This is a genomic window from Spirosoma jeollabukense, assembly GCF_054777855.1.
On the sequence record NZ_BAAHAD010000013.1, the window covers coordinates 115,344 to 171,491 of the forward strand.

General features: G+C 47.3%; 61 protein-coding genes (1 of these 61 cut by a window edge). 32 read left to right on the forward strand and 29 right to left on the reverse strand.

Going from position 1 to position 56,148, the window contains the following annotated elements:
- Positions 1–520, forward strand: the 3' portion of a protein-coding gene (locus ACYVEA_RS29975) for a M23 family metallopeptidase (RefSeq protein ID WP_461117055.1). 314 nt of this gene lie to the left of the window's left edge; the window shows 520 of its 834 coding nt (coding positions 315–834); the start codon falls outside the window, past its left edge; it ends in the stop codon at positions 518–520.
- Between the two features lies 1 nt (position 521).
- Here ACYVEA_RS29975 and ACYVEA_RS29980 read toward each other — a convergent pair whose 3' ends face one another.
- The 4 genes from ACYVEA_RS29980 to ACYVEA_RS29995 form a co-directional block, all read right to left on the reverse strand.
- Positions 522–842, reverse strand: coding sequence for a helix-turn-helix domain-containing protein (locus ACYVEA_RS29980; protein WP_461117056.1), 321 nt, complete (start codon positions 840–842; stop codon positions 522–524).
- Positions 843–908: 66 nt separating this feature from the next.
- A complete protein-coding gene (locus ACYVEA_RS29985) occupies positions 909–3,011 on the reverse strand; it encodes a YWFCY domain-containing protein (protein ID WP_461117057.1) in 2,103 nt (700 codons plus the stop codon).
- A 259-nt stretch (positions 3,012–3,270) separates the two neighbouring features.
- Positions 3,271–5,361, reverse strand: coding sequence for a relaxase/mobilization nuclease domain-containing protein (locus tag ACYVEA_RS29990; protein WP_461117058.1), 2,091 nt, complete (start codon positions 5,359–5,361; stop codon positions 3,271–3,273).
- 1 nt (position 5,362) lies between these two features.
- Complete coding sequence (locus tag ACYVEA_RS29995) at positions 5,363–5,830, reverse strand: hypothetical protein (protein ID WP_461117059.1); 468 nt, start codon at positions 5,828–5,830, stop codon at positions 5,363–5,365.
- 853 nt (positions 5,831–6,683) lie between these two features.
- Here ACYVEA_RS29995 and ACYVEA_RS30000 point away from each other — a divergent pair.
- The 16 genes from ACYVEA_RS30000 (at position 6,684) to ACYVEA_RS30075 (ending at position 21,365) form a co-directional block, all read left to right on the forward strand.
- On the forward strand, positions 6,684–7,400 hold the full coding sequence (locus ACYVEA_RS30000; RefSeq protein WP_461117060.1) for a ParA family protein: 717 nt from the start codon (positions 6,684–6,686) through the stop codon (positions 7,398–7,400).
- A 13-nt stretch (positions 7,401–7,413) separates the two neighbouring features.
- Complete coding sequence (locus ACYVEA_RS30005; RefSeq protein ID WP_461117061.1) at positions 7,414–8,034, forward strand: DUF3408 domain-containing protein; 621 nt, start codon at positions 7,414–7,416, stop codon at positions 8,032–8,034.
- Entirely contained in the window at positions 8,034–8,891 is an 858-nt protein-coding gene (locus ACYVEA_RS30010) for a hypothetical protein (protein ID WP_461117062.1), read from the forward strand. Before ACYVEA_RS30005 ends, ACYVEA_RS30010 begins: the two co-directional genes overlap by 1 nt.
- A gap of 534 nt (positions 8,892–9,425) precedes the next feature.
- Complete coding sequence (locus ACYVEA_RS30015; protein ID WP_461117063.1) at positions 9,426–9,758, forward strand: DUF4134 family protein; 333 nt, start codon at positions 9,426–9,428, stop codon at positions 9,756–9,758.
- Positions 9,759–9,768: 10 nt separating this feature from the next.
- Complete coding sequence (locus tag ACYVEA_RS30020) at positions 9,769–10,089, forward strand: hypothetical protein (RefSeq protein ID WP_461117064.1); 321 nt, start codon at positions 9,769–9,771, stop codon at positions 10,087–10,089.
- Between the two features lie 20 nt (positions 10,090–10,109).
- A complete protein-coding gene (locus ACYVEA_RS30025; protein WP_461117065.1) occupies positions 10,110–12,629 on the forward strand; it encodes a TraG family conjugative transposon ATPase in 2,520 nt (839 codons plus the stop codon).
- Positions 12,630–12,634: 5 nt separating this feature from the next.
- Positions 12,635–13,618, forward strand: a complete 984-nt coding sequence (locus tag ACYVEA_RS30030; RefSeq protein WP_461117066.1) for a hypothetical protein — start codon at positions 12,635–12,637, stop codon at positions 13,616–13,618.
- Positions 13,602–14,537: a hypothetical protein gene (locus ACYVEA_RS30035; protein WP_461117067.1), complete on the forward strand. Its 936-nt coding sequence runs from the start codon at positions 13,602–13,604 to the stop codon at positions 14,535–14,537. Before ACYVEA_RS30030 ends, ACYVEA_RS30035 begins: the two co-directional genes overlap by 17 nt.
- Positions 14,534–15,004 (forward strand): hypothetical protein, encoded by a 471-nt coding sequence (locus tag ACYVEA_RS30040; protein ID WP_461117068.1) that lies wholly within the window; start codon positions 14,534–14,536, stop codon positions 15,002–15,004. The genes ACYVEA_RS30035 and ACYVEA_RS30040 overlap by 4 nt, the downstream gene beginning before the upstream one ends.
- The gene (locus tag ACYVEA_RS30045; protein WP_461117069.1) at positions 15,001–16,044 is read left to right on the forward strand and encodes a hypothetical protein; all 1,044 of its coding nucleotides are present in this window, start codon (positions 15,001–15,003) and stop codon (positions 16,042–16,044) included. Before ACYVEA_RS30040 ends, ACYVEA_RS30045 begins: the two co-directional genes overlap by 4 nt.
- A 17-nt stretch (positions 16,045–16,061) precedes the next feature.
- Entirely contained in the window at positions 16,062–16,721 is a 660-nt protein-coding gene (gene traK, locus ACYVEA_RS30050) for a conjugative transposon protein TraK (RefSeq protein ID WP_461117070.1), read from the forward strand.
- Positions 16,722–17,038: 317 nt separating this feature from the next.
- Positions 17,039–18,250, forward strand: coding sequence for a conjugative transposon protein TraM (traM, locus tag ACYVEA_RS30055; protein ID WP_461117071.1), 1,212 nt, complete (start codon positions 17,039–17,041; stop codon positions 18,248–18,250).
- Positions 18,251–18,259: 9 nt separating this feature from the next.
- On the forward strand, positions 18,260–19,318 hold the full coding sequence (traN, locus tag ACYVEA_RS30060) for a conjugative transposon protein TraN (protein WP_461117072.1): 1,059 nt from the start codon (positions 18,260–18,262) through the stop codon (positions 19,316–19,318).
- Positions 19,315–19,905, forward strand: coding sequence for a conjugal transfer protein TraO (locus ACYVEA_RS30065; protein ID WP_461117073.1), 591 nt, complete (start codon positions 19,315–19,317; stop codon positions 19,903–19,905). The genes traN and ACYVEA_RS30065 overlap by 4 nt, the downstream gene beginning before the upstream one ends.
- A complete protein-coding gene (locus ACYVEA_RS30070; protein ID WP_461117074.1) occupies positions 19,902–20,324 on the forward strand; it encodes a TraQ conjugal transfer family protein in 423 nt (140 codons plus the stop codon). Before ACYVEA_RS30065 ends, ACYVEA_RS30070 begins: the two co-directional genes overlap by 4 nt.
- 252 nt (positions 20,325–20,576) lie before the next feature.
- On the forward strand, positions 20,577–21,365 hold the full coding sequence (locus ACYVEA_RS30075) for a hypothetical protein (RefSeq protein ID WP_461117075.1): 789 nt from the start codon (positions 20,577–20,579) through the stop codon (positions 21,363–21,365).
- A 325-nt stretch (positions 21,366–21,690) separates the two neighbouring features.
- On the opposite strand, the gene ACYVEA_RS30080 is transcribed toward ACYVEA_RS30075, so the two are convergent.
- The 6 genes from ACYVEA_RS30080 to ACYVEA_RS30105 all read right to left on the reverse strand — a co-directional run bounded on the left by ACYVEA_RS30080 (position 21,691) and on the right by ACYVEA_RS30105 (position 30,012).
- Positions 21,691–22,176, reverse strand: coding sequence for a WD40/YVTN/BNR-like repeat-containing protein (locus ACYVEA_RS30080; protein ID WP_461117076.1), 486 nt, complete (start codon positions 22,174–22,176; stop codon positions 21,691–21,693).
- A gap of 258 nt (positions 22,177–22,434) precedes the next feature.
- A complete protein-coding gene (locus ACYVEA_RS30085; RefSeq protein WP_461117077.1) occupies positions 22,435–27,495 on the reverse strand; it encodes an N-6 DNA methylase in 5,061 nt (1,686 codons plus the stop codon).
- Positions 27,485–27,874, reverse strand: coding sequence for a hypothetical protein (locus tag ACYVEA_RS30090; RefSeq protein WP_461117078.1), 390 nt, complete (start codon positions 27,872–27,874; stop codon positions 27,485–27,487). Before ACYVEA_RS30090 ends, ACYVEA_RS30085 begins: the two co-directional genes overlap by 11 nt.
- A 270-nt stretch (positions 27,875–28,144) precedes the next feature.
- A complete protein-coding gene (locus tag ACYVEA_RS30095) occupies positions 28,145–28,750 on the reverse strand; it encodes a hypothetical protein (RefSeq protein ID WP_461117079.1) in 606 nt (201 codons plus the stop codon).
- Positions 28,751–28,965: 215 nt separating this feature from the next.
- The gene (locus tag ACYVEA_RS30100; protein ID WP_461117080.1) at positions 28,966–29,214 is read right to left on the reverse strand and encodes a helix-turn-helix domain-containing protein; all 249 of its coding nucleotides are present in this window, start codon (positions 29,212–29,214) and stop codon (positions 28,966–28,968) included.
- Positions 29,215–29,274: 60 nt separating this feature from the next.
- Positions 29,275–30,012, reverse strand: a complete 738-nt coding sequence (locus ACYVEA_RS30105) for a hypothetical protein (protein ID WP_461117081.1) — start codon at positions 30,010–30,012, stop codon at positions 29,275–29,277.
- A 625-nt stretch (positions 30,013–30,637) separates the two neighbouring features.
- Between ACYVEA_RS30105 and ACYVEA_RS30110 the strand changes: the two genes are divergently transcribed.
- From ACYVEA_RS30110 to ACYVEA_RS30135, 6 genes are all read left to right on the forward strand, one after another.
- Entirely contained in the window at positions 30,638–31,756 is a 1,119-nt protein-coding gene (locus ACYVEA_RS30110) for a replication initiation protein (protein WP_461117082.1), read from the forward strand.
- Between the two features lie 401 nt (positions 31,757–32,157).
- Complete coding sequence (locus ACYVEA_RS30115; RefSeq protein WP_461117083.1) at positions 32,158–32,802, forward strand: recombinase family protein; 645 nt, start codon at positions 32,158–32,160, stop codon at positions 32,800–32,802.
- Between the two features lie 5 nt (positions 32,803–32,807).
- The gene (locus tag ACYVEA_RS30120; RefSeq protein WP_461117084.1) at positions 32,808–33,326 is read left to right on the forward strand and encodes a hypothetical protein; all 519 of its coding nucleotides are present in this window, start codon (positions 32,808–32,810) and stop codon (positions 33,324–33,326) included.
- A gap of 1 nt (position 33,327) precedes the next feature.
- Entirely contained in the window at positions 33,328–33,693 is a 366-nt protein-coding gene (locus ACYVEA_RS30125) for a helix-turn-helix domain-containing protein (protein WP_461117085.1), read from the forward strand.
- Between the two features lie 11 nt (positions 33,694–33,704).
- Positions 33,705–34,205, forward strand: coding sequence for a hypothetical protein (locus ACYVEA_RS30130; RefSeq protein ID WP_461117086.1), 501 nt, complete (start codon positions 33,705–33,707; stop codon positions 34,203–34,205).
- A complete protein-coding gene (locus ACYVEA_RS30135) occupies positions 34,189–34,437 on the forward strand; it encodes a hypothetical protein (RefSeq protein WP_461117087.1) in 249 nt (82 codons plus the stop codon). The genes ACYVEA_RS30130 and ACYVEA_RS30135 overlap by 17 nt, the downstream gene beginning before the upstream one ends.
- Before the next feature lie 83 nt (positions 34,438–34,520).
- Here the strand turns inward: ACYVEA_RS30135 and ACYVEA_RS30140 are convergent, their stop codons facing one another.
- The 8 genes from ACYVEA_RS30140 to ACYVEA_RS30175 all read right to left on the reverse strand — a co-directional run bounded on the left by ACYVEA_RS30140 (position 34,521) and on the right by ACYVEA_RS30175 (position 39,374).
- Complete coding sequence (locus ACYVEA_RS30140) at positions 34,521–34,790, reverse strand: hypothetical protein (protein ID WP_461117088.1); 270 nt, start codon at positions 34,788–34,790, stop codon at positions 34,521–34,523.
- Between the two features lie 178 nt (positions 34,791–34,968).
- On the reverse strand, positions 34,969–35,298 hold the full coding sequence (locus ACYVEA_RS30145) for a hypothetical protein (protein WP_461117089.1): 330 nt from the start codon (positions 35,296–35,298) through the stop codon (positions 34,969–34,971).
- Positions 35,237–35,482: a transposase gene (locus ACYVEA_RS30150; RefSeq protein WP_461117090.1), complete on the reverse strand. Its 246-nt coding sequence runs from the start codon at positions 35,480–35,482 to the stop codon at positions 35,237–35,239. Before ACYVEA_RS30150 ends, ACYVEA_RS30145 begins: the two co-directional genes overlap by 62 nt.
- A gap of 237 nt (positions 35,483–35,719) precedes the next feature.
- Positions 35,720–36,142 carry a hypothetical protein gene (locus ACYVEA_RS30155; RefSeq protein WP_461117091.1) on the reverse strand — a complete coding sequence of 141 codons (423 nt, stop codon included), beginning with the start codon at positions 36,140–36,142 and terminating at the stop codon, positions 35,720–35,722.
- Positions 36,143–36,266: 124 nt separating this feature from the next.
- Positions 36,267–36,734, reverse strand: coding sequence for a response regulator (locus ACYVEA_RS30160; RefSeq protein WP_461117092.1), 468 nt, complete (start codon positions 36,732–36,734; stop codon positions 36,267–36,269).
- Between the two features lie 499 nt (positions 36,735–37,233).
- Complete coding sequence (locus ACYVEA_RS30165; protein ID WP_461117093.1) at positions 37,234–37,584, reverse strand: hypothetical protein; 351 nt, start codon at positions 37,582–37,584, stop codon at positions 37,234–37,236.
- Between the two features lie 813 nt (positions 37,585–38,397).
- Positions 38,398–38,535: a hypothetical protein gene (locus ACYVEA_RS30170; RefSeq protein ID WP_461117094.1), complete on the reverse strand. Its 138-nt coding sequence runs from the start codon at positions 38,533–38,535 to the stop codon at positions 38,398–38,400.
- Between the two features lie 446 nt (positions 38,536–38,981).
- Positions 38,982–39,374 carry a hypothetical protein gene (locus ACYVEA_RS30175; RefSeq protein ID WP_461117095.1) on the reverse strand — a complete coding sequence of 131 codons (393 nt, stop codon included), beginning with the start codon at positions 39,372–39,374 and terminating at the stop codon, positions 38,982–38,984.
- Positions 39,375–39,783: 409 nt separating this feature from the next.
- Between ACYVEA_RS30175 and ACYVEA_RS30180 the strand changes: the two genes are divergently transcribed.
- On the forward strand, positions 39,784–40,119 hold the full coding sequence (locus ACYVEA_RS30180; RefSeq protein WP_461117096.1) for a winged helix-turn-helix transcriptional regulator: 336 nt from the start codon (positions 39,784–39,786) through the stop codon (positions 40,117–40,119).
- Positions 40,120–40,444: 325 nt separating this feature from the next.
- Here ACYVEA_RS30180 and ACYVEA_RS30185 read toward each other — a convergent pair whose 3' ends face one another.
- A complete protein-coding gene (locus ACYVEA_RS30185) occupies positions 40,445–40,846 on the reverse strand; it encodes a response regulator (protein WP_461117097.1) in 402 nt (133 codons plus the stop codon).
- Between the two features lie 506 nt (positions 40,847–41,352).
- On the opposite strand from ACYVEA_RS30185, the gene ACYVEA_RS30190 reads away from it, so the two are divergent.
- Positions 41,353–41,862, forward strand: coding sequence for an SgcJ/EcaC family oxidoreductase (locus ACYVEA_RS30190; protein ID WP_461117098.1), 510 nt, complete (start codon positions 41,353–41,355; stop codon positions 41,860–41,862).
- Positions 41,863–41,980: 118 nt separating this feature from the next.
- Here ACYVEA_RS30190 and ACYVEA_RS30195 read toward each other — a convergent pair whose 3' ends face one another.
- From ACYVEA_RS30195 to ACYVEA_RS30210, 4 genes are all read right to left on the reverse strand, one after another.
- The gene (locus ACYVEA_RS30195) at positions 41,981–42,787 is read right to left on the reverse strand and encodes a VOC family protein (RefSeq protein ID WP_461117099.1); all 807 of its coding nucleotides are present in this window, start codon (positions 42,785–42,787) and stop codon (positions 41,981–41,983) included.
- On the reverse strand, positions 42,784–43,608 hold the full coding sequence (locus ACYVEA_RS30200) for a helix-turn-helix domain-containing protein (RefSeq protein ID WP_461117100.1): 825 nt from the start codon (positions 43,606–43,608) through the stop codon (positions 42,784–42,786). The genes ACYVEA_RS30195 and ACYVEA_RS30200 overlap by 4 nt, the downstream gene beginning before the upstream one ends.
- Positions 43,605–44,408, reverse strand: coding sequence for an alpha/beta fold hydrolase (locus ACYVEA_RS30205; RefSeq protein WP_461117101.1), 804 nt, complete (start codon positions 44,406–44,408; stop codon positions 43,605–43,607). Before ACYVEA_RS30205 ends, ACYVEA_RS30200 begins: the two co-directional genes overlap by 4 nt.
- A gap of 298 nt (positions 44,409–44,706) precedes the next feature.
- The gene (locus tag ACYVEA_RS30210; RefSeq protein ID WP_461117125.1) at positions 44,707–45,465 is read right to left on the reverse strand and encodes an alpha/beta hydrolase; all 759 of its coding nucleotides are present in this window, start codon (positions 45,463–45,465) and stop codon (positions 44,707–44,709) included.
- Between ACYVEA_RS30210 and ACYVEA_RS30215 the strand changes: the two genes are divergently transcribed.
- A complete protein-coding gene (locus ACYVEA_RS30215) occupies positions 45,412–45,591 on the forward strand; it encodes a hypothetical protein (protein ID WP_461117127.1) in 180 nt (59 codons plus the stop codon). The genes ACYVEA_RS30210 and ACYVEA_RS30215 overlap by 54 nt on opposite strands.
- 106 nt (positions 45,592–45,697) lie before the next feature.
- On the opposite strand, the gene ACYVEA_RS30220 is transcribed toward ACYVEA_RS30215, so the two are convergent.
- Together ACYVEA_RS30220 and ACYVEA_RS30225 are read right to left on the reverse strand one after the other, a co-directional pair.
- On the reverse strand, positions 45,698–46,618 hold the full coding sequence (locus ACYVEA_RS30220; protein WP_461117102.1) for an SDR family oxidoreductase: 921 nt from the start codon (positions 46,616–46,618) through the stop codon (positions 45,698–45,700).
- A 112-nt stretch (positions 46,619–46,730) separates the two neighbouring features.
- On the reverse strand, positions 46,731–47,657 hold the full coding sequence (locus ACYVEA_RS30225; RefSeq protein WP_461117103.1) for a helix-turn-helix domain-containing protein: 927 nt from the start codon (positions 47,655–47,657) through the stop codon (positions 46,731–46,733).
- A gap of 346 nt (positions 47,658–48,003) precedes the next feature.
- Here ACYVEA_RS30225 and ACYVEA_RS30230 point away from each other — a divergent pair, with 346 nt between their 5' ends.
- The 4 genes from ACYVEA_RS30230 to ACYVEA_RS30245 all read left to right on the forward strand — a co-directional run bounded on the left by ACYVEA_RS30230 (position 48,004) and on the right by ACYVEA_RS30245 (position 50,635).
- Positions 48,004–48,192, forward strand: coding sequence for a hypothetical protein (locus tag ACYVEA_RS30230; protein ID WP_461117104.1), 189 nt, complete (start codon positions 48,004–48,006; stop codon positions 48,190–48,192).
- Between the two features lie 194 nt (positions 48,193–48,386).
- Positions 48,387–48,767 (forward strand): helix-turn-helix transcriptional regulator, encoded by a 381-nt coding sequence (locus tag ACYVEA_RS30235; protein WP_461117105.1) that lies wholly within the window; start codon positions 48,387–48,389, stop codon positions 48,765–48,767.
- A 61-nt stretch (positions 48,768–48,828) separates the two neighbouring features.
- Positions 48,829–49,257: a lipocalin-like domain-containing protein gene (locus tag ACYVEA_RS30240; RefSeq protein ID WP_461117106.1), complete on the forward strand. Its 429-nt coding sequence runs from the start codon at positions 48,829–48,831 to the stop codon at positions 49,255–49,257.
- A 295-nt stretch (positions 49,258–49,552) separates the two neighbouring features.
- On the forward strand, positions 49,553–50,635 hold the full coding sequence (locus ACYVEA_RS30245; protein ID WP_461117107.1) for a DUF4932 domain-containing protein: 1,083 nt from the start codon (positions 49,553–49,555) through the stop codon (positions 50,633–50,635).
- A gap of 138 nt (positions 50,636–50,773) precedes the next feature.
- On the opposite strand, the gene ACYVEA_RS30250 is transcribed toward ACYVEA_RS30245, so the two are convergent.
- Positions 50,774–51,349, reverse strand: coding sequence for a DedA family protein (locus ACYVEA_RS30250; RefSeq protein ID WP_093835521.1), 576 nt, complete (start codon positions 51,347–51,349; stop codon positions 50,774–50,776).
- A gap of 451 nt (positions 51,350–51,800) precedes the next feature.
- Between ACYVEA_RS30250 and ACYVEA_RS30255 the strand changes: the two genes are divergently transcribed.
- Positions 51,801–52,370, forward strand: coding sequence for a DJ-1/PfpI family protein (locus ACYVEA_RS30255; protein ID WP_461117108.1), 570 nt, complete (start codon positions 51,801–51,803; stop codon positions 52,368–52,370).
- 220 nt (positions 52,371–52,590) lie between these two features.
- Here the strand turns inward: ACYVEA_RS30255 and ACYVEA_RS30260 are convergent, their stop codons facing one another.
- Together ACYVEA_RS30260 and ACYVEA_RS30265 are read right to left on the reverse strand one after the other, a co-directional pair.
- A complete protein-coding gene (locus ACYVEA_RS30260; protein WP_461117109.1) occupies positions 52,591–53,565 on the reverse strand; it encodes an IS110 family transposase in 975 nt (324 codons plus the stop codon).
- Between the two features lie 281 nt (positions 53,566–53,846).
- A complete protein-coding gene (locus ACYVEA_RS30265; RefSeq protein WP_461117110.1) occupies positions 53,847–54,275 on the reverse strand; it encodes a hypothetical protein in 429 nt (142 codons plus the stop codon).
- Positions 54,276–55,208: 933 nt separating this feature from the next.
- Here ACYVEA_RS30265 and ACYVEA_RS30270 point away from each other — a divergent pair.
- Positions 55,209–55,643 carry a DUF6896 domain-containing protein gene (locus ACYVEA_RS30270; protein WP_461117111.1) on the forward strand — a complete coding sequence of 145 codons (435 nt, stop codon included), beginning with the start codon at positions 55,209–55,211 and terminating at the stop codon, positions 55,641–55,643.
- 6 nt (positions 55,644–55,649) lie between these two features.
- Here ACYVEA_RS30270 and ACYVEA_RS30275 read toward each other — a convergent pair whose 3' ends face one another.
- Positions 55,650–56,057 (reverse strand): hypothetical protein, encoded by a 408-nt coding sequence (locus ACYVEA_RS30275; protein ID WP_461117112.1) that lies wholly within the window; start codon positions 56,055–56,057, stop codon positions 55,650–55,652.
- Positions 56,058–56,148 lie beyond the last annotated feature (91 nt).

Sequence of the window (56,148 nt, forward strand, 5' to 3'; positions counted from 1 at the left end):
AGCGGGCAAAACAGTCCTTACGGATCGGCAACGATCGTTGAATCGCTTACGAGATATTCCCTCAATTTTACCTTTTTATGTGGCAGCGGATAAAGTAACCGGTCGGGTGAGAACCCGCATGAGTTCTGGGTTTGGTATGCGGCAACATCCCGTACTAGGGAGTCTGGCATCTCACACGGGTATTGACTTACCGGCTCCGCTGGGAACCCTAGTTTACGCTACTGCCGATGGCTTTTGTCGGCAACTCATCAATCAACCGGACGGCATTGGGTTAGCAATTTACCTAACGCACGGACGGGGCCATCAAACCCTCTATGGACATCTACTCTCATCTTGGGTTAAACCTGGTGACTTTGTCTATCGTGGCCAAGTTATTGGGCAGGTTGGCGCATCGGGCATGACTACCGGTCCCCACCTGCACTACGGCGTTCGGTATAACGGGCAGGTTGTCGATCCCCTACCCTACTGTTTCCTCCTGTCTAAACCGGCTCAGTTAACGACCACATTCACAAGAAAGTAGCCTATTCACTGGATTGATCCATTTCATCCAACGTTTCCCGAAACGCTTTCAGCAACTGAAGTTTCTTCTCCTCAACCTTACTTTCTCCGGCAATGATGTCGAAGGCCGTATTCGGTTCACGTAACAACCAGGCCGGATTAACCCGTCGTTGATTGATGTAGTAGTCCAGGATGTGCAGTAATCGATGGCTGCTAATCTCCATGGATGTTTCAGCCCTGTGGAGCATGGGTTGTTTAATCCCGATGGCGCTGGCTGCCTCAGCCTGCGTCAAGCCCAGTTCAATCCGGGCCTCTCGTAATCGGTTACTCAAACGTTCCTGCATTCCTGTCGCGCCAATTCCAAGTCAAATTATATGCTAAATAATCAAATTGGCTTGACATAAGCTGCATTAGTCCTCTTCGGCTTCCTGGTATTGGGTAACTAAGTGCTGATAGGTTGGATCATTGTTCAGGCGATTCAACTCCGATGCTACTAATTTTTTTATTTCTTTTTTAACCTGTTTGAAGTTATCAGCCACTAGCTTATTGAGTTCCTCATCCGTGTAATTAGCCATTTCGGGCCGCTCCGGAATAGGGGTTAGCTTCGTTAGCTGGTCAACCATGGCTGGTTCAACGACCAGTTCGCCATTGAAGGTTTTTAGCTTCACTTTTTGATCAAAATTATCGGTTACGCTGCCCACAAACGAACCTTGAGAAATGGAGGAGATTTTAGATTCGGGGATTAACGGTTCCATCCGTTCGGACAGGCTTATATTCGTATCCCGTTCGTTGATGGATACGGACCGGCTTTGCTGACGAATCTTCCCAAATCGCGTGGATAGGTCTTTAGCCGTCTCTCCCACTACCTGACCGGAGAATATATTTCCAATAATCGTCCAGATGGCTGCGGCCTCTTTGTCACCATACATTTTTTTAATTTGGGTGTAATCCTGAATACCCAGACAGGTGGATATCTTGTTACTCCGAGCCGTAGCGATGAGGTTATCCAAACCCATCAAATAGATCGTTGGTAATTCATCAACAATGATCGAGCACTTCAACTGGCCTTCTTTATTGATCAGTTTCACCATCCGAGAGTTAATCAAGCCAATTATGATCCCCTGGGTATCCTTACGTTCCTGATTGTTTCCTAAACAGAGAATCTTAGGCTCCTTGGGATTGTTAATATCCAGGCTAAAATCATTTCCCGTCAATACCCAGTACAAGGCTGGACTGGCCACGCGCCCCAGTGCAATCAGCGCCGATGAAATCTGTCCTTCCAACTGGTTGTTAGCGCCCTTCAATAAGGCAGAGGCAAAAGGACTTAGTAGTAATTCAATATCTTCCTCGGATTGCAGAATGGGAAATAATTGTTCCTTAACGGTGGCAATCAGTTCGATAACGTGTGGTAAGGTGCAATAGAACCGACCATCGTGTTCAACCCCTTTTTGGTTGGCTTCCTGTAGCATCCGGTCGTCGTATCGCTTCAAATACCAGATAACGGAGGTCAGAAAGTTAATGGCTGAATCAGCAAAGTAATCACCACTCTTTCCAATCCAGTCCCGGTTGATATTATACATTATGATTTTCGCCGCTTCCAGGGCATCCTGAATATCGGTCATTTTTGTCGGCAGCAAGGGATTGATCCGTAGCGATTCCCGCGGTTTATCAAAATTGACATTACAAAACATAGGCGTTGCCCCTAGCTCACCCGTCTTTTTATTCTTGTTCAACTCGGGGTACTTATCCTTATTTTTCAGATAATAGGTGTAGGCAATTTTGGTGAGCGTCGGATATTTGATGTCATAGACCATCATCGAAAAGCCCTTCTCGATATGCTGGCGGATGAAGTTATTGAGCACAGCGAACGACTTGCCGGACCCCGGCGTACCCACAATCATCGTTGCCCGGTAAGGATTGATGATATTTACCCAACCAGTCCTTTGCTGCTTTCCATAGATGTAACTGATTGGAATATTGACCGAATCCGTATTCTCCAGTTTCTCTTCCTGGTGCATAAACTGCTCGTTGACTTCATTATACGGATCGTCCCGTAAATTGAAACCCAGGATGCGTCTTGCCAGGCTTACCGCACTCAGCAGTAGTATAAATCCAGCCAGTGTTGTGATCAGGTAAAGCGTGTTTCGGGTGTCCACAGGCACCGACGATACCCGCAACAAAAAGAAGTTACTCAGGAAAAGGACTAGTCCGGGTAAACCATTGACCCATACGGTCGTCCAGGTTGTAGTCAAATCCTTTTTGGGTTTATTCGCCCAGCCGTACAGCCCCAGCAACCCCAAACAGATCAGCTTTGTATACAGCGTGTTAGTAAACAGGTGACTTTGCCGATTTACCTTAATCAGGAAGTTATTGACGATGGTCCATGTATAGCCACGCGTTTCCAGACTATCAAAACAGAAAAAGTAGGCGTGCACCATCAGGATGACAAAGCTGACAGTGAGTATACCCCGGTGTACCCAATCATTTTGCTGTTGTTCGTGTTGATTACTCATATACGTCCTTTTTAAATTGTTGATTACCAAACCCCTAACCTACTTTTTGCGGTAATGAAATCAAACAGTCGTCTGCATTAGTGTAGGTGTATTGATAACTTAAATAGTGGCTGTGAGTCTCATTGGTCCCCAAAAAAAAGGCGTTCGTCCCCCTAAAAATCCGATTTGTCCTTAATAAATTTTTCATCTTTTTTTAAATTTTATTCGTAAAACTAATTGCCTGTTGAATCACCCGGTGTCCAGACCTCGCCCCTGACAGTTATAATTCTCGGCCTTTGTCGCGTTTTTTTATACCTTTCCCTACGTTTTTATACTTGCCTGTTTGCTCGTAGCCGAATACGTCTGCGGCTCGGATGTTTAAAAGGGATGTATGTAGGGTCGACTCATTCATGTAAGCGTTCGTGTCCTGCTTAGATTCCAGATCGGTTTGTTTAATCAAGCCTTTTCCCTGTAAGCTCCGCTTCTCTAACACGCTGACCAAGTCCTCATCGGAGAACATAACCAAGGCCGGATCACGATGATGTATTCGCTCCCGAAAGAAGGCAAGATCGTTCGACTTTTCGTTACTGTTCTCTGCTTGGTCACGCTTGGCCTGGTCTATCAATTGCGCCAAAGCGACCATGTATCGACCGGCCTCAGTCGATAATCCCTTTTGCCAGTGCACTATGTTGAGATAAGGCATCTGTTTTTCGAACATTTTTCCAGCCGGTACGGCTGCCTGAAGGGGGGCACGGTGGTAGCGTATTGTAAAAGCGGATTCGTTTTCTGCCTTACCCGTTGCCAGCCGTTGTGGATCTAGCACAATGCCCCGTTGATAAAAATAGCGTACCTGGTCCACGGCTAAAACGGGGCCGTCTGCCTGTAGCCGAGCGACGTAGTTGGCGTTCAATTGAGCATGGATACTACTCATCCGCTCCGGTTTCAAAATACGTTTCAGGTGATCCGCCCGTACATCGTAGTAGCTTTCCTTAAAAGGCTTTTTCGACCCACTCAGCAGCATAACCGTCCGTTCTCCACGTGAATAAAGCGTAGGCATGGTAAGCTCAGGCCCATCACCGGCTTGAATTCGCGCTAGCGCTGCTCGCCCGATCTGGTAAGCTACATGGCGATTGGTCGGACTGGTGATCCAGCCATCGACCGTTATTTCCACACTAAGGGCCGAAAAGAAGTCATTTTTGTTTTGAGCACTACCCCGGATCTCACTAGCGATCTGGGTATAGGTTTCCATCGTGCGCCTAAAGGCCAACTGTTCCTTCTTAATAATGTCAGGTAGTTGCGCCCGTTTGTACGCTTCAAAGCGACGCACGGCCTCGTTGAGTTCCCCCTCGCTTAGTTTGTGCTGGGTAATGGCCTGGAGCCGGGCTTGCATAGCTGCCGTTGGAAAATTTTCAAGCAAGGCGCTATCGTAATAGATGTGCTGCTGTTTTTTGTACGCCCGTACCTCATCCGACAGGATCGATGCCAGCACGTTATACTTCTCATACGTAAGCTCAGTTGACGGGCCTTGCCCCTGCTGCTGGCCCCTCTTGCCAAACTGCTTTTCTATTTCCTTCCAGGTAGCCCAGGTTCCGATTTCACTCGCTTTAATTCGGGGTGTTGCCGGTTTACCGGCCTCATCGGTGAACTGGTAACTAATGCCCCGAAAGGCTTTTCCAGCCCTTGTACTCTGATGTAAAACCGTATGAATATGCTGTTTCTTCAACAAGGCTCGGTATTCATCTAGGTTGTTAAACGCCGCTTGCTGAAAGGTTTCCCGCAAAATGGCTTCCAGCTGGTCTTTCCTGTCAAAGCCCCTTGTTGGCTGGGCCTGTCCGGGCATCACGGCGTCAGCTTGCACCGGTATCGCCTGCTGGATCTGCTCCGTAGTTTTCCCTTTACCTCGACCTTGTGCTTTGATGAGACCAAAGCGCAGCTCCAGCTGCTGGCGTACGGCATTGGTCCGCCGTTTGATAAAGGAATCGTTGATCTTATAACCCGTTTCATCGACGCAGGTGGTCACAATATGAATGTGAGGATGGGCCGTATCGTGATGGCGATAAACCATATAGGGTTGATGCCGGTAGCCCATTTCAGCCATAAACTGGTGGGCCATCGCCTTGAATTTATCATCGCTAACCTGCTCAGTGGGGTGCAAACTCAGCGAAAAATGAAGCGTTGGCTTTTTGACATTCGCATTCTTTTGGGCCTGACTTTCTAAAACATTTGTGGCATAACGCCGACTTTTTTCAGCTAACTCATTGTTGGCAAAGCCAGCGGCACTCAGTACATGGGCCTGTTTCTGAACAACTTTTTGTTCATTATAGCGCAGCGCCCCGCCGATTTGTGCCCCAACTGTTAGCCGAATGACCATCCTATTTTTTATAAATTGCTTCGGTTTGTGCCTTCACCAACGTGTCTATTTGCGTAAGTAAGGGCCCAATTTTATCGATTAGGACCTTACTGGTTTGTACCTCATAATAGAGTTTCCCAGTATGCTCAATGCTGTTGATGCGCCTGGCGATCTGGTTGTAATTCGTATCCAGGTGCTTTAACTGCTGGCGGATATTATGCAGCGTCTGGGTTAGTTCGATCACCTGGTCATTGTTGACCGCTCCGTTTGTCGCCGTCAACTTGGGTGCATTTCGGGTCAAAATAATTTCGCGGAGGTAGTCCGCTATCCGGCCAACGCGACCACTTTGCCAAGCCCTGAAATCCCGTTGAATGGCTTCATTATCCCGCTCATTGACGCGTGTCACCAGCCGGTAAGCGAGTACCTCGTCACCGGAAAGATTCGGCCGTCCACCTGTATGTACGTTCTTGTTGTCTGCCTGGTTATCCATAGCCCTGTAGTAAATTAGACTGCGTAGCTAAGAGCTGCCCCCGGAGTCAAGACCCTATAGGGGCAAGATGCTGGCCGTAGTCGCGTTAGCGCAAGGTCAGGTTTTGCGGCACGCAAAACACATCTTGCTCTTTGTTACAAAACAAAGCTACTCCTAAAAACGAGATGCTCATAAACCGGACAAGAATTTTTTTTAAGGGCGGTTGAGCCGTATGCATCAACACGTAAAAATGATAGAATGTAACCTTTTTACATTCTTACAGACAGGACGTCAACTATGGATAAGCACCTTTTACTACAAACCGGCTACAGAGGACAATAATGTAAAAAACTTACATTGTAATAATGTTACAAAGTAGGTCTACTCTGAATAGAACCTTCACAACCCTAATCGATCGCTGAAGATATACTGATGTGAAAATGTAATTTGATTACATTTTCACATCAGTATATAAACCATATTTGGTATACGTGCCCCTCACGGCTATGGGCTTACAAAGACATTTCCTTACAATGTTAAGTGCTTACATTTTCACATGGGAGCTTATTCGCAATGTGAAACCCTTACAATGTAAGAAAAGTATAATGTCATATTTTTACATTGTATTATTATTACATTTTCACATTGTTAATTTTGTTATTATTACAATGGCAATTCTTTACAATGTGTATTTATCACAATATACATCCTATACATTTTTACATTGTTAGAAAGTAATTTTATGTCAATGTTTGTTTTTATCATTCTACTTTTTATACATTTAGGCATTCTTACAATGTATAGCTATACATTGTAAGAATATAACATTTTTACAATGTCATAATGTAATAAATCAACATTTTAACCTTTTGTAATGGCAAAGTATATCTCATTTTGTTCTCAGAAAGGGGGCGTAGGCAAGACCAGCATTACCACGCACGTCGCTACCTACTTCTATCAGGTAGAGCGGATTCCGGTGGCTATTTTTGATTGTGACTTTCCGCAACACAGCTTACAATCAATTCGTACCTCAGAAATCGAACGGTTAAAAACGGATGAGGGGTTTTTAAGGAAGGCCGAAAAATTGGGACAAACCCCGTATCCGATCTATGCCGACTCAGTAGCCAATACGTTACCTAAGCTGGAGGCGTACGCCAATAAGAATGAGCTTGTCCTCATAGACTTACCCGGTACATTAAACGTGGAGGGGATGCCCAGTATGATACAGCGGTTAGACGCTGCGGTCCTCCTATTAGAAGCTGATCCACTGTCGTTTGAATCAACAATGCATACCGTGTTGGCGATGGCTAAGTTCTCCAACAAAAACGGAGGTATGGTTCCGACGTATTTGCTATGGAACAAGTTTGATAGCCGCGAACGAAAAGATCGGTATTCAGGACTGGAGCAAGCAGCTATAAACTACTTAGATAGTTTAAACGAATCTCGTAAAACGCCGATGAACGTTCATTTTATGGAACATCGTATTCCCGATACAGTAGCCATCAAAGATACCCGATCCACTTTATTTCCGAACGCTGTTATTAAACCTTTAATTCAGGAACTGAATAAAATATTTGCTTCTAATTCATAAACCGTATACTTTTATGGCCAAGAATATTAAAAACACAGTGCCAACGATCAATCCACCCAATAGTGGATTGAGGGCATGGCTAAACCAGACCAGTCCTGTTTCAGGTGAGTCGGCAGCCGATGATTCAGAACCGAAGGCGGTAACAACCCCAATACAGGGTGATATTTCCGAACCGGAGATGTCGGCTGAGACGCAGGAGGTAAACCAATCTGAACCAGAGGCAATGGCGTCTGTTGAGGAAGTTAGTCAACCCAGCAAGGGGGATGTAGCTAGAAAAGGGGAAGAGGTGGCAACTTCCCAGGAACCAGTGGTTACCAAGGAGGTGGCTCCAGCTCCTCGGAAACCAAAAAATAGGGGAGGGGAGGAGCCAAAGTCCAGTTCGTATCTGGAAACGTTCTTTAAAAAGCCGGTAAAAGCAAACGGTTCCAGCTTAGCAAGCGAGGGAAAACCGATTCGTGTTTCGGAGGAGTCTCATTTGTTACTTTCTGTACTGGTCAGCGAGGCCCGTCGGCAAGGATACAAACTGAACGTAGGTGATTTAATCGACAATTTGTTGGCTCATCACCGGTCGGAACACAAAAGTGAGGTTAACGAGTTGATCGCTAAATGGAAGACCCGTAAAAGTTTTGACTGATGGATACCATACTACTAGTGATCGGTGTAGTAGGCTTAAGTATCTCGGGCTGGGTGCTGAGGGGGTATTTTTTAAATACGCCTTCAGCTGTACCCTCCGCAGATAAACAAAGCATGGGAAGCGTAGTCGATCCGGCTGAATCTGGCCAGGAAAAGCCAGTTACGTATGTCACCTCGCAGGAGCATCAGCAAGTTCTTATGCGACTGGCTGAATTGGAGAAAGGGGGTTACTCGCCAACGATCAAGGAAAACGGCACTGGTCAACCTACCGACACTACTGAGCCACAAGCATCAACTACTACTGGCTCAACGGCTAGTCAGGAGAAAGAAACGACTTCTGATGAGCCGGAGCTGTCTGAAGCCTGGAAGGAAATTTATGCCTTGCAGCAGGCTTATAGACTGGAGCGTGAAAAGGAAAGCGAAATTGATTATGAACGGGAACAGATCCTATTTGATTTGTCTCAAGGATACGATGGGCGATTTACAGAAAGTTCGGCCCCTACCGAGCTGTCTGAAGAAGAGCGTATGAATCAACGCCTACTGGATAATCAGTTTGAAGATGGCGAAGAGTTGACCCTGTATCAGGAGCGGATGAATGAATTGGCTACGTTGACGAAAGAAGTGCTACTGACTCGTTTAGAGGAGAAAGACAATCAGCTCAGAGAGCAACAGGAAAGGCATCAAGCTGCCTTATTGACGATCATTAGTACGCTTATTGAACGATTGCCAGGCGATGTAAATGTGAAGAGCGTCGTTCAATCTAGTTACGTGGCGGCTTCAAAGGAAATATCCAATGAAGAGGGCGAAGCCAACCGCGTATCTTTTGCGGAGATGTTTCACCAACATGTGAGAAATTGAAAATTTTGTAAAAAATGTTTGAAAATTTTTGCGAGGACGAAACGAATATTTCTAGGGATGAACCCCTTTTTTTTGGGGACCAATGAGACTCACAGCCACTATTTAAGTTATCAATGTTGCAACATCGAATACTTAACGTGTTTGTATTCTCCGTTGACGGCTGTAGGTTAGTTGTATAATAGTTTATGAAAGGTTGATTGAGCGGTCTAAAAACTAATTTATATAATACTCTTTCACTATAAAGTTCAATTTTCAAAATTATGAAACAGAGACGCAGTAGGGGATTGGCTCAGCGTGCGCTGCTAACCAGCAATAGACTTATGAAGGACGATCCATCAGTAAGCTCAGTCCCCTTATTCCACCGCTTTCAAGAAGCGAATCGAGTACCACAGCCAAAAACTTCCTGAAGGGAAATTGGCATGGGTTGTATCCGCTAACCCAAACTTAGGTCTACAGGGCTGCCCTCAGACAAAACCAACTGGTAACCCTCCTTTTAAAATTCATTCATTAGTTCACTAATTAATTTTTTTTACCATGAAAAACGTTCGCGTTCATTACTTCGCAGCGCTCGCCCTGGTGGTAGGTTTTGTTCTATCAACGGGTAATCTGTATGGCCAGGGCCTACAATCGGGCGCTATTGCCAAGGGTGTTGATAAAGCGACCTCGGAGCTTCAAGATGTCGGCAAAAGCGTAGGTGACCTCATGTTGCCTTTATGTCTGATTATGGGCTTTGTGGGGGGTATATCCTGCGCTTCAAAATTCTTCAACAATGACCCCGATTTCAAGAAAAGTGTCATTAACTGGGGCGCGGCTATCGTGTTTGCCGGTGTCGTCGGGCTCGTCTTAACGGCAGCCTTCGGCAAATAAGCGCTTCACGATGGCGTACGAAATTAATAAAGGCGCGGATCGCCCTCCCCAGGTACGGGGCGTAGTAGGCATGGATTACCTGGCTCTACTGGTAAAATGGATTATTGGCATCGTCGTTACGGGGGGGGTATCAGCGGTCTTTGTGCCGCTACCGGGATGGATGATTTTTTCAGCCTGTGGCCTGGGGAGTTACGCCGTCTACATGGGCCTGGTCAAACGCTCAGCCAATCAGGGGGCGGGGGGCTACGAACGGGCGAAAGCCCGCAAGAAATTACCGGGGATCGTAACGGTTCGGCATGATTCGGTTTACCGAAATCTTCGTAAAAAATAAGTACAACTAACGGCGCAACTATGGCATATTCTGTAAAAGAACTGGCAAAAGTCTTTCCACTCGGCGCGGTCGAAGAAAACTGTATTTTTTCTAAGTGGGGCGACTTAACGCTGGCTTTCCAACTTACCCTCCCGGAAATTTTTACCCTCAATGCGCGGTTTGAAAACGGCTCGGAAATGGGTGACTACCGTGAATTGGTGGAGACCTGGACAAAAGCAATAGGCGTTTTGCCAGCGGGTACAATTCTTCACAAACAGGATTGGTTTGTTGAAGAAAGATATCGTCCTAACGCCAAGGAGTTACCCGAAAGTTACTTGGACCGTTCATCCGAACTCCACTTCAACGAGCGCCCGTTTTTGCATCATGAGTGCTTTATGTACGTAACGTATTCTCAGGGTGAGCGAACGCGTACGAAGGCGGGGGCAACTTCCTTACTCAAACCGGGGCTAGTCCCAAAGCGGGCGCTGAATACCCAGGAGATTGATAAGTTCATGGTGGCGGTTCTCCAGTTGACATCGATCCTTGATTCCTCCAGACTCATTAGATGCCGGCGCCTAGGGAATGACGAATTGCAACCGGATCGGGATGCTCCGGTTGGGCAGGCCGGTTTAATCGAGCGGTACATGACCTTATCGCTCAAAGATGAAGTCGTACCCTTAATGGATATGGACTTTACCTCAGAGGATGAGCTGCGGATAGGGGGGAAGTTTGTTAAATACTTTACCATTTCACAAGTGGATGATATGCCGGATGCGATAAACACCAATGTTCGGATTGGCGCATTATCAACGGAAAACTCGAATCTATCGGTAGGGTACGCAACCCCCATCGGCCTGATGCTAGACTGCAATCACATCTACAATCAGTACGTGTTTGTCGATGATAAAACGCTCATCACGGCGGAGCTTGAAAAGAAAGCGGGCAACATGCTGGCTTTATCCAACTTTGATAGAGCCAACTCCGTCAATGCGGGCATGGTCAACAACTTCCTGACCTTGGCGGCTGAAAAATCGTGGACGCCAATTCGAATTCATTCCAATGTACAGGTGTGGACCTATGATAAGCTGCGGTTACCCGAACTGCGTAACAAAACAACCGCAGCTATTGCTAAGATGAATTTGAAGCCGCGTGAGAACACCAAAGATGCCGCGTTTCTGTTCTGGGCCGGTATACCGGGTAATTCTCCCGATCTGCCCCGTGAAGACACGTTTACGCAGTTTGCTCCCCAGGCGGCCTGTCTGTTCAACCATGAAACAAATTACTATACCTCGGAATCGTCAAGGAATAGCGTCCGGGTTGTCGATCGCCTGTCCGGCCGGCCCCTCTGGGTGGATTTTTCGGATGAACCCATGCAAAAAAATTGGGTCACCAATCGCAACAAATTCATCATTGGCCCTTCGGGATCGGGTAAAAGCTTTTTAACCAACCACCTGCTACGGAGCTATCATACGCACGGCGCGCACGTGGTGATCGTCGACGTTGGGGATTCGTACCGGGGTTTGTGCGCCATGCTGGGAGGGAAATACATTACCTACACCATGGAAAAGCCGATTCACTTCAACCCGTTTCACATTGAGGGACGGTTGATGCCGGATACGGAGAAAGCGGAATCGTTAAAAAACTTGCTGCTGACGCTATGGAAATCGGTAGAAGAGAAAACCAACCGCTCGGAATATAATGCGCTATCGTCGGCGGTGATGGGCTATTTTAGTAAGCTTCGGGAGAACCCCGACATTGTCGCCTGCTTCAATACTTTCTATGAGTTCATGCACGACGATTTTAAAGCGTATCTGAACCGGGAAGGGGTTAAAGATGACTACTTTGATTTTGACAATTTCATGTTCAATCTCAAACCCTATTATACGGGAGGTGAATTTGATTTTCTGCTCAATTCCACGGAAAACCTGGATTTACTCCACGAACCGTTTATCGTCTTTGAGTTGGACAACGTGAAGGATCACCCGATCCTATTTCCTATTGTCACCATCATTGTGATGGATACATTTATTTCTAAAATGCGAAGGCTGGAAGGGACTCGGAAAATCATTTTGATTGAAGAGGCTTGGAAAGCGATCATGACGCCGAACATGGCGGGCTACATAAAGTACCTCTACAAAACGGTACGTAAGTTCGACGGAGAAGCCTGGATCGTAACCCAGGAGATTCAGGATATCATCAATAATCCAATCGTTCAAGATTCCATCGTCAACAACGCCGATTGTAAGATTCTGATGGATCAGCGCAAGTACGAAAACAAATTCACTTTTGTCAAAGAGTTGCTGGGCCTGACCGATAAGGAAAAAGACTTAGTCTTATCGATGAACCGGGATAACGATCCCAATCGCAAGTACAAAGAATTTTTTGTCAGCTGGGGTGGACAGCGGTATCGTGTCTATGGTCTGGAAGTTTCACGGCCCGAATACTATGCCTTCACCACCGAGCAAAGAGAAAAAATCCGGGTCTCTCGTAAGGTTAAGTCGAACGGTGGAAATTATGATTTAGCCCTTAAAGAAGTAGTCGCTGAAGATCTAAATGCATAAATTCTATGAAACCAGTCAAGTTTGTTAATCGGGGCATTTCTTCGTTGCTTCTAGTGGCTGTAAGCGCAGCATTAAGCCTGGCTCAGTCGGCTGACACGACGGGTACGCCGCCCGATATGAGCCAGTATATGCCCATCGTTGATGTGCCACTCATCGGCAAAGCAACCGTTATCTTTCCGGGGCAAGCACCCATCAAAGTCGCAAAAGATGATCTGGGCGACGTGATTGGCAACTACGTGGAAAACTTGTCGAATCAGCTTTCTCCGGATAATGTCTTGAGTAGCATTGGCACTGATCTGACGGGCTACTTCGCGAGCATGAAGGATGAGCTTTCCGATGAAGTCTCCAATCTGATTGGTGAAAAGGAAGATCAGATTATGTCGGGTATTAGTGATAAGATTGCGCAACTAGCCTCAAAAATTGCGGATGTGGGTACCACACCGGCCGGAGAAGTTGAACGGCTGAAAAAGATGGTGGCGGATGGTTACTCGGCGCAGCAAAAAATTACCTACCAGACGCTTAAGGTCGATTACGCCTGGAAAAAATCGCATACCTCCCTTTCCCCTGAGTTCTGTTCCTACTATAAGGAATTGAACATTAAAGGGCTATTTGACGCGATAAAAAGCCACGTTCAGGATCTGAATAAGGTGTTGAGTTCACCCGTCTTTTCAGCGCAGGAACGCCAAGGCTATGCGTCATTACTTAAATCGGTGGGGAATACGCAGGATCTAGCCTCTTCGGTCAACATTGTTTGTAACTTAGGAAGCAACGGGTTAGGGGTTACGGTTTCTTGGATGTCCCAGGGGGAACGCATGGACGTACTGGATCAGGCGGCTGAAGACATCAAAAAGCGATTGGAAGCGATTGGTAGCCTGCGGGACCAGTTACGGCGAATCTACGTCTACCGTATCGCAAAGCAGCAGTCGGATGAATTCAAGCAAAATAGCTTTCAACGAAAATCGGGCCTCAACCATGTCTATTCAAACTAATTACGCGCGTTTAGTAAGCCTGCTAGTCATCCTAGGGCTACTAAATTTTTTACCCTTTCGTAGCCAGGCTCAGGATGAAGCTACCGATGTTTTAGGCCCAGGGCAATTGCAGGGAGGTATGCCAACCGATCCAGCGCTTCAGGCTGAGATTGATAAGGTGCTCGGCATGACCGAAAGTAAGATCAAACGGGGAATTGTTGATCCGGGCGTCGATCTAATGAACCTGATGGTCAATAAGGCGCTGGATGAGATGATTAAAGCCATTGCGGATGCGGTTGTTGTGGCTCCTGCGGCGGAAAAGATCATGTCAATTTATCAGATGACCAAGGATAAGCGACTCGTTAAAAAACTGGCTTCATTGCGGGAAGTATGGAAGGACGGACAGGAGCGGTTGAATAAGCTCAACTATCAGGATTTCAAACTAAGGTACGAATGGGCCCTGCAACATAATGAAGAGACTAAAGCCCTCAAAGATTCTCCGATCAAAGGCATAGAAAGCAAAATGACCAAAGATATATGGGGAACCGAAGTCTCCGCTATTGATCAGAGTTACGACAATGGCGGACCGACCTCAAAAATGATCAAACGCTATCTTGATAAGGCATCAACGGATGATGTAGCCTTTTATAACAACGCCACCGTCATGGGGACGCTGGGTAATACGGATTTGATAAAGGCCCGTAACGCGTTTAGTGCCATGAAAGGCAAGCCTGTTTTTCTATCGCCCTATGAACGGCTAAAATCGCAGCAGAAGTCGCTAGCTCAAGCCAAACAGCAGCATCAGGATCTAGTCAGTTTTGGGACGAAGGTTGCAGCCTCGGTTGACTATTACCGGTTGGCGGAATCGGAACAGGCTATGCGGTCGATGCTAAGCAAAAAAATCTCTGACCCGTATATGGTTCGCTTCAAAAAGAAATGAAAAACATACTCTTGATGCTAGGCTTGCTGACGGCGGCTTGTCAGACCAAGCACGAACGGTTTAGGCGGGAAGCCTCTGCTTTCCCTCCTGGTTACATAGGCCGCTGGGAGACTGTCGTACCGGGTATGGGCAATCAGATTTTCCAAGCAGGCGTTTCCGTTGAAGCCTCAGGTGATTCGTTGCTATGGACCTACTTTTCTCAGTTGGTCGATACGACCAATCAGAAGACCTATGCCTGCGGTCCTATTGTGACAACGATGCCAATCTGGTGGGATGACTCGCTGCAACTGGCTCAGGCAAATCATGGCGTTGGGCAGGGCTATGGGTTTGATTTTTTGCGACTGGTCAGTACAGACCGTCTACAGATAAATTCACCCGCCCTGGCCACCAGCTGCCGGGGGCCGGGCGGCTTTAATGCGAGTCAGTTACTGTTATCTAAAGTCACTTCTTTCCGCTACAAACCATGATGTTACTTCAAGCTCCTGGAACCGGCTGGAACGCTTCGGGTGCCAGTGGTGCCATAACCAGTATTGAAGAAGCCGCTGATGCCTTGTTTGATACAATGCTGCCTGAATTCTCATCCTTCATGGCCATCGGGCAGGCGATAGGACTTATAGGCGCTTTGTTTTATGTCTTCTACCGGTTATGGGCGCATCAGGCCCGAAATGAAGCGATTGACATTTTCCCATTGATTCGGCCACTGGTCATTTCGATGCTTTTATTGTCCTATCCTGGGTTATATGGTGGCCTGGTGTATGTAGGCAGAACGCTCAACGAGGCTACGCAGGAAATGGGGGCTTCCCGGCGCGATGACGTGGAGCAGCAGGTAATTACCAACGCAAAAACGCGCATCCAGAATTTGACTAATTCCAACAATCCACCGCCGGTAGCCGCTGCGGAGGACAATCGGTCCTGGTTTCAGTTAATGACCGATGCAGTCATGGGTATGTCTAATTCGATCTCATCAGCGGCTGCGGATGCGGTCAATTTTGTGATCGACACGACGGTGAATTATGTCTTGATGGCTTTATTCAGGCTTATTTATTTTATCGTCATCATTGGCATCAAAATCATCTCCACGTATTTTCTGATTATCCTGGGCATATTCGGTCCCCTGACGATTGGATTAGGCTGCTTTGACTGGTTTTATTCATCCATTGCGGCCTGGGTGGGTCGGGTTTTACACACCCTTTTATGGATTCCGATTGCTAACATATACGGCTTCATTCTGGATAGTTTTCATCTGTCCAGTTTGACGGTTGAGTTTCAGCAACTTCAGGGTAATCCCGGTATGCCTAGCTCATCGATTGCCAATCTGTTATTTTATGCGGTGGGCATCTTTGGGTATTTGCTGGTTCCTAAACTGGCAACCTGGGTGTTGGATTCGACAGGAGTTTCGGACGGATTGCGAGCGATGTCGGCTCCCTTGCGTACCGCGGGTCAGGTAGCGGGAGCGGCCTCGGGCCAGATGGGGGGTCGGGTGATCGCTGCGGCGAGTAGCTATTAACTAAAAAATTCACGTGTATGAATGCAAATTTTAATTTTCGCTACCTGCGAAATATAGAGTCGTCGTTTCATTTCGTACGGGCTATTGTCTTTTTAGCCTTAATTGGCTTGCTGGGTTTTGCTTCCTGGGTGGCTTATCTGTCCTATAAGAACAGTCACGAATCGCGCGAAAAGATCTATGTGTTGGATAGCTCGGGAAAGTCCATTATGCTGGCTTTGGCGCAGGAACAAAATGCAAATCGACCCGCCGAGGCCAAGGATCATGTCAAAACATTTCTCAAGCTTTTCTTCAATCAGGAACCGGATGAGAAAGCCATCGATGAGAACATGAAGCAAGCGGCTTACCTAGGTGATGAATCAATTACTCGGCATTATCTTGATCTACGGGAAAAGGGATTCTATACAAAGCTGCTTCAGGGAAATACCATTCAAAAAATTATGATTGATTCGGTAGGTCTTGATATGAGTAAGTCCCCTTACTACTGTTCCATCCATGCCCGGATACTCCTGGTCCGGGCAACCAATATCACGTTCCGAAAATTAAAAGCGGATTGTTATCTGATTGACGCGACCCGAACCGATAATAATCCGCATGGCTTTGTCATCGAGCGGTTTCGGGTAACCGATAACTCGGACATCGAAACGATTAACCGCGACCAGTACGAATTCAATCGCTGAGAATTCTTCTGCTTCCTTAAGTACCATGGTATCCAGATTCTTACATCGGCGGCAAATGCCGCCCTCGGAGCGTATGGCATTCGCCTATCAACGGGCTCAACACCAGTTCGTCACGTGGCTTGGCAAGCTCGTTCGTACATGGGAAACGCAGCCCGTCCGCACTCGAAAAATGCAATTAATTTCCGCTTTAGTGGTCCTGCTTTTACTGAGTTGCCTGAGTGTGTATCATACGGCTACCAGCCTGGCACGGTCCAGCCTAGCGCGGCCCAACCTGTCGCGGCCCGACCATTTTCCGACTTCTACAAATCAAAAACAACATGGACAACAACCAAGCGTTGGACCGCTTCGACGGAAGTAGAATCAAGCAGCTATTTCAGGATAAACGTTTCGTAACGTTCCTGACAGGGGCTGGCGTTTGCCTGATTCTTATTATCTATTATTTCATCCATCACACGCGGCCTAAAGAGACGGAGACGGGTAAGCTTCCTGTCAGCCTGAACGCAAATTTGCCCAATGCGGGCGATTCAACGGGCCTGCCATCCCGATCCAAACTAGAGCTGGCGGCTGATGCACAGCCGCTGGCTATGCCAGATCGGGGAGAACGGGGACTTAACTCGAATGTTCCAGGAACCCCGCAACCGGATATACCACGTCGTGGAGAAGCTGATTCCTACATTTATGGAAACGGTGTGCCTAAAGAAATTTATCAAGAACCCGATACGTCAACCATTCCCCCTCGTACCTTTTCCAGAAGCCGTAGATCAGCCAAGTCATCATTGGTTCGCGCTGATCTGTTATCGGATGAGCAGGAGGATGACGGCGATGAGAGCCCCGCTAAAACGAAAGCAGCCATCGAGAAGGAGAAAAAATTATTAGCGCTACTCCAGGAATACAAGGCGGATAAACTGAAACGGCAACAGGAAGCGCAGGGACGCGCCCTCAAGCCCGAAACGGTTGATGTAACAACCGTTTCGTCACTGAACGGTCCAACGGGCAAAAACAGTTTTTATGGTCTTCAGTCTGATATGCGTAAGCAGCAGATGGACGCTACGAAGGATTCGCTTTCAGTAACCGTGAAAGCAATGGTTTTTTCTGACCAGGTAATTACATCGGGAGGCCGGGTCACGCTCCGGCTTTTGGAAACGATCACGCTACGTGGCCGCCTGATTCCTGAGGGGTGTCTCCTGTACGGGGTGGCCAATTTTGGTCGACAACGAGTCAACATTGCCATTAACCAGGTACAATATGAGGGACGTATTTTGCCCATGAGACTAACCGTGTACGATATGGATGGCTTGTCCGGAATCTATGTACCGAACGTGCTGGCGGTCGAACAAGGTCGTCAGGTAGTCGCTCAGGCAGGCCAGGGCTTCAATGTTTCCCCACCCGTTTATTCAACCAATGTTCCAGCCGTAGCAGCGGCTTCAGCGTTACAAGCCGGTCTTCAGGGAGGACGTAGTTTTCTTTCCCGTAAGGTGTCCGTTCAGAAAGCTACCCTTAAAAACAACTATTACGTCCTGCTTAAATAAGTTTCAGCTATGAAAAATGTATTGTATCTAACCGCTTTTCTTTTCGTCTTGAACCGGATAGCCTTCGCTCAGGCTCCTGACTCGGGGAAAAATTCGACGCCTAGCAAGACCAATTCTCTGGCGCAACGGCTTGACTCCTTACGCAAATGGGTGACCGGAAACAGCCATTCAGCGCCACCTAGCGCGGTTACACCCGGTAACACCCGTGCAGGGATGCCGGGAGAAGCTCCCACACTGCCCACTATATTTTCCTACGGCTCTATTCCCATTCAGGATCGGAACGTCATACGGTCCTACTATGTTGATTTAGCCTTTAACAAAACGACCTGTATCCTATTTAAATCACCTATTCGGTCGGTTGATTTAGGCTCGAAGGATATTATTGCCGATAAAGCCAATGCGGTTGATAACGTGTTACGCGTAAAAGCGTCCAGCATTGGTTTCAATGAAACGAACTTCAGTGTTATGACCGCCGATGGCCAGTTTTACAGCTTCGTAGTGAATTACAACGAATATCCCACGATGTTGGCCCTGGATTTATCGGTGAATGAGGATGGCGTTGTTCAACAGAAAGCCCGCTCGGTTAATCAGAAAGGTACCATTGTCAATTTTGCGGGGGTAAACACGTCGCAACAGGAGATTGTACAAAACTGTGCGCACATTATCGATCAGCGCCGACGAGTCAAACATCTTGGCATTAATAAATACGACATCCAGGCGAGCGTACGGGGGCTGTACTATAAGGACAACGTACTCTATTATAAGATAGGGATAAAGAACAAATCTGCTATTAATTACGACCTTGAATATATCCGTTTTTTTATTACGGATAGGACGATCGCGAAAGTGACATCCCATCAGGAATTAGAGGTGGTTCCCATCTACGTATATAATCAACCGTTAGTTATAATTCCCGGTCATCAAACGGTTGAAAAAGTATACGCCTTTCAAAAGTTTACCATCCCCGATGACAAGGTGGTTCAAATTATTCTAGGGGAGAAAAACGGGGGTCGCACCGTTTCTTTCACGATGGCTAACCAAGATATTTTAGACGCCGATACCTTATGAAAACGATTCAGATAATTTTGCTTTTCGTGAGCTTACTGGTAGTCCGACAGGCCCCTGCTCAGCGGCATATAAAAGGCCAGACAGCCATTAGTTGTGTAGTAGGTATCGTTGATAACTTACCCAAAATTGCCTCGCCCCAGGCACCGGGTAGCGGCTATATGGGGGCCGTTGATTACGTATGGTATCGCAAAAACGAGCGGTATTGGAAAGCTTCCTTTACGTACATGCGTAAGTATTACGAAGCCCAGACTAGGCCTCTACCTTTGGTGGAGCACTATTGGTTAGCCCTGGAGTATGTACCTCGCGGTTTTTATACGACTCACCGCTGGCTCTATGTTGCGCCAACAGCGGGTCTCTATGTGGGCTATGAATCGGTCAACCGCAACCAGGCAAACCTAGCCGAAGGCATCATACAGAATAAGTCAACAGGGGCCATTGGGCCTCAGCTTGGGCTGGAAGCTGAAGCATACGTAGGCCCGTCGCTGGCTCTTGTTGGGGGAATCACCGAACGGTACATCCCGTTTTCAGAAGTTTCTACGTTTCGCACCACTGGATACCTGGGTATCCGTTACTGTTTCTTCCGATGAGAACGTCAATTTACTGGGCCTGCGGCCTATCACTGGCGCTTGCAGCCTGTCAAACTGAATCGCTCGATATACAGCGAACGTTTCCTTTTCAACTGGAGATGGATGGGTTCCCGGCATCGATTCCCTGGCAAAAACCAACCTCTGTGGGCTTTGGGATTAAGCCAGAATACCTCATGTCGGGCAATGCCTATCGGCTCTCCTGGCAGGTAGCGGCTCCCCGTAAAGGGGTATTGTTGCTGAACAACAAGGTTCTAGCGCCTGGTGGAAAAATCGTCGTTTCAGCTAACATGAGCCGGTTACTGAGCGATACACTTACGTACCTGCCGACTGATTCAGGTTCTCATGCGCTAACGCTTCGTGTGGTTGATTCAATGGGCCAATCGAACGATACAACCTTCACCTTAAGGGCAGTTAATTAACATGGTAGCACTCAAATCGTCGTCAGAGCCAGTTTCTACCCCGCCAGCTACTCGTGAGCGAAAAAGTAGACCAGCGGCTCCCTGGCAAGAGTGGCTGGTGTTACTGGCTTTGTTTATAATCGTTTATCTCCTGTATCAACGGATAGTCGCCCCTTGGGTAAACGTTTACCTATCCGATAGCCTATGGGAGCACTTTTTTACACGATTTCAGTACCGATAAAGGCAATTTTAACCGTTACTTCCCCTACTACTATGATTAGTTTGGACCATTATAAACAGTTGCTTGCGCTCACCAATTTTCAGTATGAGCAAGCGCGTCAACTGATCAGCGATTTCACTGATCAGGGAATTTTGCTTGGTCTGCCTGCTACAGCAGACAAACCCGAACACTCGTTTCTCGAGTCAAAGGCTACCTACCAGGCCCGCAACGAACTCTATGATGCCCTTCAATTCCGTCAGTATTCACTGGCCATCGATTTGGAATATCAAGTGGCGGCTCTATTGTGCGAGTTGAACCTACCGGCGGATAATTCACAAGAAGCCCGTGCGCTTTTTGGGCATATGTTGCTGGAAACAAAGCCCTTTGTCAAACGGCTGTATGCAAATTGGGGGGTTGACGATTCGGCGTACCGGGCTCCTGATTTCAATCTTGTTTTGTTATGGTATAGCCGAATAGTGCTTAACGGCTGGGCGATTCCAGCTTCTCTGTCTCAGGAGATGGTCACTTCGGAGGGGTATGAAGAGGCTAGTATACCGGCTACCGGGTCTTTAGTGGATCAAAAGTCGACAGACGTAAGCTGGGATTCGATTATAGAGTTGCAGACAACCCTAGGGGGTAAATTTAACCCCCAAGCCGAACTTGATTCCCTGACGTTTACATCGAACGATACCGACGCCATAGGCTATGAGGTAGCTAGCGACATTGACCTTGATACGGCATCTCAATCGGATCAATTCATAGCCATGTTTAAGGACCATTTTCCGACCGATAGCCAGGCCGACCGATTTGCCAATCCGAATCCGCCTGTTGCAGAAGGTTAGTTCTACCTACAGCCTGATCGTTCCCCGTTTGCCTGGTAATCCTATAAACCTTCGGATAAATACTTTAACCCATTCCATGCCCAATACCTCAATCAGCCTACCGACCCTAAAGGTACGGACATGGAAGCTCGTTCTTTTTGAACTCTCTAAACTCGTTAATAGCTACATGGAACTTAACATTTTTAAGCGTAAATCGCTTCCAATGGCCTTTTTAAGCTTGGTATTGATTCTGGTTTCACTTTGCATTGTCAGTTTTCTGATCGCAGAATTCATCGTTCATTTTTGCTCTCGTACCGGCTCCGGTGTTGTTTTCAGCTTATCTCCTTCACGCAAATGACTGCTGCCCAGATCCGAGAAAACATCCTATTGTTAGAATCGTAGTGGAGAGAAGTTGCCAAAACTGTCCACCATCCGAACTCCGACTCAATCGAGTAAACCCAGGACGATTCGGATTGGCTGTTGTAGCGAACAGAATTTGGCTGTCCAGAGCAAAAAATGAAGTAATTCCCCGATGCAGACTAGTATCTGCTGGCAGTTGCTGCCAGTTTTTCCCACCATCTTGAGTCTTTAAAATAACCGCATCATGTGGATTCAATAAACTGGCTCCTGTAATAAACCCAATTTGTGGGGAGACAAACTGTACAGAATTAAAACTGGGATCTATGTTGCTTAAATCAGGTAGTATCTGCGTATACTTAACTTCATTAGTTCCGAGTAGCTTAGGATCACTGTCTTTGCACCCTATTAAAAATAGGAAGGCAACAAGTTTGATAATAGGAATCAAACAGAATTTCTTTTGAAGCAACTTCATAATGATAAAAGTTTATTGCTAACTCGTCGATTCAAATAACTAGTAAATCGTTGCAAGAATGTTACCTATTCCATCTATATTTTTATTCAGCTAAATAAAATGACCTGAGATGGGCTTTCATGAAGTGGCCCCACATATTAGTCGATTATTGTCTGATAAACAGACGGAAGTTCTATTTTAAATCAAAGGGTGAGGCTTTTTTGTGCTTTATTAACCATCCAATTAGAGTCCTTTCTTTACTGGTACACGACGTGTACATTAAGCAATTTCTATACCTTGATCCTGTTGCTTTTTAGCCGTCGTTTTCTCGGAGTGTTTCGTTTGTTGCGGTTCTTTTTCCTGACCAATCATTTGCAGACGTGTTTCGACCTGGCGCAGCTCTGATTTTAAATCCTGAAGTTTATCACGCTTGCCCCAGGGCTTGGCTACGATGTCTGTCAGCAGCTTATACTGCTGGGTTAGGTTGTCAATTTTTTCCCGTTGGTATTCCATCAGGGAAGGAATTTTTTCGAGTCCCCGAACAAACTGCCTGGCCGCTACGTCTGGACTGCGGCCGCTTAAATAGCCATTGTTATACGAGTACGTTAGTTGATCGCCCTTGACGATAAAGGCATTTTCTTTAACTACCTTTCCATCGACGCTGTAGCCAGCATCGGTTCGCACGTATAAGCCGAAACCGTGTAAGATACCCAGCTGCTTTAGGCCGCCCTTGGTATCTAGTTGTTGATCGACCTGGTTGATGTATTCACCCAACTCTTTCACTTTAGTGATCGGCTTGTCCGTTAACGTAATTTTTACGGTATTGGGTAGATTACCTTCTTTATCAAACTGAGTAACGGCGGTTAGCTTCGTATAATCAGACTGGAGCTGCGATAACGTTTTCTGCGCTTTCTCCATTGAATTAGCTACCTCTGTTAACATCGACCCTGCTTTGTAGCCCTCCTTCTGAAATAATTTCAACTCACTCTCCAGGGCGGTGATCTGTTTTTCTAACCGGGCTTTTTGTAACAGGTCTTGATTGCCCGATAGGATGGCCACATACTCCGAAAAGTTTATGCCGGTAGCCTCATCAAAGGCACCTTCGTCTAAGCGACGACCCGTCATTGATCCGCTCTTGATCTGCGCGATAAAGGTGGCCTTGGTATGCAGTAAATTAAACTTATAGTTGTCCAGCGACTGCTCGGTAGCAAAGACGTAGTTTTTAACTTCGTTATTAAAGTGATCACGGGCGACAACATTGCCGGTTCGTGAACCACGTCCGACGCGCTGGTCGAGTTCAGCCGGTTTCCAGGGAATATCCAGATGGTACATGGCAACGACCCGCTGCTGCGCGTTTACGCCGGTGCCCATCGTTCCCGTCGAGCCCATCAGCACGCGCACCTCACCCGTATTGGCCTTATCCCACAGTGCATTCCGCTCCTTGTCACTTTTGCACTCCTGAGCAAACCGAATCTGATGGGCGGGGATGCCATAGTCCTGTACTAGTTTGTCGCGTAGGGCGCTGTAAGCGTTCCAGGTAGCACCCGGTTTATACGTACCCGTATCACAAAAGACCATTTGTGTTCCATTGTAAGGGGCGCTCTCCTGGTAGTGGCTGGCGATCAGCGCTGCACAACGGGAGAGTTTACTGCTCGGGTGATCGGCCAGACTTGGGTCAATCAACCGCATGTCCAACGCGGCTTTTTTGGCGTAGTTGGTGGCAATGAGCATTTTCGCCGTTTGCTCTTTTTCCGACAGGGGCGCGCGACCCAATATCGTTCCGTCGCCGGTTTTGGCGAATTCAATCAGTTTTTTGTTGAAGTCGGCCTGATCCGGCGTTGGCGGTAGGCTGATCAGCCTATCGACCGCTTTAGGGCGGTCGAGGCCCACCATCGAAGCTGTCCGATAATCCGTGATCTGGCTATAAAACTGAGCCAGTTCGGGCACTTTGATGAAATGGCGAAAGCGTTCTTTGACCAGTAGCTGATTGGTAACACTGTACTCGTAATCCGACGTTTTCTTGGCGTAAACCGCGGCCCAGGCATCGAAATTGTCGATATGCTGCCGGGCCATTTCCTTTGGCCGTAAGTACTTAAAGAGCAAGTACATTTCTGTCAGTGAGTTAGTGATGGTCGTACCGGACAGGAACGTCGCGCCTAGATCTTTGCCCGTTCGCTCCTGGATGCTTCGCATAGCGTAGAGCAGGTTGGTGGCCCGCTGGCTGCCTTCCGGACTGCCTAACCCGGCAACCCGGTTGTGGCGGGTAGTAAACTGTAAATTCTTAAACTGATGTGATTCATCGACAAACAAGTGATCGATGCCCATCGTACCGAAATGGGGAACCGAATCAGTCTTTTTGTCCAATTCACTTTGCAACCTCAATAGTTTAACCGTTAAGTTGGCCTTACGCGTTTCTAACCCTTTCAATAGCGATTTGGAAATGGTGCCTCCCGTTTTCTCCAACGTCTTTAAATCTTTCTCCAGGTTACGCAGCTCGTCCCGCATGACTTTCTGCTGCACGTCGGGGGCCTGAGGAATGCGGGCAAACTGATCATGCGTCAGGATGATACAATCCCAGGCCCCGTTTTTAATCGAGTTTAGGAACCGTTCCCGGTTGGCCGGCGTGAAGTCGTCCTGACCGGGGTAAAGCAGCTTGGCATGGGGATAAGCCGTTCGGTAGGTTTCGGCAATCTGGTTGACATTGGCTTTCATGGCCAGGATCATGGGTTTATTGACCAGACCTAACCGCTTCATCTCGTAGGAGGCTACCGTCATTATAAGCGTTTTGCCGGTTCCGACCTCATGATCGGCGATCCCCCCGCCATTTTGAAGCAGCATCCAGGTTACATCCTTCTGCGATCCGTATAAACCGGGGATGCCAAGTCCTTTCAGGTTTAAATCGGGAAACTGTTGGTGAGCACCGTCATACTGCGGTTTGACAAAGCAATTGTATAACCGGTTGTAGCGATCAGCCAGGTCCTGTTTTAACTGCAGGTTCTGGGTGGGTAGCCATTCAATAAAGGCGGTACGGATCTGCTCAATTTTAGTAGCGGCCAACTGGGTCGCTTCGCCATCGAGCATCTTCTCCCCGTCTGGCCCTTCCTTATTGATATTGGGGGTTGTATTATACAACGCATACTCCATTAGGGTTAGTCCATCATACATCCGGAATTGTCCCTGTACGGCGTACTGCTGGGTAATGGTTGCGTTCTTATAGTTCCACGAGGGCAGATCGACGCTGAATTCGTCTACGGAAGGCGCATAGCTCACCGTGAGGTTACTACCGAACAAATCCTTCGCAAAGCGTTCGTAGATTTCGGTCGGAATCCAGCGTTCCCCTAAATTAAAATCCAGTTCATCAAAGCTAATGGGCGTGGGCTGACCATCCCGGAGGGCTCTTAGAGCAGGCCCGGCCAGTGGATCGGCTGCCAGCGCTGCCATCGCTTCCAACTTTTCCACCACGTTTCCACTGACCAGGGTAGTTGGCGTCTGGTACTGCTGTTCCAGCGGGTTGTACAGGATCTGCCCGTTTAAGTCCTTGACGAGCTGCGACCCGGTCAGTTTGGTAAGTTCCTGGAGATAGTCCATATCAACCCGACCCAGTTTACTCAAGCAAGCCGTCAGGGCATCCTGGGCGGTGAACTGCACTACCTTGGCCTGCTGAATGCTGACGGGCTGATTGAAAATATCCGCCCGAATAAACTGTTTGTTCGCATTGGCCTGCTCCAGCGCCAGCAGGCTGCGGCCATCAGGATCGAGCAGCGCCAGTCCCGCATTCTTACCTTCGTTGATGGCTCCGTAGCGCGTGATAAAAGCACCGTAGGCCGTATTTAAGGCCAAGCGCAAGTCGGGCTGTGGCTGCTGGGACTGGGTTTCCTGACGGTACAACCGCTCGTAGGCATCCCGGATTTGGAGCATGGCTCCCAGCCGGGCGTGGTCCACCTGGCCAGGCATTGTCTCCAAGGTTCTATAATCAGGAGCCAACCGACCGACCTCGCCTTGTTGGAATACCAGACTACCCACCTGGTAAAACTCCTCCAAGGGCAGTGTTAACGGACGAGGTGGGCGAATCGCGGCTTCACTCAGGGCAAACAATTCTCCCTGTACAAACAGGGGCGATGAGGAGCGGTCCGCGGCTCGGCTTGGCTGGACCCGCTGCGCGGTAGACTGCATCCTATGCTGCTCAAAGCCTTGTTGCCTGAAGGTGCGGCCCATATCCTCACCCACATAGCGGCCAACCTGCTGGGCGATTTTGTCCATCCCACCTTCATGCTCATAGAGCAATGCAGGTTTGCCGTATTGATCGGTGTCAATTCTCTGGCTGGTGGCAACGATGTTTTCCCCATTAGCAAACAGTTCATTGATAACCGTCTTAGCGGGGCTAACGGTGGACTTGATAAATTTCTTTTCCTGATCGGTGAGTGCCGTTTTACCGCTTCGTTTCTGAAGCAGCACCAGATCGCTACCGACGCTCGTGCCGGCATAATCGGTAAACAGGTTATGGGGCAATCGAACGGCGGATAATAGGTCGCAGGTCTTCATCAGGTACTGACGGACCGGCTCATTCGCGGGGGAATTCAGCAGGGCGTCCGTCGTCAGAATAGCCGCTACCCCGCCTTCCCGAAGAGCATCCACACTTTTGACGCTGAAATACGTGTGTAGCCGGGCGCAGGCCGACCGGCGCTGTTTGTCTTTACTATTGGCCAGGGCCTCATCCCAAATGGCGACGTTGCCAAAGGGAATGTTGCTAGCCACCAGATCGAAGCGATCATTAAGCTGACGGCCCGTTTCTTCAAACCCTTTATTGTCAACGGTATATTGTGGGTAGAGGGCTTTGAGGACCAGGACGGTAGCCGGGTCTTTTTCGATCAGCTGCGCGGCACCAATCAGAAGACCACCCTGGGCAAAAGCCTGGGGAAAAATGCCCGTTCCGGCTGATGGATCTAAATAGTCAATAGGAGCAGAACCCATAACGCTGGCCAGTTCCTTACCAACCTGCTCCACAAGCTGCGGGGGCGTATAAAACCCAGACAGGACGTTATTTCTGATGCCCGAGAGGTACGCCTCCGCCCGATCGCCAGCAGCCTGGGTTATTAACTGGTGCAGTTGCTGAACACCGGGACGCAGCTGGTTATCCAGGGCAGTCGTCCAAAATTTATCATCCTGGATGGGCAGTAAAACCGATTTTAGGGCACCAAAGCCACTGTAGGCCGACAAAATCGCTCGTTCTGAAGCGGTTAATTCAGCCCGGTTAGCGGCTTTGGTGCGCTCCTCGACCAGAAACGCCAGCCGTAAGGCTTCCAGGTTGGCGGCTAGATGCGCGCGATGATTAAACGCCATGGGTCAGGTGTTTATCGCGGTACTCAGTAATCAATCCAATGATGTAAGCATCGGCCAATCGGCTCCGAGGCTCAACCAGCAAGGGTATAAATTTCTCGAGCAGAACGGGGAAGTGGGGCGAGCTGGCCAGTTCAGGCTGCTGGTCGAAATCGTCAGCCAGAATGTCTTTTAGTCGGCTGGCCGCGTCCAGGGTAGGGGTGATGGTTTCGAGTAACACCGACTCGGCGTTATCGATGGCTTGCTGAAGCGGTACGCCTTGCCGACGTAGTTCTTCGAACGTGTTTTGCGCGGCTGTGACGGCCGACTGCTGCTGATTGGCATGGATGGGCAAATCAGCCGCAAGTCGGCTCAACCGAAGAGAAAAGTAATCCGTTTCCATAGTTGACTAACACGAGTTGAACTACCGCACTGGCAGCCCGGCGTTTAATCAAATATGGCGATTTAAAATCGAGATCACTAGCCCCTCACTATCAGTCGATTGGTGAGGTATTATAGGTAGTTATCTGACTGGGGACTAACCATTAGTATTGGGGGATGAAACAGCTCATCGTAGGGATAAAACGAAAAACGGGACTGTATAAAAAAAATTTGTTTATTGTTATGTCCTAAGATTTTAGTCTGGAACGGATACCGTTACATTTGATTAACTTCATTGATTCAACCAAGTTCGAAGCCTACGCCAAAAGGAGGTCTTCGTTTCAATTAGACCATTTTCGGATGAGGGTATAGTGTCAGGGGCTTTATTGTCCTCGGAGACCATTAGCAGTTTATCGTAATTCTGTTGAAACCCCATATAATTATCTTCCAGAACAACTTCATATTTATACGGTAACTCTAACAGCTTTGCCCACTCATTCAGGCGGCTGAAGACATCCATGTAAATTTTTGCCGTGGAATCATCGGGCAGTTTAAACCGGCGCCCAAAATCCAGGAAATTAATTGGATTAGCCACGAAATGCTGAAATCTGTACAGAACGAATCCCCGATCTCCTGCTTCGATGTAGTGCGATAACCAATATAAGACAAACTCTTCCTCGTAGCTAACGATAGCCCAGTGAAGGTCCGTTGTGGCCTGTTCAAACGTAACTGGGACAGGCGTTGATGGATCTATCTTGTTTAACGAAATAAGTACCTTCCGGATGGTAGTATCATTGCTACAAAACAGGGTATTTTGTTCCAAAGGAAAAGGTTGCCAGGGAACCTCCTTCCAAATGGATTGATACTGTTTTTGGTAAAAAACAATAGCTTGTTTCATAGTGTCGTTTCTTTTAAACCGACCGCCGGGCGGCCCCGCGTTAAAATGAAATTCTCTTCGCAAGATATTAATTGATAACTACTTAGCTATTCTGTACGAAAGTTTTGTACTTGTTATACAGAGTACCCCTTTAAGAAGTATTTCTTCCTAATGGGTCGCAACGGCGCAAAGTGGATTTACACAGTAAGCTAGGAGAACTCCAACAACTTACCTATTTAGTGAGAAGTGTCGGGAATATGTTGTAGCGCGGCAGCCACTAATGTCACAAAATTTACCTCCAAATTGATGGCTAAATCCCAGGCCACGGGTAAGGTGGGGTTTTTTAAACCTCGTTCAATTTGTGAAATGTACGTTCGATCCAACCCACACTTTTCGGCCAACTCCTCCTGAGTTATTCCTTTATTTCGCCGCTCTTGTCGGATGGCTTTCCCAAATGCCACTGATATAGGACTTGCCTCTGCCATAGGCCGGCAAAGTTCGTTGTGTCTGAGCGGTAAAAAAATGGACTATAGTCTACATTTAACTCATTCGATTGAACGGATATAGAGCGATGACTTACCATAGCTCACTTTCTCGGTATAGTTTTCCAATTCCCGGTCGATGAGTTTATTATCATACGATACAGGCCGCGTAATGAATTTTGAATCGATAAAGATTACGTTAAGCCGCTCAATGGATGGTTGATCTGATCTCTTTTCATCGTTGGCTTGTACATGCTTTAGTAAATGCTCATTGGCCGTGCCCGTTTTGATCTGCTCCTGATCTTCAAAATAGCGGAATGAACAATACCAGTAGCGGTAATAATGCTCATAGTTAGAGGTACAAAACTCAAATTTTTCGGGCGTATGTCGAATCGCTCGTAGTAAGGTATCAATTTCCTGTAGCTTTTGTTGCTGGCCAGGTGTTAGTTGATCCAGATAGGATTTATTAAATAGTTTATCCCGTTGCTCTTTGAGAATAGCTAACGCTGATGCGGCTTTAACCCCCCGGCCAATTTGGTATTTATGCTTATTGTAGAACGTGAGGGATATAGCGGGCCGCTCAAAGTTGACAAGTTTGAAATTCTTGTAGGGCTTACCAGGCCTGTAATAAGGTCGAAATAGTTCCATATGTTCTGCCGGAACAAAGTAATACTCCAGATCAGATTCGACAGGTAAAGCGCTGACCTGATGGATAATCGGTTGCAGATCGGTTTGATAATGCTTTAGTAGTAACCGAATAGCAGGCAGGGGGGCTAGATCGGATTGCTTAGCTTTAGCCATAAGGGGGATTTTTAGCAAAAATAGCATAACTATTTCCCTGTAAGGTAAATAGTTTATATAAATTTAGCCTTTTTACCCTTTTATATAATCAAGATTAGCGTTTATGATTTTTTGATTTTATCAATATCTTTTTTTGATTGATTTGGTAGCCTATTAATGTGCTAATTATTAATTATTTATAAGCTAAATAACAAGTTTTAAAAGGGAAAATAACAAGTTTTAAAAGGGAAAATTGACCAAGAATAACAAGCTCTTAAGGGAGTTATTACAAGTTTTGAAAGGCATTATTACAAGATTTAAAAGGCTGCAATCTGGAATACAAGTTTTGAAAGGTGCTATTACAAGTTTTGGAAGGTGTAAAAAGACAGCTATTAAAAGGATTAGTTTTTGTGACTGTCAGCCACTTTTAACTTAGTTTGTCCTCGATAAATCGCGTTTTGTCCCGAAAATTGTCCCTTTTATCCCCCGTTTATGAGAGGAGTTGTCGCTAAAAACTAAGAAAAACAAGTTTTGAAGGGTGCTATTACAAGGGCACTAGGGGATGAGTTGCCCATCTATAACAAAAATGCTTTCATCGCCTTTGTTATTTCTAGAACTTTTTGAATCTTTGTTGAAATGCTCATTTATGAAAAAGGAATCTTCAACACAATTATCTCTGTTTGAACGACATACAACTAACTATCAGTCGAACGTTTTTACTCTATCTCGCCAAGAATTTACTGAATTAGAAAAGAAAATAGTTATCCTTTTGGTCAATCAATTAGGTAATAAGGCTGTTACTGGTAAGCTTCCGCCTGACAAGAATATTGAGTTCAGTATTCCTTATTCAGAGCTAACCACGAAGAATCATTCGCAGGTGACTGAAGCGGCTGAAGGTCTTTCAAAGAAACGTATTTCTTACAAGGACGAAATTAAGGGCGAATACATATTTGTTACTCCTTTTCCTTTTGTAAAATCTCAAATGGATAATGGGCGACGGTATATCGAAATAAAAGTGCTGGCTGATGTTGTTCCTCATTTCGCCGCTCTTGGCAAACGTTTTACTAAGTACGAGTTAGATGTAATGTGGTCACTCTCTTCAATCTACGCGATGCGTATGTTCGAGATCATATCTATGCATCAACATATTCATAAAAACCATTTCGTATTTGCCGTTGATGAACTTCGCTTTATCCTAAATTGTCCAGAAACCTACCGATATAATGATTTTGTAAAGTATGTGCTTGAAGTAACGCAACGTGAATTGAAACAAAAAGCAAATATTCTTCTGGAATGGAAACCTTCGTCAAAAATTGGCAAACGGGTGCTAGAGCTAGAATTTGAAATCAAGACAGAACAACAATTGGCTTATGAAGGCGTCAAAGAAGATGGTCTTAAGCTAAGTGCTATGTCACCTAATGAATTAGTTATAAAAGGGTATGAGGTTATGGGGACGTACCAGTTAAAACCCTGGCAAAAAGATGCGATAGTTACGGATATGCAATTGCTGGAGACCTTATTTAGGGTCCATTCAGAGTTTGTAAATGGCCTCCGCTCTGAAGTTAAAAATCGAAGTAGGTATTTAGCAAAATCATTGGGCTTAGACAAATTGAAGCCCCCCAAACCAGCGCCATTAGCTACCGCTTCAACGACAGTTCCACAACTGAGCTTAATGCAATCAACTCCAAACGTTCGCACTGGTGGTGCAGCTAAATCAATAGGTTCTTTAATTGGAGATATGGTACCCAGCAATGAATCCAAGTAATTATTTATCAAAAACCTAATTTTGTATAGCTATTTCAGTAGTATACGTTTTGTTGTATAACTTTCATTATGTTAACCTGACCCCTTGATGAAGCCCCTATTCATCTCCGACTAAGTAGCAAAATTACATCTTCTCGAGCGGTGAGACTACACCAGAAAAGATTTATAAGAAATAGCTGGTTAGGCGATCATACCCTTTAATCGGGGTAGTTAACACAAAACCGCCTTTTTCGCCACGTAAAGGGCTTAACAATCTTTATAATAACTACTTACAAAAATTTTATGCTTTAAACGACCGTTTTAAAGGGTATAAAATATATGCAATAAAGGTACGTGCAAGTGCATCACGATTCGCTATCTTTAGTTCGCAATACTGCCTTAAGAGTAAAAGCACCTTTTCTTATGATTTTTGGGTATGTCCGGGTATCAAAAACGGATCAGACGGCCGAGGGTCAAAAGAGTCTGATTGCTCGCTACGTGGTCGAGCGGAAGATGATCGTCGATGAATGGATCGAGGTCGATGTGTCCACTCGTCAATCGGAAAAGAAACGTCGAATCACGGAGCTAGTAGACAAAGTGACCAGTGTTGACACGATCATCGTTTCGGAGCTTTCACGGCTGGGTCGCTCAACCCAGCAAGTGCTGAGTCTAGTCAAGAAACTCATGGAGGAAAAAAAGTGCCGGGTAGTCATGATCAAACAAGGCCTTGATATTGACCCCAAGAACCATCAGGATATGATGACCAAAGTATTACTGACCGTTTTCAGTCTAATGGCTGAACTGGAGCGTGATTTTGTCTCCGAGCGGACCAAGGAAGGCTTGAGAGCACGAAAGGAACGAGGAGTCATTTTAGGCAAACCCAAAGGAGTTATTCAGACCTCGATCTATGACAAAGATTACAATCGGATCATGGATCTAAAAAATTTAGGGGTTCCCATTCGAGCCATCATCGACGTTCACCTGAAATATGGCAAATATCTTTCCCTGAAGAAATACATTGAGCGAAAGGCAAAGGCTTTACAAACCCAATTAACCTCTATTCACTAATTTCAATGCTGGTCTATCACATCGGTGAGGTATTCCCTCACCCCGAGCTAAAGCGGGTTGGCTTCGATGCCCCTCGGGCCATGATCATACCCAATGGCTTTTTTAATATCGTGCTTCACTCGAGCCAACCCCAGCTTGACAAGGAGTTGGCTTCAGCAGCCATGCACGTTGGTCTCTACCAGAAAGATGCCATTCCATTCGTGTTATTGAACTGGCCAGGAAAGATGGCCTTTGAGGTCATCCTGAATGTCCATACACTAACCGATGAGTTTGCCGATGCCTGGTTGAACGGGTCGGGCAATACAATTATCTTCTTTGTGTTGGATGCTCACACGAACGTCATTGTCGCTATGCGAACCTTTAGCATCCCACCGATACTGGCGGAGAAAATCCGGGACTGTCTGGAGAAGCAGGACGAGCAGTACAGCAATGCCGCTGAGGTTGATGTTCGCATGGAAGCGATCATGACCGAAGTACCGCTACAAACGATGTTCGAGCGGGGTAAGCTATTCCGAGTCGGTTAACATGGCAAAACTTATTTTTGACTCCACCAAGCTGGGGGTGATGATCAGGCAACAGCGAGCGGGACGAACCTATCGGGAGATAGCCCAGGAGTTGGGTACGGTAAGTGCGTCTACCATTTACCGACTAGAGAGTAATCACTTTCCCGATATGCACGTCTTTACCCGGATCTGCGAGTGGCTAAACGTATCACCCAATACGTTCTTCATCGAATCAGGTAGTGAGCCTGGAACTACCACCTATTCGCAGGCTAAAATAGTGGATTTGGTCCGTTCAGATGCCGCCCTAACGCCTTCGGCCGCCAACGTTTTGTCTGCATTAGTAACGGCAGCTTATCAAACCTGTCAGTCAACTAAAATTGATACTTAATTAGCTGCATCATGCGTCACCCCGTCGAAAAATATAATCAGAACCAAGCCGAAGCCTTGGCTAGCTTACCCGAAGAGAAGCGCGAGTGGATGGCTCGTATGTTTCGCATTGGCAATGCCACCTACTGTTATTATAACAGGGCTAAGGAACTAGCCGTCTTTGGGCAGGCCAATGGTCAACTGGATTCAGAACCAATCGCTCCCAGCGAAGACCTAGTAGACTGGCTGGAACGGCAACTCGCAGGGCAATCCGAAAGCCGCTCAGCTCGTGAATTACTCCAGATCTACTTTGAGGAATACTTGGAAGGGTTACAGCACGAAGGCCTTCGTCGGACTATGATACGGGAAGGATTAGATAAAGCTAAAAACAGTTTTCCCTTTCGACGGTACGTCTTGGAACGGCATGACATTGGCATGGATGAGTTTTTACGAATGAACCTGAGTGCTGAAGACTATGCCTACCACGTTGAATGTGGCAAACCATTAACCGACAATGATGAATCAGCTCAATAAGCCCTTAAAGACGGTCTATATTATCGCTGCTGGTGTACCGGGTGACAAGTCTGCGGAACCGATGGCTGTTTACTACCGGGGGATTGTTCAGCCATACGAAATGACCTTTAATCCGAATGGGGCGAAGCGATTTGCCACCAAGGCGCTGGCCGAATCATTTCGTAAGACATTAAACGGGCCCGGCCGGTTTACGGTTGTCGAACATGTACTGTACCGTCAGATTGTAAAGTAGGCTATCAAATTGCTTAGTTATCAAACGGAAAAAATTGCATGTCTTTTGGCTACCTATATAGCACATAGTAGAATGCCTTAATTTTAAGCAAACGACTCTTCTTTCAGGTGAGTTAATGCTTCTTGAATTGTTGAATGATATAGTAGATCCCATTCAAACAAAGTTCGGCCTTGGTCTTCAACCTCATAAATAAGACCATCCCTAGTAATCCCATTAACCAAAAAGCCTTCGTCGGTTGTCCAGTTATCCAATAAATATGCTTCACTCATAGAAGTACCGAACTGATCTAAAACATGAGAAGTGTAGGCTTCCTGAATGAGCTCGACAAGCAGGCTTTTGTTCGACGTATCCATAGGAGGACAATTGAATAGGTTTGCGTTCAAAAGTTAAAATAAGTAATTCTAACGGTAAATGAAAATTTATACGCTCAAAATTAACCTGTCTTTACAATGGTATCTAAAAAAATGAAAGATTTCATCCTAATCGCTTGTATGCCAAACATTTAAGTGCTTTCTGTGGCGGATTTACAGATTACTGGACATATAGCCATTCTGACCAATAATGGTCCCAGATAATTAACTCAAGGTGTTCCATAAACATCGCTAATGATTGAACAACTCGTCGAAGCCGGGTTATGCCCTGCCTAAAATAAGAGATGGCCAACTTTTGGTTGCCATCTCGATATATTTTAACCTTCTCCGAGGCTTCTTCAAAAACAGTTTGTAACGATAGCACGTAAGCCATGACGACGATGGCTACCAGCAGCATGATTTTACCATTGTCCTTCAAATTCAGATCTTCAATCGGGGCCGCCCGTGCGGTTGAAACCTTGGCTTTTAAACTGCTTAAAGCAGGTTTCAATGCGCCAGCGTAGCCGGTAAGCCTGAGCGATTTTGTGTTTGTTGGTCAGACTAGAAACAAAGTGGAGAAGGGGCTCCTTGGGGTCATTTTTAGGGTTTTTGAGAATAACCGTTGACAAGCAACACTCATTCAGGATAAAGGACTTAATAACCCCATGCTTCCGATGAAGAGCCTGCCGGCACAATTTAGAGAAAGCAGCGCCTGGAGCTTGACCAATAGGAATCTTGTAACAAGCTTCGGGTAACCGAATAACAAACGGGGCCGCCCGCGCGGTGGATGTCGGATTCGACTAAATGACGCAGCCATTTTTCGCCAATATATCGCACGGGCGACCCCGTCCCGATCGGCTAGCAAAATTTTACCGGCCAACCTGTAACTCTGTAAGGCTTGGGTGATTAATTGCTTTCGTTCGACCTCACTGCTATGGCCCTTTTTGTCTAATTGGAGCCGCAGTGGCGGACCACCAGTATATCGGAATGGCCGTGTTACCAAAGAGAATGCATAATGTAAGCAGATGCACACTTTTTTGACCGATCTGCCAGGTGGTGGCATCCATGATCAAATATGTGAAGTGGCCTTCGAAGAAGCGGAAGATGAATTGCAGGATACCGGTAACGAGCTGATTGGGTTTCTCAAAGCGAAAGAATCGAATAAGCCGTTTATAATGAGAAGCGGGTTTAGTTACCTGATTAGCTAGCAACTGGGGTAAATAATCTTTGAGAACATTCAAGTTGGTTGAGCGAGCCAAAACGATGGCTGAACAGACCAGCATTAATGTCTGCAGTACATGGTCGGGTATACCGACAAAATACTTCCTACATTTGGTTAAGAGTGGGTGAGTCATGAGGTAAGTGCGATAAGTTTTAGCCGACTTAAACTTATCAAAGACTGCCCACTTTTCTACTTAAAAACCTCATGTCCAGTAATCTGGCGGATTTACCCTAAATGTGTTAGATACCCCTACAAAGTCATATTGCCTTTTGCGGCAGGGTGACCAGTTGCCACCAGTAAGCCCGAAACGTATAGAAAGTTGCCTTCCATTGGTGGACGGTAATCGGTTTATGGATAAAGGAGGCTGCCCCTAACTGATAGCAGGTTTCCAGATCAACCTGATCTTCTGACTGGCTTAACACGCAGACGGGTATGGGTTGGTAGGCGGGATTCGACTTGATGGCTTTCAGTAACGCCCACCCATCTTCCCGGCGGGGCAAGTAGAGGTCCAGCAAAATGAGTGTGGGCAGTTGATGCGTTTCAGAGGAGCAAGCTTCCAGATAGCCTAACGCCTGACGGGGGTCAGCCACCCACAGGGGAGTTATTTCGGGAAAACATTCCTTTAAAACAGACCGAATCAGTAGCCAGTGATCGGCATTATCCTCCACCACCAGAATGGGTAGTTTATTTACTTTTTTTCGTTGAGTGGTTGTTTCTAGGGGCATTAAAGCGACGCTGAGAGTATATATGAAAATAGTATCACATACGCCATTAGGTCTTGATTAGTTTGATTTTAAGGGAGAATTATTGAATTAGGGGTAGTTTTGCCGTTTCGTACAAAATCCGTCACTTGAGCGATTTTATCAACTCAACGGCGTCTAAAAGTCAAGGTTCAAAAAGTCACACCTTTCTGAACCACAATCAATTAGCGATTTTTAGGATCGAATCAATGCGAAAAATAGGGCCACAAAGTAGGTCCACTAACTATTCTGGCTTTTACTTTATGAACCCGGCTTTCTGGATCGATTTAGTTGATAGTCAATTTGTTATAAACTTGGTGCCCCCCAAGTGACGGATTTTGTACGAAACGGCAAAGCGACCCAATTAGGATCAATATAAGCTTAGGTTTTCTATTGTGTAGATAAAATCAAAAAAGCCCATCAACAATTTAGATGGGCTTTTGGATGTATAGCAACTTGAGTTATCGACGCCCCTTATGTTGATTTAGCCAAAAGCCACGGGTAACGCATTGATCCCGTACTTACACCGCATCGTGGCCAATGAATCCAGAGAAATCACCTTTGTCGGGCAATTACCCAACAGACTGGGTAGTATTACGTCTAAAAAGTGCATGAGTTGAGGCTGGCCATTCATCTTTACCAGCTTCACCGAGTTAAACCAACCCGCATCCACCAGTTGAGCGGCTTTGTGATTCCGGTGACGCGGATAACTAACAAAGGCCTGTTGGCGATCCGGCGTTAAGAAATGAACACAGATTGTTTGCGGGGTATCGGCAAAAGTAGGGTATGTGTATTGGTACATACCGGGAAGAAGATAGGTAGCTGATAGTTGCATAGAGGTTGTTACAGTGATCTATGTCAAATATACCTATGTTCATGTAAGTAATATTACTTATTTATTATTTGGTATTATACTGAGAAAAGAAACTATTTATAGCGTATTTATTTGCCTTACAGTTACATTTTGTTTCAGGATTGCAGTTCGTTCCTTTGGCGCGGGATAGTCAACAAGTCAAGAGAAACGTAGCGATAGAAGTTGGTAGAAGTTTACTGGCAGGTAAGGGCTAGATTAAATTTAGATTAAAAAGGGCCGTAACTAGAGGAATGGTTTTATAAAGTAAACGAGACCGTGTTTATGGAAACAATCCTATTTTTTAACTTACTGTCCGCTTGGGCCTAGCTAAAGACCAAATCGGTAATTACCAGCCTATGGCAGCGAGTATGAAGGATGGAACAGATGGGCATGCTAATCAGTATACCTTTATGAAAAATAAACGCTGTCGTCATAACGGCTTTATTTTGGTGTGGATAGAAACGGAAAGCCCGGCTACGTTGTAGGTGGGTTTTTTTATTTCCAGAAAACGGTATGGCCTAAAACTACCGACTTATCCACGCAGTAGGACCAAGTGCTGGAGGTAATTCAGTCAGCGTAAGTTTTCAACGACAGAGATCTAGCTGGTAGCGCTTCAACCGTCAGATGGCAATGATGAGATGGGAAGTTGTTTGGGCGATTCAACCGGGCCTATCTATAAGACCTTCTAGCCTCCTAGTGCCACGAAGCCAGCGTTGAAATAGGTTAGTTGAACGTGGGGATAAGGCCCGGTTTGTCAAGAAGGTAAGCCAGGCCTTTCTGATGTATTCCTGCTTATTACTGATCATCCTCCCTTTTCTCCGTCTTGGTGGTCGTTACTGGGCCACCCGGCTGTTCCTTCCCGTTCTCCTCGGAATCAGTCTTGACGGTCGTTGTTTTGGTGGTCGTTGTCTTAGTTTCTTCTGAATCTGGCATGTTGCTTTTGTTTAAGGTTCCTACTGACAACTAGTTAGTCGAAAACATGTTATCAACATCAGCAAAAGATAAAGACAGCTTTAGCTAACGCACCAGCGCCCATATCCAGCTTAGAGCGAGCGCCACAAAGACCGTTATGGCGAAGGCTACCCATACCCAGGGTTTGTCAAGGAGTGAGAAAGTTTTTATTTCCATACTTTACTAGACTAGTTATTACCTATCAGGTCACATTGTAAACAAATTATAGTGTAAACTACCTATTGGCAACAAAACAGAAGCCGCCTGTAAATAGCTGGGTAGGTTCACCTAAAAGGCTACACGATCCGTGAGATAAAAGGAAGTCCGGCTATTTCTGGCTTTTGTTGGTAAGCCTGGTGTAGGTAGGGTAATGTCTATCTCTTGCCTGTACCGTTTCAGAGTGCCTACTGACTTGGTTGACTCCTACCTTACAGCTTAGTTAAGTCATATAACTTGCCGACCTTTTGTCGAATCAACTGTCGTACGTTTGCGGAGTGGTCCGAATCACTACTAAAGCCGCCATGCTCCCGGCCTTTCAGGGGGCAGATAAGCACAGTGCCATAGGCAGTGGAAAACTCCGTCAAGGGAGTCTGGCAAACTGGGCAGTAGGCTTTTAGCTTGACAACCTCCCACTGGTGCTCACTTAGGTTCCACCGCCATCGCCATATCCAGTAGGAGAATGTATCACTGCTGTACAAAAAAAGAGCCGGTTTTTTTCTGGCTTTGAGGGCGTAGACAATGACCCAGGCTGAAATGCGCCACACACTCCGTACAGCGCCCGTAAGACGTTTGAGAACGGCTTGAACCCGGCTTGGCTCCATTGATTGACAGTTATTGACGCGCCAGAGAGCTATATTGTCGAATCACACTATAAATATATAAACAGGTAAAGAAATAGAGGAAAAACAAATAAATGCATGGCTGGTCTTCGCGTGCATATTTATTAAATGGGGGTCTTGAGTTAACTTATTTGATCATCATTCTTGATACGCTCTATTTCAGAGAGTCGCACCTCCACCTGTTGTTCAAGGGCCTTTATCTTTTTTGCTAGCCTTTCTTTCCTGGCCCGTAGCACGTCATTTCTATACAGTACATCTTTCAGTCGTGAATCGGCTTCTACATAGCCCAAAGGTATGGGGGGATAGTCTCCGGAAGAAACGGCAACGGTCAAAAACGAAGGGTCGCGTTTCAAGCTGACCCTTGCCGACGGGAAATCCACTACCTTTGCTTATGCACAAAGTAGTTAGTAGTCAACAGCCCGATGAGCGGGCTAGGCTGGTTTTTAAGAAAACGCTGACTATTGTTACCGGCAAATGGCGACTCCAGATCATCTACCTCCTGGCCGAGAGAACACGTCGGTATGGGGACTTACGCCGTGCGATGCCCCAAACCAGTGAGAAAGTACTCATGACGGAACTGAACGAATTAGTCGCCCTGGGCTTCGTACAAAAAGAGGCCTTCCCCGAAAGGCCTCCCCGGGTTGAATACAGACTGACGCCAAAGGCGCAAACGATACTACCTGTTCTTGATCGGCTCGTCCTGGCGGTCGAGGCTTTTTTGATTTAATAAGGCTGATTATGCCCCTTTGGCAGTCCTGCGAGCGCCCTGTATCCATCAGGTAGCTGACCAACATTAGTCTACAAAATCGGAATTTTGTTTCCTTTTTCACCTAGCGTATCATAACGCCCGTGGCGGTTGCAAAAGTTGGTATGCCTTTGGAGTGTGTGGTTACACAGGCTCATTTGAGGCTTGACTGCTACTCCGTACCAATACGACAGCGCATTTTGTTGACGATCTGGTTACCTATGGCTGGCTAAAGCTAGTAGCTGACACAGACTACCCGTTGGTAATGGAAAATTCTGCATCCATCAAGATACAATGCCTAGAACGACTACCTGGAAGGCAAGGTGACAACATTTAACCAATACTCATTCAAGATTCGGAAGCAGTGTTCCCAGTTGTCAAGGCCTATGGGCTTGCTCAAAAAGGAGTGTGCACCTAGCTCATACGCTCTGTTCACGATAGCTTGATCTTGATGACTGCTTAAAATAATGACCGGCAACCGAGGATACCGACTTCGCAGTTGGGTTAACAACTGCCAGCCTTGAGTTGGATCAGGCAAAAAAAGATCCAGTAAAATTAAGCGCGGAAAGTCATTAGAGTCACTTTGGGTGCAATTCAAATGAGTGAGTGCCTCCTCAGGGCTTTTAGCAAAAACGGGGAGGACACGAGGTATTCCCACTTGTAAGGAGTAGGCAATCAGGAGTTGGTGATCCTTGTTATCTTCTACCACTAAAAGAGGCAGCGATTTGTTTGGACGGCTACGGGCGGCATACAATTAATTCAATGTAACTACATAGATTTAGTAGTATTCAGCTGAAACTCACAACTCCAAGCGGTGCGCTATTCAATGGCTCGGCTAAGGAAGTGTCATTCTTGCTAGCCTTGTGCATCATGTCGGCTGCGGATGAAGTTTGGTCACTACTAGCGACTAGATCCTAGGGCAATCTATGTAGGTTGTGTAGAAAATGTAGGTTTAAAAACCGTATGCTACGGATAGTAGTTGACAGTTATTAAAAATGGCTCATCAAAAAACGCCCCATTTAAGTAACAGACACAGGTAAGCTCAGGTGTCTCCCTTAGGAGCATTTTATGATACAGAGATTTATAGGAGCTGTCCAGTGGCCAGTCGAAATGCCTCAATAAAGGCTTCCCCTCGTTTACCGATGAATAAAGCAGGCGAGGTCAGGTGTATTTCTTTGGGTAGCTTACAAGTTGGTTAATGTAAAGCCCATAATCATGAAAGTAAACGCAGCTTTCCGACGAGCTTTGACCCTTACGCTCGTGCTTACTTCATCCGGCCTCCTGGCGCAAAATGCCCAAGACTCGTTATCGATTCATACCATTCTCCGACAGGAGGAGCAGGCCTGGAACAAAGGGGATGCCCCGGCTTACTCCCAATCCTTTTCTCCCGATGGCACCTTTACCAACATTGCGGGTATGTTCTTTAAAGGCCACAAAGCGTTTTTAGACCAACACGAGGTAATTTTTAAAAGCTTCTTCAAGTATACGATCTTAAAGCAGAAACTCGTGTCTTTGAAATTTGTCCGCTCCGATGTGGCCCTTTTAGAGACCTTATGCCAGGTCTCCGGCTTTGCCAAAGAAGGGCTTCCCCCCAGAATTCAATTAGATGCCAAGGGGCAACTCAACACCCGTTTACTCCAGGTGGTCACCAAAGAGGCCGGTGCATGGAAAATTGTCTCGTATCACAATGTCGATATAAAACCCGGAACCCCCATCCCCGAATAGGTAGTATCCGTTGTCAGCGTCTAATTAGGGGTGCAGCGACCAATCGGCCGGGATGGGATCGCACTCGTGTGCGTTTAAGAAGGTAGTGAAAAGCCTCTAGCCGGGAAGCCGGCATTCGCTACCAGGTAACGACTAAGGGAAGAAGAGGCATAAAACGTTGCTGTTGACCGTATTTGCCGTCGTCAAATTGTAACGTGATCCGATAGTCCTTTCCGGGTGAACAATGAATTAGGCTTTCAGCAAGCACCTTTTTCATCGCCGGCGATAAGGCGTCTGTGGACGGGGGTAGTGTTAAGGTTACCTTCGTCAGTTCCTGGAACCCCTTGGCATGAGTCAGAGGCTGTTGCTTTTCTGGCGGGTAGTCTTTAGGAGCTAAGCCAAAAAAAGGCATCTCAAAGAGCATGGGTTCAGCCGGATAGTCCTCATTGGAGGCTATGTTGGCATACTGGCCTGGGGGTAAATAATCGGAGTGGTAGCGCCAGCCATCCTCAAAAAGTAAGCGAATGGACTGGCCCGATGGCGGCTTGGTTCGGAAACAAAAGCCAAGGGGACAATACTGGGTGTGCTCATATTGCGATCGTTCCCAGAGGTGGGTTCGTTTAATCACCGGATTTTTAAGTTCATCCTCACTGATCACCCAGGCCAATTCTACATACGTATTCTGAAAAAAGAAGCGTCGACAAGCGGTTCCCTGTCCGGGATGGACATTGGCGGTGCCTTCCGTTAGTCCAAACGATTGTAAGGAAGTGGCGGCTTGCTGAGGCTGATGCGTAAAGATAAATAGATGGTCTAACTCCATGGTCAGGGCGATTCGTACTAGCCAGGGAAGACTTTCTGGCGTAAGGGATAGCCCCAGCAACCAGGAGAGCCGGTTCAGCCGGACGGTTAAGTCGGAAATTTCAGTCGTATGATTCGGCCAGTTCAAAGATTGACGATAATCTCGGGACGTTGGGCATATTCTCGCATCAGCAAGTTCGGCGTAACCTGGGCAAACTGCTTAAAATCTTTCGCCAGGTGGTCATAATCCGTGTAGCCGAATTCAACGGCTACGGTCAACCAATCCTGGTCAGGGTGCCTCTCTTTATAGGTTATCGTCTGAAAAAATCGACTAATCCGACTATAGAGTTTAGGACCGATGCCAATCCGTTCACTAAATTTTCGCTCAAATTGACGGGGACTCAGATTGGCTTGATCAGCCAGCCAATCCAATGAAAAAGGTACCGGGTGATGCAGTAATAGCTCCCCAATGCGATCAATGGGATGCGCTTCCCGCTTGACCTTTTTTAGTTTACTTACCATGTACTGCTCAATCCGTTCGATCATCTCAGTCTCGTCTTTCGCATTCGCCAGTTGATCATTGACCGTCTGTAGTTCCGAATTTAGGACGGACTCCCCATCACAAAACTGCCCGGTCAGCTCCGTACTGGGCAACCCGACTAAACGATAGAGAGCCCCCGGTTGAAAAATGACCTGTACCATCAGGAAGTCGGTCTGCACAACGCATTGGAAGTCAAGCCGGGAGACTTGTTGGCCAAACAGGGCATTTTGGGCGATCGGCACCGTTTTCCCCGTTACCGGATCATAGGAGGTGATGAAGCCCCGAACAAAAAATATCAGGGCTTGCTCGAGCCGGGTTGGATAGGGCGTTTTGGGGAAATCAGCGGGTTGGTAAACTAAATTCACCAATAAGTACTTCCTGATATACGGCTGCAGGGCCAGGCAAGGACGTACTTCACGAAAGATCATAGCGCCTCAAGGATGGCCACCAGTTTTTCGGGCATGGAGAAAAACGGGGAATGACTACTGGCTAAGGTATACATTTTCTGGATCGGTACGTTATTGGCTATACTCTGTTTGTCCAGGTCTTTGGCCTGAGTACAAAGAATATACACTTTGGGGATAGCTCCGTACTGAGCATCCGACACCTGTACCGGTGTCCCCAGACAACCCATTGGTTGCGGCCCTATGTGCGCTTTGGCAAAGGCTATATCGTCAGCCGAACAGTCCTGGTAAAATAACTGGGCGACTCGATCCGGATCGACCCTGGAAGTCTGCTTGTCATCCGCTAGCAGAAGGCACTGACTGAGGGAGGGTCCTAACGCAGGTTTACCCGCGGCTTTATTCAGTTCTTCGGCTTTGGCGGCCAGGGCAAATACAGACTCACCATTTTTAGGCATGAAGGCATCCAGAAAGACCAGTTTGGCCACTTTCTGTTTGCCTAATCGCTCAGCGGCCTGGGCAATAACAACGCCCGCCATGGAGTGCCCAACGAGAATAATGGGACCTGTTTGGGCCTTGGCGAGCTGAACGACTTTATTTGTATACTCCTCCAGAGTAACCGTAGCGGGGGACGTTTTGTCGTCACCGTGCCCGGGTAAATCCATCGCCACCACCCGATTACCCTTGGCTTCCAGCAGGGGTACTACCTTTTTCCAACACCAGGCCCCCTGCCAGCCTCCATGAACGAGCACGTAGGTTCTCGATTGAGCGCGGGAAACGGTTTGACATAGGCCAGCAAGAAGCAGCAAAAGAAGACTTATTTTCATGATTGTCGCGGTTTAATGTCCGTTACAAACCTATCCCTTCGCAAGCAGATACAACAAGTAAAAAATCGACATCTATTTCCGGCTAGAACAGCCTGTTATAGATTGTACTAGCCTTGACCCACCCGTTCATAAAACGCCCGAATTAATGAGCAGATACATGAATACGTCGTCGTCTCAGGCGAGAGCCCATTCATAAACGTTTCATCGTCTCAAGGAGGAGCCTTTGAGGAGACGATGGTTTTAATCGTTGTCCAACTTGATCAGTTGCCTACGAAAGGGGAACGCCTCGTTGAGCTAGTCAGTCTCGGTGAAAATGCCGGTCCATCGCGCCCCAGAAATCCACCTCCGCTCGTTCCGTCAGTTGGGTACCCTTGCTGAAGCTCATGAAGCCGTGGTAAGCACCGGCGTACAAATGCAACTCGGTCGACACCCCGTGCCGGAGCAGGTTATGGACAAAGCGTAGGTTCTCATCCAGAAACAGGTCCAGTTCGCCCACGAAAAGATAACTGGGCGGCAGGCCAGCGAGGTTTTCGACCCGTCCGGGTGCGGCATAAGCGGGCGTATCCGGGCCACCGGGTTCGCGGCCCAAAACGGCACACCAGGCAAACCGGTTGTTGGCCGCCGTCCACAGGAATTCGCCCACGTTTGGCAGGGGGTTTGGCGCGGCAGGGGTGCCGGTGCGGTCGTCTAGCATGGGGTTTTGAAGAAACTGGGCTGAGATAGCAGGGCCATGATGATCACGGGCGTAGAGGGCCAGGGCCGCAGCAAGGCAGCCTCCGCCACTCTCGCCCGCAATCGCAATACGTACACGCGGCAGTTGCAGCGCATCGGCCGAGTCGTGCAACCACTGCAAGGCCTGGTAGCCATCGTCGAGTCCGGCGGGGTACGGGTTTTCGGGGGCCAGCCGGTAATCGACCACCACCACGACGCACCCTAGCCGGTGGGCAAAGTACCGACTTTGGGCATCGTACTGATCCGCCGTGCCTCTGATCATGCCCCCCCCGTGGAAGAAGAGCAGCCCGCCGGTACGCGGTGCCGTCGGCAAATAAACCAACACGCGCAGGGCCGAGCCATCGGATCGGGACAACCGGTGCTCCTCAACGGTTATCCCCGGAGCAGACGGGGCAGACACCTTGAATTGGCTCAGCGCGATACGGTTCACCGGCAGCGATTCCCGCGTTAGAGTGGGCGTGTTTATCCCTTCCAGCGCCTTTGCCAGCTCAGGGTCAACCAAGTGTTTCGTGTTCATCGCCAATTGAGTTAGATTAATAGTTACCCCCCGAAGCGTGCTAGCCGCGTAGCTGTCCGTGTTCCTTTTCTTCAAAATAATGGCCCAGCTCGAGGTCGGCCAAGAGCGACGGCTGGCCGGGAGTCCAGCCCAACTGCTGCTGCGTGCGTGCGCTGGATGCCGGGCAATCGACCGACAGAAAAGCACCGATCCAGCCAAAATGGTCAGCCGCTTCGTCGGCTGTTTTGCTCACGATGGGCAGGTTCAGGTGCTGACCGATGATGGTTGCGATGTCGCGGACGGCTATGCCCTCATCGGCCACGCCGTGGAATTTGGCCCCTGGCGTGCCCTTTTCTAAAGCCAGTCGGAACAACCGAACGGCGTCGAGCCGGTGTACCGCAGGCCAGCGGTTGATGCCCTCGCCAATGTAGGCTGACACGCCTTTAGCCCGCGCCAGGCTGATCAGGGTCGGTACGAAGCCGTAATCACCCTGGCCGTGTACCGATGGAGCCAGGCGAACCACCGACGTGCGAACGCCTTGGGTGGCCAATACCCCCATGACTTCTTCCGACGGAATGCGGGGTGCCGAAGCCGCGTTGGGGTCGAGCGGGTCGGTCTCGGTGGCGATGCGTCCCGGTGTGAGGACGGTAACCCCGGAGGTGATGACCAAGGGCCGGTCAGAGCCGATGAGCGCACTACCCAGGGCCTCCACCGCCTGCCGGTCGGTCTCCCCGGCGGTGGCGTAGGCAGAAAAGTCGTGGTTGTAGGCCGTGTGGATGACCCCGTCCGAAGCGGCTGCGCCCCGCCGGAGACTGTCTAGATCGGTCAGCGAACCCCGGTGGACCTCAACCCCGATGGCCGTTAATTGTTGGGCCGTCTCTTCCGAGCGGGCCAGGCCGAGGACCTGATGGCCCGCGCCGATTAATTCCTGAATAAGGGAAGAGCCGACATAGCCCGTTGCGCCGGTGACGAATACTTTCATGTGGTTGTTGGCTAGCCGGATGTGATGGCTACCTCGGCCACAAAGGTCGGTAGACGGGTGAGGGCTGGTTTGCGCCGGTCAAACCATTTACTGTATCATTCAAACAATCAAACTAAACCCGAAGCGCACCCGGTACTACGCCCGTCTGCCGCTTGAAGAAATTGCAGAAATGGGCCACGTCGGCGAAGCCCAAGCTGTCGGAGATTTCCGAGACGGTCCAGTTGGTTTGTTTGAGCAGTATTTTAGCTTCCTGCGCCACCCGGCTGCTGATCAGTTCGGTGGTGGTGCGGCCGGTTGTTTCTTTCAGCACCCGGTTAAGGTGGTTGACGTGCAGCGCCAACTGATCAGCGTAGTCTTTGGCCGTGCGCAGACGTAGTTGCTGCTGGGGGGTGGCTAAGGGAAACTGGCGTTCGAGCAATTCGGTAAATAGGGCCGTTACCCGCGCCGAAGCCGTGTGCGGAGCAGCCAGTAGGGGAGCGGGCTGTAGTTTCTGCCCGACGTGAATCAGTTCGAGCAGGTAAGCCCGCAACAGATCGTATTTGTAGGCGTAGGTCGACGTGATTTCCCCTTTCATTTTCAGGAAGAGAGCCTCAATGACCACGTATTCGTCATGGGTGACCATCAACACCGGCTGATTGCCCGGCCGAAAAATGGGTAGGTCATCCAGCCCCGCCCGCCCTTTGGCCGGCAGCAGAAACTCGTCCGTGAAGATGCAGAAGTGGCCGGTCTGATCCAAGTCGTGGGGAAGCCACCGGTAGGGTACCTGAGCCGTGGCAAACCACAGGGCGTGCTGCCCGATGTCCACCACCTTATCGGCGTACTCGACCCGGCTACGCCCGCGAACCAAGCTGATTTTATAGAATGCCCGCCGGTCGAAGGTCGTCGGCGGCTTGGTGTGGTAGCCGAGCATAAGGTCGGCCACGTCGAAGACGTTGAAATGGCCTAGTTCGTGTTTGATGCCCGGCGGCAGCAACGTGCCGGATGCGCCATCGGCGGGTGTTAAGCGATCGTAGAGTTCCTGGAGGGGGCGTGGCTTCATAATAAACCGTTGTAAAAATCAAAGGTACGGTATTTTTGGTAGTGAGTTACCTGCGGTTATCGGCGAAGAAGAACTGATTGATCAATAAGTTGAGGGTTGTGTCAGGGAGCGCAACCGGCTTCGAGAAGCAAACGGTTCGGCGAGTCACCGGCGGACCGGCCACTGAGACTACCGCCCCGCATCTGGAGTCCTTTATCCACCTGATTGCCTCAGTTTTTGCCTGCTCCCACGAACGTAGCCAATGGCGAAAGGGTTGGTTCGTACGACGGCCAAAGACGTATTCCCCAATACCGGGAGGCTTGTCCTTAGCGTTTAGGGGAACTCTAGAACTCTATTAGTCATGCCGATGGCCGTCAGCCGTCAACTTCAGCGACTGGGCATTAGACTAATCATTCCGGTCAAGCCCTCGATGGGGGGTAACGGCGCTGGTCGAAATGAAGTCCTGGAACGGACCGTCGTTTACGTTACTCATCGCCTAAAACGTATTTATGTCCATAAAGGCAACTCAACCAGTACGCATTCCTATACTCATTGATGCCTTAATAAATGCCCATTTCTCGAAGCAAATGTACGTGTCGTCTCAAGGCAGGTGCAATATTTATGAACAGATCATTGAACGGCTATACAGGCCATTTTATGCTAACACGAGCCCATACTTAGGCAAGGTATTATCTCAGCCGTTACCTTTGGCCTAGCCAGCCAAGTGGCTGAAGAGAAGAACCGGTTCGCATGACCCAACAACAACCAACTAAGCGGACTCTCCAACTGGCCGAGCAGTACGTTCAGGCCATGACCCACCATCTGGCGGATCTGACGACGGGTCAAACCGACACCGTCCTGAAGCTGGCTGACATCGCCCACCAACTAGCCGTCCACCCCCGGTATCTGAGCCGGGTGGTTCTTCAGGTGTCCGGTCAATCCCCCTGCTTTCACTTCGAATTGGGCTTAGCTCAGGTCGCCCAAACGCTGCTCTGCCGGCATGATCTTTCCATTACCGATGTGGCCCACCGGCTGGGCTACGACCCCTCTAATTTCACTAAGTTCTTCAAGAAGTATGCCGGGCAAACCCCTTCGGTCTTTAAGAAGTCTATGTTAGGGGCCAATCGGTGAACCAATCACCATTCTCGACGTGGGTGATTTACGGACCTTTGAGCAACCATTTAACAACGATATGTCACGCAATAATATCCTAGGAACCTGGACACTCGAATCGGCTATTCTTCATAGTAAGCAACATAAAATATCAATCTTGGGGGCTAGCCCCCATGGCCTGCTGGTGTTCACGGAAAATTTGTATTTTAGTGTAATAGTAAGTAATCCTGAAATTCCGGCCTTCGCTTCGGGGGATAGGCTGAGTGGCAGCGATGAGGAGAACCGAGCCGTCGTCCAGAACAGCTTAGCGCTTTTCGGAACCTATGAAGTCGATGGAGAAGGTGATTTCCTGGGTCAGCACATCCTTAGCGCCAGCTTTCCGAACTGGACCGGCTTAGATCGGGGGAGGGACCAGCTTGGTCTGCGCAGACGAGAAGACACACTGCTTGAAACAATGCCGGTAGGGGATGGGGCCATCGTCGAACTAGTTTGGCGTCGTGTTGAGTAGCGAAGGCGCTGTTGACTTAATGAAGCGGACTGCTGACGGACTCCCTGTCAGCGCTTGGCGGACAGGTTTTATGTTGCCCTACTCTAGCTGGTCAACAGCCCCCAGCGTTGGGTCAATTGGCCGATTCAAGCGGTGCCTCTTCAGAAGTGTATTTCTTGAATCAGCCATAGCTCAATGTTAAGAGAATGCTTTTGATGGAAATTGGTATGCACTTATTTTATAGATTAATCAACCGTTCTTATCTAACTATCCTTTAGCCTGCTTTGATCAAGTGAACTACTACCTGCTAGGTTTCTTGACTTGGCTGCTGTTCTGTCCCGGAACAGCCACCGCTCAAACAAGCCCCCGACAGCTTACCATTCAGGTCAATCCCACGGTCGAAACGATTGCTACGTTAATGAACCAGTTGTCGGCCGAATTGCTGCCCGACTCGGCCAAGGACCCGGCAGGCTACCGACGCTCACGGGCCATGCGGATTAATTATCAAGCGTTCCAGTCCTACGCGGACCATCCCGCTATTAGGGCCACCAAAGCGTTAGCCGACAAAGTAGGTACGGGGGTGTATCTGTTAGGCTTGTACGCCCGCCCATTACCCGCTACCGGATGGCAAACCCCTGTCTCCCCTTTGTTACTGGCAGCCATCCACCCGAATGCCGATTCGGCCCAGGTAGTTCTTACGGGGTATATGACCCAGGTCGCTCAATTCTATCACGATGTTGACATGGCGGCCTTTCTAACCCAACAGGCCGATGTCTACCAAAAAGCCATCGATCAGGTGAGTCAAAACCAGCCCTCCGCTCGCTTTATTCCCACCCTGGAAGCCTACTATGGAAGTCGAAAGCAAGCCTATACCATTGTGGTCATGCCGTTCTTTATTACTCAATGGGGAATGGGCTGGCAAACGGGCGCTGGTCAAGAGGCTCGGCTTTTCAACATAAGTGCTCCCTATCGAGACCAGCATGTACTCGGTCAACGGGTCGTGGACCCGGGCTTCAACGACCGGGAAGCCGTTCGGACGCTTTGTGTGCACGAGTTTGGTCATTCCTTTGTCAATCCCTACACCATGCAACCCGAACTGGCCGAGCGGATCAACCAGTATAAAGACTTGTTTAAACCCGTCCCCAATCAGGCCCAGTATACCGACTGGCTGACGGTTTTCAATGAATTGACGGTGCGAGCGGGTGAAATACGGATTGCCTTAAAAATGGGGCTTCCGAAAGAGAGCCAGCGACTTCGAGACTTGTACAAGGATTGGCCTTACTTAGATCATTTTAGTGCCCAACTGGCTTATTATGAGAAGAATCGGGCTCGTTACCCAGCCTTTACGGATTTTCTGCCTGAACTGATTGGCTCGTTGGAAAAGCTACGCTTTCGTTGACAATCCATTTGTTTGGTAAAAGGCTTGAGGGGAACGGGCTATTTATTTGAGCGAATTGTGAGACAGTGATCTTTTCTGACCTTCAAAAGCCATCCATAGCATACGACCCCTTACTGCCTAAATTAATTGGTCTTTACGCTAGTCACCTTTTGTAAGCGGGACCTTAGGCTGGCGGTAGAGACGAATTAGCCCCCAAACTAAACCGATCAGGGCAAGCACGACGACCGCGGCTAGTTCATGCTGTCGCAGATCCGTGATGAGTACTTCCAAGCCTTGAGCGATCGTGTTACCCGCCAAGGCCACCACCAGGGCCCAGATCAGCGCTCCCACTCCATTCAGTAGCGTGAATTGGCGGGCTGGGTAGGCTGATGTTCCAATAGCGACTGGAATTAGGGTCCGTAAGCCCAACAGCGCGCGAAACCCCAGCACCAAGCTACTGCCATAGCGTTGTAGCATGGCGTCTACCCGAACCAGACGCGATTGCCAGGCTGGACGACGGCTAAGTAAAGCGGTGCCAAAGCGATCGCCGAGCACAAACCAAATTTGGGCCATCGTAAAGGAGGCTAGGGCGGCCAGGCCAATCACCACGGGCAGGGCGAAGTAGCCTCGGTGGGCTAGATAAGCAGCCAAGATCAAAAACGCCTCGCCTTCCAGTAGTACACCCACAAACAGGATCGGGTAGCCATAGGTAATGATCAAGGACTCAAGAGGCATGTGTAGTCGAATAAACGGGTCAGTCTTAGGCAAGAACTGACTAGTGGCGTCTTTGTTTCTAGCTGCTTAAAGAGTGATTTACGGGTGTTCTGCTCACTGGCTCTTCGATATGGCCTTTTTTAGGCGGACGCCTAAAAAAGGCCATATCGGCATTGTTTGATTGCTTAGATGACATCTTTTTCGTTTCACTTTATGGAGCGTTATTATAAGACCCTGATTTTTTACTATCTGTGCCGTGTGCGACCACCGCTAAGCGCGGTTCCCCCGCAACGGCGGACCGTGCCGGGACCAGCGGCTAAACTGGGCACTGCCGCTCAATTCACCGCATACAATTTGTTTCCAATCGTCATCAGAAATTCATGAGTAAATCGGCTCTTTCAGGCTTGCCCAAGTGGAAAGTTATTCGGGATAATGCCTATCTTTCCAAACTTTCTCTTAGAGCCTGCCTTCTATGAATTGCACTATTTTGATCGTTACCGGCGATGGTGGCGAAAGTTATGAAACCCTCTACGCTGTTCACCGTTTTCAGGAAGAGGGCGATTCAACCCGAATTGCCGCTCCCAGTAAACGGCGACTCAACTTGGTTATGCACGATTTTGAACCCGGCTGGGATACCTATATTGAGCGGCCCGGTTATTGTCTAGCTTCAGATCTAGCCATACAGGATGTGGTTGTCGAGGAATATAATGCGATTTTGTTGCTGGGTGGCCGTGCCCCCGAATACCTACGTAATCATGCCGCCCTGTTGGATGTCGTCCGCCAATTTGACCAGCAGGGTAAATGGGTTTTTGCGATCTGCCACGGGATACAGATTCTGGTCACGGCAGGTTTAGCCACCAACCGAACCCTAACCGCTTATGAACATGTCCGCACTGAAATTGAGATGGGAGGGGGTACGTATTCAACCCAGCAAGCCGTACGGGATAGGAACATGGTCACGGGTCAGACTTGGCAATCACACCCCGAATTTTATCGGCTGGTATTTGCCTGCCTCAATGAAGCGCAACTCGTAGAGAAGTAAGGAAGAATTGAGCGTTTTTACGAGACACTAACTTTTAATACCTGTCCAACTCAATCAGTCGCATACGCCTGGCATACTCGATCTAGTTAGGCACTCCAAATAAAGCCTTACCGACTTCTCCGCTGGTATTACCGTTCCCTCATATTTATAGCTTTTATACCATACATATTACTAATTTGTTACCTTACTATGTATTCTTTAACATGAACTGTGTTAAAAGTCAAGCAATCGAGCGTAAAATAGGCTGATAATTTGGATCATAATCTTCGTTGAATTTAACCACTGCATACGCCTGCCGAAGTAGTTTGTTGACGACCGCCATTAAAGCTACATTGGTTACTTTACCCGCAGCTTTTAAGCGCTGGTAACATTCTCGACATGGTTTATTATACCGGATCGCCGACAAACTAGCCATATATAATTGACCTCTTAGATGAGCATCTCCAGAGCGGTTAATACCCTTAGTTATGCCTACTTTTCCCGATTGATAGATGATCGGAGCCACGCCAATAAATTTAGCCAATGCCTTAGCTGAAGCAAAGTCTCGAAAGCCATTCGTCGTTTCAATTAGAGCGGTGGCCACGGCCTGAGAGATCCCTTTAATAGAGGTCAATCGCTTGTACTGGTGGGCGAAATCAGCTTGACACACCTGATTAATTTCTGCCTTTAATTGAGCAATAGCCGCCTGAAAATTAGCAATCATCTCTAGCAAACTTTGCTGAACGGTCACATCTTTTAAGGGTAAAGGCTGGAACGACTCCTGTAAATTAAGTAGCGCTACCCGCTGTTTTTGATATTGACGTAGCAACGTTCGTTTTTGTCTGAGCAACAACAAACCCTCGCTACTCATCTGATAAACAGGCGGTTGAATGATCCTCCCATATTCTGATAATAAGACTGCATCACGCGAATCAGTCTTAGTGACCGACAAATGCATTTTCGCGAAATGATGGCTCTGCTTAGGATTAATGACCGAGATCGTCACCTTAGATTGGGTAAGCATGTAGGTCACTAAAACTGAGTAAGAGCCAGTCGCTTCCAACACACAATGAGCCAGGTCAGGCAACTGATTTAAAAGGGCACGAATACCGTCTGGTGAATTGGCATATTCATTTACTTTCCAGCCAGCATTAAGCTTTGGAACAGCCACAGAAAGGCTATCTTTGGCTACATCGATACCAATGTAAGTTGTCATACGAAGAGGTAGTTACAAAGGGGAAAAAGAAAGGGATAACAGGGAGTTGGCGCCTTGAATTTTTAGACCCTAGCATAGCATACGCGGTTTTTCACCAATTGAACTGTCCAGGCTTTAAAATTCACCAGCAAGAGTCAAAACATGTTAAACAGGGTTAGCTAATAAAGCATCGGACTTACCCCACTGGTGGCTCAATTCACAGTTGAATAACTGTTTTTTTGAGTATTTTTCAATCCAGTTCAAACGTACTATAAAGGCACTTATACAACAGATTCGGGAGGTTATTTAAGGTCTTTAAACACAATAGTAAAGGGAACAGAATCCATACCCAATTCATGCCTTTTTCCATTAAATTCATCCAAGGTTAGAGGACCAAAATAATTCCTGTCTGTCGCTTTAGAAATCTTCTGGTTCAGGGGAATGATGAAGTAGTTAGTTATTGACTTATCAATATTTCTACTCTCGTTAAGGGGGTGTTGTTTGGCAACAATAAACTGGTCGGTTTGACCTATTGCAAAGACAGTAGCTTTAATGACCCCAACTCTAATTTCTTTATCTTCAATACCAATGGACATCTCGTTATAGTCATTATAAGCCTCTAGGTAGTAAGGCCCATTTAATTGTTTTTCATAGGTCGATGATCCATCCCAAATGCACGCAGATAATCCACAGATTATTACTACCGGAATGAGTTTTAGATCAATTTTCATGACAGCTATACTTTGTCAAAATTATATTTTTCCGATAGCTTACTTTTACTGTTTATCAGTCTATTTATGACTTTAAACACATAACATAAAATTAGTTATACAACATCTCTTTTCTAAGTACAAAAATAGCTTGAATATGATTGAGTTACAGAGTTGAATTTTTCTATTATGGAAGTACAGCATTTTTGCTTGTTTGATTTGATAAATCAGTAAAATAACTTATACGGTTTCCTTCAATTTTATAAGGTATTGCTAGGGGCTCTACCTGACTAATCTCGTTTAACTGATTAGTTCGTAAGTCGATAGCACATAGTTTAAAGCCGGACTTTTTCCAACTTTTTATGAACTGAGGAAGAATCAGCCAATGGTCTTTAAAAATAACGTTTGTCCCGAATTGTAAACCCGGATTAAAAGCTACTGAATTTATCGAAAGATGTCCTACCTCTGGACAACCTTGGCAGAGTTCCATCACGTCCACAAACTCAATAGTCGTATTAGTATAGTTATATATCAATGGGTTATCTGTAGGAAGGTACAATTGCATTTATTTGTTGGCTGTTGTATAACTAATTTTATGTTAAGAGAGTAATAAAAGAATTGAACAATTCTTTAGCATGAGTAAATATAGTAAAAGTTAAATTTTAGTGTAATCAATTTCAACTGTGACGAAGCATGACAGTTTTCATGAAGTTATTTGGCGTGTTTCTCATTTTATTGGGTTGTTTTAGCTTGTACTCGGCCTTTTTTACCGGCAACAAACGAACTTATCTTTGGCTCCCATCCCCTCTTAAATATTCTTGGGAAAAACTATTTGGAGGAAATGTTAATAAGGCAATAAACATTATAGGTGGATTTATAAGTATTTTTCTTGGGCTTATTTTGCTCAGATCAAACGTAGTTTTTTGAAGTTAAATTTGTTGTATAAGTGCAATTATGATAACCAAAGAAAAAATATTGCTCAATATTCAAGCCTACAAAGCTGCTATAGACGAAGTTAATACTAGGTTTCTACAGTATTGCAATGGCTGGAACATAGGTCAATTACCTATAGGTGGAACTCTAGGACCAATGGATTACAAATTTCATGGCATTGGTTGTCGAGCTGAAAAATTAGGTCAGGTTATTGACTTTGATTATAACAAAGATGAATACATTGAACATGTAACTACTGCCAATGTCCACTTAATAGTTAACCGCTTCGACATTTACAGATTCTTCAACTTTGTTAGGTCAAGCTCGGATCAGAGTGATGTGAATGGATTAGAGGCTGAGAGCCTAGAGCCACTATTTGAGGAGTTAGTAGCTGAAGGCAAATTAGAAAAACCTGACCAGTGGCACTTCAAATTTCCAACCTTTTCAGTTGTATAATTTGCTTTATGATAACCAATCGTTCTTTAGCGAATATTTGTCTTTCAATTCGTTCAGGTCTTTATGGTTGTAGTTTTTGGCTTCTAGATACTGGATTACTTGCTCAGCTGTTCTTCCAATGCTCTTTCGCAGCTCTTGCCAATCGATTAAATAGGAAGCCTGTACTTTGTCATTGAACACTAACTGGACATTGGATTTACTCTCTTTGAAGGAAAATGGCCCATCCATAAAGAGAAATTCACGTCTACCATTCGCAATAGTATCAAGCCACCAGGAGAGTATGAGAGGTGCATTGTCATTCCATCCTTTCTCCGGAAAAGCCTGTTGACCAACCTGCAAATAGATCGTGCCCGCAATCAGGCTCCCAGATTGTTCTAGAGTTATCAGGTCAACTACTACAACTGCTTCAAGCATACAAAAACTGTTACAAATCAAACGTTATGCTAACTTAGAAGCTGCTCCTGGAGATAGTTTACTCGCAATTGGCAATCTCACAATCTAGGGA

Bases quoted from the DNA above. Each gene is read 5' to 3' on its own strand.
- ACYVEA_RS29980 (WP_461117056.1), bottom strand. From the start codon at position 842: ATGCAGGAACGTTTGAGTAACCGATTACGAGAGGCCCGGATTGAACTG.
- ACYVEA_RS29985 (WP_461117057.1), bottom strand. From the start codon at position 3,011: ATGAGTAATCAACACGAACAACAGCAAAATGATTGGGTACACCGGGGT.
- ACYVEA_RS29990 (WP_461117058.1), bottom strand. From the start codon at position 5,361: ATGGTCATTCGGCTAACAGTTGGGGCACAAATCGGCGGGGCGCTGCGC.
- ACYVEA_RS29995 (WP_461117059.1), bottom strand. From the start codon at position 5,830: ATGGATAACCAGGCAGACAACAAGAACGTACATACAGGTGGACGGCCG.
- ACYVEA_RS30000 (WP_461117060.1), top strand. From the start codon at position 6,684: ATGGCAAAGTATATCTCATTTTGTTCTCAGAAAGGGGGCGTAGGCAAG.
- ACYVEA_RS30005 (WP_461117061.1), top strand. From the start codon at position 7,414: ATGGCCAAGAATATTAAAAACACAGTGCCAACGATCAATCCACCCAAT.
- ACYVEA_RS30010 (WP_461117062.1), top strand. From the start codon at position 8,034: ATGGATACCATACTACTAGTGATCGGTGTAGTAGGCTTAAGTATCTCG.
- ACYVEA_RS30015 (WP_461117063.1), top strand. From the start codon at position 9,426: ATGAAAAACGTTCGCGTTCATTACTTCGCAGCGCTCGCCCTGGTGGTA.
- ACYVEA_RS30020 (WP_461117064.1), top strand. From the start codon at position 9,769: ATGGCGTACGAAATTAATAAAGGCGCGGATCGCCCTCCCCAGGTACGG.
- ACYVEA_RS30025 (WP_461117065.1), top strand. From the start codon at position 10,110: ATGGCATATTCTGTAAAAGAACTGGCAAAAGTCTTTCCACTCGGCGCG.
- ACYVEA_RS30030 (WP_461117066.1), top strand. From the start codon at position 12,635: ATGAAACCAGTCAAGTTTGTTAATCGGGGCATTTCTTCGTTGCTTCTA.
- ACYVEA_RS30035 (WP_461117067.1), top strand. From the start codon at position 13,602: ATGTCTATTCAAACTAATTACGCGCGTTTAGTAAGCCTGCTAGTCATC.
- ACYVEA_RS30040 (WP_461117068.1), top strand. From the start codon at position 14,534: ATGAAAAACATACTCTTGATGCTAGGCTTGCTGACGGCGGCTTGTCAG.
- ACYVEA_RS30045 (WP_461117069.1), top strand. From the start codon at position 15,001: ATGATGTTACTTCAAGCTCCTGGAACCGGCTGGAACGCTTCGGGTGCC.
- traK (WP_461117070.1), top strand. From the start codon at position 16,062: ATGAATGCAAATTTTAATTTTCGCTACCTGCGAAATATAGAGTCGTCG.
- traM (WP_461117071.1), top strand. From the start codon at position 17,039: ATGGACAACAACCAAGCGTTGGACCGCTTCGACGGAAGTAGAATCAAG.
- traN (WP_461117072.1), top strand. From the start codon at position 18,260: ATGAAAAATGTATTGTATCTAACCGCTTTTCTTTTCGTCTTGAACCGG.
- ACYVEA_RS30065 (WP_461117073.1), top strand. From the start codon at position 19,315: ATGAAAACGATTCAGATAATTTTGCTTTTCGTGAGCTTACTGGTAGTC.
- ACYVEA_RS30070 (WP_461117074.1), top strand. From the start codon at position 19,902: ATGAGAACGTCAATTTACTGGGCCTGCGGCCTATCACTGGCGCTTGCA.
- ACYVEA_RS30075 (WP_461117075.1), top strand. From the start codon at position 20,577: ATGATTAGTTTGGACCATTATAAACAGTTGCTTGCGCTCACCAATTTT.
- ACYVEA_RS30080 (WP_461117076.1), bottom strand. From the start codon at position 22,176: ATGAAGTTGCTTCAAAAGAAATTCTGTTTGATTCCTATTATCAAACTT.
- ACYVEA_RS30085 (WP_461117077.1), bottom strand. From the start codon at position 27,495: ATGGCGTTTAATCATCGCGCGCATCTAGCCGCCAACCTGGAAGCCTTA.
- ACYVEA_RS30090 (WP_461117078.1), bottom strand. From the start codon at position 27,874: ATGGAAACGGATTACTTTTCTCTTCGGTTGAGCCGACTTGCGGCTGAT.
- ACYVEA_RS30095 (WP_461117079.1), bottom strand. From the start codon at position 28,750: ATGAAACAAGCTATTGTTTTTTACCAAAAACAGTATCAATCCATTTGG.
- ACYVEA_RS30100 (WP_461117080.1), bottom strand. From the start codon at position 29,214: ATGGCAGAGGCAAGTCCTATATCAGTGGCATTTGGGAAAGCCATCCGA.
- ACYVEA_RS30105 (WP_461117081.1), bottom strand. From the start codon at position 30,012: ATGGCTAAAGCTAAGCAATCCGATCTAGCCCCCCTGCCTGCTATTCGG.
- ACYVEA_RS30110 (WP_461117082.1), top strand. From the start codon at position 30,638: ATGAAAAAGGAATCTTCAACACAATTATCTCTGTTTGAACGACATACA.
- ACYVEA_RS30115 (WP_461117083.1), top strand. From the start codon at position 32,158: ATGATTTTTGGGTATGTCCGGGTATCAAAAACGGATCAGACGGCCGAG.
- ACYVEA_RS30120 (WP_461117084.1), top strand. From the start codon at position 32,808: ATGCTGGTCTATCACATCGGTGAGGTATTCCCTCACCCCGAGCTAAAG.
- ACYVEA_RS30125 (WP_461117085.1), top strand. From the start codon at position 33,328: ATGGCAAAACTTATTTTTGACTCCACCAAGCTGGGGGTGATGATCAGG.
- ACYVEA_RS30130 (WP_461117086.1), top strand. From the start codon at position 33,705: ATGCGTCACCCCGTCGAAAAATATAATCAGAACCAAGCCGAAGCCTTG.
- ACYVEA_RS30135 (WP_461117087.1), top strand. From the start codon at position 34,189: ATGAATCAGCTCAATAAGCCCTTAAAGACGGTCTATATTATCGCTGCT.
- ACYVEA_RS30140 (WP_461117088.1), bottom strand. From the start codon at position 34,790: ATGGATACGTCGAACAAAAGCCTGCTTGTCGAGCTCATTCAGGAAGCC.
- ACYVEA_RS30155 (WP_461117091.1), bottom strand. From the start codon at position 36,142: ATGACTCACCCACTCTTAACCAAATGTAGGAAGTATTTTGTCGGTATA.
- ACYVEA_RS30160 (WP_461117092.1), bottom strand. From the start codon at position 36,734: ATGCCCCTAGAAACAACCACTCAACGAAAAAAAGTAAATAAACTACCC.
- ACYVEA_RS30165 (WP_461117093.1), bottom strand. From the start codon at position 37,584: ATGCAACTATCAGCTACCTATCTTCTTCCCGGTATGTACCAATACACA.
- ACYVEA_RS30170 (WP_461117094.1), bottom strand. From the start codon at position 38,535: ATGCCAGATTCAGAAGAAACTAAGACAACGACCACCAAAACAACGACC.
- ACYVEA_RS30175 (WP_461117095.1), bottom strand. From the start codon at position 39,374: ATGGAGCCAAGCCGGGTTCAAGCCGTTCTCAAACGTCTTACGGGCGCT.
- ACYVEA_RS30180 (WP_461117096.1), top strand. From the start codon at position 39,784: ATGCACAAAGTAGTTAGTAGTCAACAGCCCGATGAGCGGGCTAGGCTG.
- ACYVEA_RS30190 (WP_461117098.1), top strand. From the start codon at position 41,353: ATGAAAGTAAACGCAGCTTTCCGACGAGCTTTGACCCTTACGCTCGTG.
- ACYVEA_RS30200 (WP_461117100.1), bottom strand. From the start codon at position 43,608: ATGATCTTTCGTGAAGTACGTCCTTGCCTGGCCCTGCAGCCGTATATC.
- ACYVEA_RS30205 (WP_461117101.1), bottom strand. From the start codon at position 44,408: ATGAAAATAAGTCTTCTTTTGCTGCTTCTTGCTGGCCTATGTCAAACC.
- ACYVEA_RS30220 (WP_461117102.1), bottom strand. From the start codon at position 46,618: ATGAAAGTATTCGTCACCGGCGCAACGGGCTATGTCGGCTCTTCCCTT.
- ACYVEA_RS30225 (WP_461117103.1), bottom strand. From the start codon at position 47,657: ATGAAGCCACGCCCCCTCCAGGAACTCTACGATCGCTTAACACCCGCC.
- ACYVEA_RS30230 (WP_461117104.1), top strand. From the start codon at position 48,004: ATGGCCGTCAGCCGTCAACTTCAGCGACTGGGCATTAGACTAATCATT.
- ACYVEA_RS30235 (WP_461117105.1), top strand. From the start codon at position 48,387: ATGACCCAACAACAACCAACTAAGCGGACTCTCCAACTGGCCGAGCAG.
- ACYVEA_RS30240 (WP_461117106.1), top strand. From the start codon at position 48,829: ATGTCACGCAATAATATCCTAGGAACCTGGACACTCGAATCGGCTATT.
- ACYVEA_RS30250 (WP_093835521.1), bottom strand. From the start codon at position 51,349: ATGCCTCTTGAGTCCTTGATCATTACCTATGGCTACCCGATCCTGTTT.
- ACYVEA_RS30255 (WP_461117108.1), top strand. From the start codon at position 51,801: ATGAATTGCACTATTTTGATCGTTACCGGCGATGGTGGCGAAAGTTAT.
- ACYVEA_RS30260 (WP_461117109.1), bottom strand. From the start codon at position 53,565: ATGACAACTTACATTGGTATCGATGTAGCCAAAGATAGCCTTTCTGTG.
- ACYVEA_RS30265 (WP_461117110.1), bottom strand. From the start codon at position 54,275: ATGAAAATTGATCTAAAACTCATTCCGGTAGTAATAATCTGTGGATTA.
- ACYVEA_RS30270 (WP_461117111.1), top strand. From the start codon at position 55,209: ATGATAACCAAAGAAAAAATATTGCTCAATATTCAAGCCTACAAAGCT.
- ACYVEA_RS30275 (WP_461117112.1), bottom strand. From the start codon at position 56,057: ATGCTTGAAGCAGTTGTAGTAGTTGACCTGATAACTCTAGAACAATCT.